This window comes from Caballeronia cordobensis (assembly GCF_001544575.2).
Classification (GTDB): domain Bacteria; phylum Pseudomonadota; class Gammaproteobacteria; order Burkholderiales; family Burkholderiaceae; genus Caballeronia; species Caballeronia cordobensis.
Window position 1 is genome coordinate 114,005 of the sequence record NZ_FCNY02000005.1, and the last position, 56,636, is coordinate 170,640.

Consider the following 56,636-nt stretch of genomic DNA (forward strand, 5'->3'; position numbering starts at 1 on the left):
GCGGGACGGCACGCATGGGTTTTTCGTCATCTGAGGAGGCCGAACATGACTCGCATGAACCGGCGCGCCTTCAACCACATCGCCATGACGTCGCTGCTCGCAATCTCCGGCGTGCGCGCGGCATCGTCGTTCGGGGCCGCGAAGCCGGCGCCCATTGCCTTGCGTATCGGCTATCGGAAGTCGTCGACGCTCATCACGCTGCTCAATTAGACGAACCTGCCGCCCAACCGCTCATGTCCGGTTGACGAGGTTACCAGGTGTGGTCCTGCGCGGTCCCGAGGACCGGTCGCGGATTTCGGCACTCGACGCCAAGCAGCAGTTCGACCTACGCTTCTTTCGATGACCGGTTCCGCAGGTACACCGGACGATGGACTTGGTAAGAAAGCAGCAACGATCGCCCGTCATCGGAACACGCTTGTTCGACGTGGCGTTGCGGGATGGCGCGAGAGCGCCGGTAAAGCACCGGGCCACTCCATAGCCATGTCCGATACGTGCCGTCGCGTCATTCCATCGCTTCACGTGTGCAGGGCCTTCACAACTGCCGGTTGTGAAGAACGCCGCGTGCCAATAAACAGAATCGCTGCAAGCACGACGACACCGCTAAGCAGGATCAGGCCAGCCACGCTGGAACCGATGCTCGCGTCGGCCCATGCCTTCACATTGGGTGAGACAAAGTTGCCGACGTTGCCGATCGTGTTCACCATCGCGACGCCGGAAACAACCGCCATGCCACCGAGGTAGTTCGTGAGCATCGACCAGAAGATGGGTTGAACAGCCCACAGGCCCGCTACCGCGAGACAGAGTGCGATCATCGATAACAGCGGGGACGCGCCCGCCGCGACGAACATCGAGATGGCGGCGACCAGCAGGCTCGCAAAGCCGAAGACCACCAACCTGTTTCCGCGGGCGGCCCATCTCGGAACAGCAAAGGTCGCGATGAGCGCACACGTCCACGGAATCGCGACGACAAACCCCACGAGTGCATTCGGCCCTGTGCCGAGCAGTTTTCCGACGAAGGTCGGAAGGTAGAACACCACCACCGACACGCCCATCTGGATGAGAAAGAAAATCAGCCGAAGTACAGCACGGTCCGGTCGGAAAGCGCAGAGACCGCGCTGTGAGGGCCATGCGAAGTCTTCGACGACTGCTCCGCCTGGAGCACGGCGAGCAGTTCGCGTTTCTCGTCTGCTTCGAGCCAGTTGGCGTCGGCCGCTTTGTCATCGAGATAAAACCAGGCCCCTACGCCGACGGCCGCCGCCAGTCCTTCGAGCATGAACATCCACTGATAGCCGTGCAATCCGAATACACCGTCGAATCGCAGGCCTGGTCGACCTCTCGACCGCGCGATCGGAAGCAGTGTTGCCATTGATGACGGCATCCATATTTGTCTCCTCCGGTGAGGTTTGCTCGCGTGCTGCGAACCTTGTTTAATCAGCAGGCGTTATGCGGCGCTCCACGCCGCGCGCAAAAATGCCGCACTCTCCCGCATCGAGGTCAGCGGTTCATCCTTGACCCCGCATTCAGCACTGAGAAGGCCCTGATAGCCGCCGGCTTTGAGATGCCCAAGAAACGTCGGATAGTCATACGAACCTGTGCCCGGATTCAGCCGGCCGGTGTCTGCGAGATGAATGTGAGCGAGCCAGGCGCAGTGCTCGCGCACTTCATCGAGCGGCTCGCTTTGTTCGTCCATGTGATAAAAGTCGGCAAGGCCGCGTACTTCCGTCCGGTTCAGCTTTTTTGCCAGCCGCACACCATCTGCGACGCTATTCACAAGATTCGATTCCTTGCGATTCAATGGCTCGATCACGAGGGTCGTGCCGCTGCCCTGCAATGCGTCGGCGCACCATGCGAGCGTGCTCAGGAATTCGTCTTCAGCCTTTGCCTGAGTCCAACCGTCCGGAATGTTGCGTGTCCAGCCGCTGCCGAGCACGACGACGCGCGCTCGCGCAAGCGTCAACAGTTCCACGACGCGATCGAAATAGGTGCGATTGCGGTGCTCGTCCTTCTCCGGACCGACGATGCGCGCATCGTGCGGAAAGAGATAACTGAACGCGAGCGCGGGCAGCGGCAGATCGCCGACGCGCGCCTTGGCATCCGCGAACGCCGTGTCATCTTCGAGTTTCATCGGCACGAGTTGCGCCTCGATGTAGTCCAGCCCTGCTTCTTTCATCGATGTCGCGTTCTGCAGTGGGCCACACCAGCCGAACCGGGGTGTCGTCGTCATTTCGTCTCCTTGCTGTTCGATGGATTCAGTAGCTCAGCTTCGCGACCGAGCGCAGCACTTCCGGCGTGGTCGTCGGAAAGCCGAAGAATTCGAGGTAAGCGGGAATCTGCTCGAACAGCATGTCCGAGCCAACCTGGAAGCGGCAGCCGCGAGCCTGCACAGCCTTGAGAAACGCGGTCATCTCGCTCCTCATCACGACTTCACCGACGAAGGTCTCCGGCGCGATGCGCTCTACGTCCACCGGTAGTGGATCGCCATCGTCCATGCCCATCGGCGTCGCGTTCACGACGAGGTCGTAACCCGCCGGATCATTGTTGCCCGTCGTGACTTCGAGCCTCGGGTAATGCGTCGTGAGACGCGCTTTCAAGCCTTGCGCCGATTCAGGCCGCGCGTCGAAGAGACCGAGCCACGCCACGCCAGCCGCGGCCAGCGACGCGGCGATCGCCGATCCCACCCCGCCGCAGCCTACGACGAGCACGCGCGCGCCTTCGAGCTTGCAGCCCTTGCGCCGCACGCCCCGCACGAAGCCTTCGCCATCGAACATGTCGCCGACGAGGCGTCCGTCCACTGCCCGCCGCACCGCGTTGCACGATCCGGCGATCTTCACGGTGGGCGTGGCCTCATCGAGCAAGCCCACGGTCGTCACCTTGTGCGGCATGGTGACGAGCGCGCCACGGATGTTCTCGAGCGTGAAGATCGAGCGGAGGAAAGCCGGGTAATGCTCGGGCGTGCAACCCATCGGCACGACTACGGCATTCACGCCGGCGTGTTCGAAGTAAGGGTTGTAGATCATCGGCGACTTGAAAGCGTGCGTTGGATAGCCGATGTGGGCGATAAGTCCGGTGTTGCCGTTGATCATGCTTGTCTCCGTTTCAAAGCATGATCGAAGGTTACTATCGCCCATCCGAAGTATTATTAGTCGATATAGCATTCCATAATCACCAGATCATGCTTAATGAACCGATGCTCGGCGATCTCCGCCTGTTTTGTGAAGTCGCGCGGCGGCTGAGTTTCGTCGCCGCGGCACACGAGTTCGGCAATTCGCAAACGCACGTCAGCAAGCGCATCGCCCTGCTGGAAAAGACGCTTGGGGTGAAACTGTTGCATCGCACGACACGCCGTGTGTCGCTCACGACCGACGGCGAGACGGTCAATCGATGGGCGCGCGCGATCCTCCAGGACGTCGATGCGATGCGCGACGATCTGTCCAACCTGCGGGTAAATCCCAGGGGATCGCTGCGTATGAGTTCAAGCCAGCGCCTCGGTCGCAGTCACATTGCGCCGATCGTGTCGCTGATGAAGAAGCGCTATCCCGAACTCGAAATCTGGCTGGAACTCGTCGACCGGCGCGTCAATCTCGTCGAAGAGGGCTTCGATCTCGACATCCGGGTGGGAGCGGTACAGGAGCCGGGGCTGATCGCCCATCACATCGCCGTCAGTCCACGTGTGTTGTGCGCGGCGCCCCACTACCTCGACCTGCGCGGGCGCCCGAAAAGCGTCGACGAGCTCGCGCAGCACGACTGCCTCGTCTTTCGGGAACGCGACGAGCCGTTCGGCGTGTGGCGTCTGCTCGGTCCGGGCGGCTGGAGCACGGTGAAAGTCACCGGTCCGCTTGCTTCGAATCACAGTGACGTCGTCTTGCGCTGGGCCCGCGATGGTCACGGCATCGTGATGGTCGGGCAGTCGTATGTCGCTCAAGCACTCGCTGACGGCACGCTCGAACGCGTGCTGCCGGCCTGGGAGCAACCGGCGGACGTATGGGCGATGTCCGCCTCACGCGCCGCGCAATCGGCCAAGGTGCGCGTTTGCATCGACTTTCTCAAGCAGGAACTCGCGCACGGCGAGTTCGCGCTCTGGAAACCTGAGTCACCGCACGCGACCCCGAGCCGACGTTAAGCCCTTCGCAGATTCACTGACATGGCGCGACAACAGCGGGCTGATGGTCTGTAGGCTCACGCAACTTGCCGCGCGCAGGCGTGCAACCAATCGGCCGGATGTTCGATCGTGCGCAAAAACGTCTCCAGGCTGGCTCTCGAAAGCCATACACTCGCATTGTTCTCGAGTGGATGGAACAAGAAGCTTTCCTCGTCGCTCAGGTCGGCATCGATGACCAGTCGCACCCGGCCGGCTTCATCATTGACCAGCGCTAGCGGACTCAAAGAACCCGTCCGGATACCCAGCAATTCGAAGAGCTTATCCGCCGACGCGAACGACAGACGTCTGCTGCCTAGTGCTGCAGCGAGCTCAGCAAGATCGAGGGACTTCGTCGCCGTGGTTACGACGAGGAAATAGTGATCGTTCTTGTCCTGCAAAAGCAGATTCTTGCAGCGAGCGCCCGACAGTGACAGCGTCAACATGCTGGACTCGGACATGTTGAGCACCGCGTCATGTTCCTCGCAGAGGAAGGGAATATGCCATTCCTCGAGAAGCTTCAGGAGTTCGTTTTTTCCCAGCACGGTGTCGTTCATTTTATTCATGAGCGGACCGGCCCACGCTCCGGAGCCGATCCTGTTTCATCAAAGGGTCAGGCATCGAAGACCGGATACGACGCCCGGCGAATAGCGGCGATGGTGTCGTCCTGCGAAAGCAATCCGGACTCGTCCAGAATCTTCACCAGCGAGCGACCTTCGGCCACGGATTGCCGCGCGAGCTTGCTTACGCGAGCATAGCCAATCTTCGGCACGAGCGCGGTTGCGACTGCCATCGAGTCCAACAGATGCTGTTCGTTGCGGGCGACGTCGGCCTCGATGCCCGCCACACACTTCTCGCCGAAGCGCGCAATCCCATTAGTGAGCAACGCGATACTGTCGAAGACACGCGAAGCCACGACTGGCTCGAAATGATTGATCTCCAGTTCGCCGTACTGAACCGCCTGTGCGACCGCGACATCGTTGCCGACGACCGCGAAGCTCAACTGGATCATCGCCATCGGCAGGACCGGGTTCACCTTGCCCGGCATGATCGACGAACCCGCCTGCGCCTCGGGCAGCTTCAACTCCCCGACCCCGCCCACCGGACCCGAGGACAGCACGGTCAGGTCGGAAGCGATCTTCGCCAGCGACACGGCGCAGGTACGAAGTTCCGCGGAGACGCGCGAGAAAACGTCCATGTTCTGCATCGCGTCGAACGGATTCGCGGGCGCCTGATAATCGACGCCCGTGATGCTGCAGAGATGCGTGTACACCGCCGCGCGATAGCCCGCCGGCGCACCGAAGCCCGTACCGATTGCCGTGCCGCCGAGCGGGAGCGTGCGAAGCTTGTGGCGAACCGCAACGAGTTCTTGCGCCAGCCGTTCCGTCAACGAAGCATAACCCCCGAATAGCTGGCCGAGACGCATCGGCTGGGCATCCTGCAGACAGGTCCGGCCGAGATGCAGAACATCGGCGAACTCCATGGCTTTGCTGTTGAAAAGGCCGGCGAGCGTCGAGACCTCCTCGATGAGCGCACCCAGCATTGCATGTGTGGCTATCTTCAATGCGGCGGGATACGCATCGTTGGTCGATTGCGACCGGTTGACGTGGTCATTCGGATGGATGACCTCGTAGTTGCCGGCACTGTGCCCCAGGATTTGCTGAGCACGATTCGCGATGACCTCGTTGAAGTTCATATTGGTCGATGTCCCGCCCGAGCCTTCCATCAGATCGACCACGAGCGAGGCATCGAATCGCCCTTCGGTGACTTCCCTGCAAGCCGCAACGATAGCTTCGCACTGCTCGCCGGTGATAACTTCGTTATCGCGATTGGCCAATGCCGCGGCCCATTTGACTTGCGCGAAAGCATCGCGAAACGCGGAATAGTGGGCGATGTTCAACGGTGAAACCGTGAGGTTGTCGACCCCGCGAACTGTGTTCACGCCGTAAAGTTTGTCGCCAGAAATGGCGACCTCGCCGACATAATCACGTTCGATGCGAGCTTCGCTCTGAGCAGGCTTATTCATGGAGATTTCTTCCGCCAACAGTAATGAGTTTTTCGATGTCCCCGCCGAGCGCGGCCAGCCTCGGCAGGAACGATGTTTCGACGACTTCGCGCGCCGTATCGCAGGCGTCGTCGAAGAAAACGTTGTATTCGTCCCGGCGCGCCACGAGGTACAGCGAGCGCTCCAGGCCCAGCTTCTCGACGATATGCGTGGCAACGTTGCCCGCATGCGTCACGCCCTGAAGATGGCACATCGGCGAAGTAATGGCCCAGCCGATGCCTTCGGCCACCATCGAAGTCAACGCATCGGCGTTGTCCAGTTCGAGCCGCGCGGGTGCGCGAATCTCGATGCGCCGAAGGTATCGTTCGATTTGCATGCCCACCTGCGACGTCCGGTTGAACCTCACGATGGGCATACTGTTGATCAGCGCGCGCAAGTCATCGATGGTCTTTACAGGCGTTCCGAGACCTTTCGGCGTTATCACGAAGTAGCGCTCGGAGAACAAGCGGTACCGCACGACATCGTTCGCATCGATCAGCGGATCGCTCGTGACGATCAAGTCCAGATCCCGGCGCAAAAGCGCTTCGCCCTGTTGAGGGCTCAGGCCGGTGCGAATCGACAACTGCGACACCTTGCCCAGCAGCTTCTTCGTGAAGACCGAGCCGCATGTCGACGCGAACGAGTCCACCAGTCCGATGCGCAAGTCGGGTTTGATACCGCGTCCCGCTTCGATAACCTGCGCCTTGAGGTTAGCGATTTCCTCGCTCAGAACCGCGCCCCGGTTTCTCAGCGCGATGCCGAAGGGCGTCAGCGCCATCGGCCGCGTCGTTCGATTCACCAGCACCACGCCGAGCTCGTCTTCCAGTTGCCGGATGATCTGCGATACACCCGATTGCGATATGCCCATCCTCGTTGCCGCGGCAGACATGCTTCCCTCTTCCGCAACGGCGACGAAGACCTGGACGGCATGCATATCAATGGGTTTATTCGACGGCATGTCATGTCCTCGAGTAAGCGTCATGAGACACGTTCGCGCATCGTGTGGCAATCGCCGTCCGCGGTCGTCAGCGGCGCGTTTTACTAGCGCCCGGCGCGGAGGCCGCGAACGTCGCATCATGATGTCCGGCTGCGTCCAATGCATCCTCGGCGACACTGTCGGACTTCACGTCGGACAGATTCTCGCTGCCGGTTTCAGGCGCCATGAAGTGGCAAAAGACGCCGCCGAAAAGCAGTACCGCAACGCACGCGCCCAGTGCCGCGTGAATGCCGACCTGCTGAACGGCGATCGGCAGCAGGAACGTGCTGATCGCCGAACCAAAGCGGCTCGAAGCGACCGCCAGACCTACGCCCGACGCGCGCAGATGGGTCGGGAAGAGTTCGGGCGGATAGACGAACTCGAGGTTCGCCGCGGCCGAGAGAATGCACGCGAAGATGCCGAAGACGAGCATCGTACCGATGGGACCGAAACTCGCATACGTCAGCACCGCGAGGCCGAGCGCCGCAAGATAGAAGGTGCCCAGGAGAAACGTGCGGCGAGAGATGCGATCGATCAGAAGCAAGCCGATCACTGCACCCGCGAGCAGCAGGACGTTGTAGACGAGGCCGCCGACGAACTTGTCCTTGACCTGCAAAGCCTCGAGGACTTTCGGCGCAAAGGTGCCCAACGCAAAATAAGGAATGACCTGGCAGGTGTAGAACACGCAGCCGACCAGCGTGTTCTTGCGCCAGCGCGGCGAGAACAACTGCGACCACGCGCCTTTTTGTTGCTGCGGCGCGGCGGTCGTCGTAGCGAGCGTGACGTCGGGGCCGAATCTGCGACGGACGATGGCGAGGGCTTCGTCGCCGCGTCCGCGTTTCATGAGCCACAACGGCGATTCGGGCACGATCAGGCGAAACGGGAGAATGAGCAATGCCGGAACGCCGCTCGCCGCCAGCATGATGCGCCACGCATCGGGTCCGATTTCGCGCATGGCGAAGCCTGCGAGATACGCGCCGACATAGCCCGCCGCCCACGCCGCTGCGAGCACGCTCAGCAGACGGCCACGGTAACGGCGCGGCGAGTATTCGGTCACGAGAGACTTGCTCACGACATAGTCCGCGCCGAGGATAAGTCCAAGGGCCAGACGCAAGACCAGCAATTGCGAGGGCGACGTAACGAAGTACTGTGCGGCCGAGACCACCGCGAAAAGCAACATGTCCCACGCGAAAATCGTCCGGCGACCATATCTGTCCGCGATGGGACCTGCCAGCATGCTGCCGAAGAAAAGCCCTGCAAGCGATGCCGCGCCGAGCAGTCCCATCCAGAGCGCATCGAGGTGCAACGGCCCTGCCGCCATGCTTACCGCGATGCCGATGATGCCCAGCACAAAACCATCGCTAAATTGACCGCCCGTCCCGCTGAAAGCCACGCCAACGTGGAATGGGCGAAGAGGCAAGTCTTCGAGTAATACCTGTTTGCTCACGTCTGTCTCCTGTCTCTGGTATGGCGCTCATGTCGATGCGCCTTGAAAACCAGTGTAGAGCCGCGACTTCAGAAAATCAGCAGGTCGGGAGACAGTATCAGGAACTCTAATAATGCGCTCTTGCAAGGCTGAAACTAGAGCGCTTCTTTGACGCGAGAATGAGAAATGGCCAAGCGACCCATTAATCAAATTCTGGCAAAACCAAGCGACTGTTTCGGGTGCGAAATCGACACCCGGCTGCCGGGCTAACGAGGTTATCGAATGACACATGATGGCCGGCTCCTGCTCCAGGCACGTCCGGCCCAGTTCGGTGCCTATAATTGCCAGTGAGCGTTTCAAGCAGCCGAAGCCCGCTGAGCCTGCGATAACACTAGCGGGCTCATGGGCGGGAATCAGCAACCCGCGAGCAGCCGGCGGCGCGGTGTTAGACCGATTTACCTCATTTAACGAGCCGCTTACTCAATCGTCATGTAACCTGTTTCCTTAAGAACGCGTGGTCAGCAACTCAGTTGATAGCGCGTCGGCCATGATGGCTCGGCGCTGTCCAAGGTGGAAATCGTGTCAAGCAAGCACAAGGGAGAACAGTATGAAGGTCCTCGTTGTCCTGACATCGCACGATCAACTCGGTACTACCGGCCGGAAGACTGGTTTCTGGCTTGAGGAACTCGCGGCTCCGTACTATGAATTCAGGGAGTCCGGAGCGGAAATTACTCTCGCGTCTCCGAAGGGTGGACAGCCCCCTCTCGATCCGAAGAGCGATGAGCCCTCATTCCAGACGGAGCTTACTAAGCGTTTTAACCTTGATGAGGACGCGAAGGGACAGCTTGCGAAAACTGTTCGGCTCGACACCGTTAAGCAAGAAGATTTCGACACGGTCTTTTATCCAGGGGGCCACGGCCCAATGTGGGATCTCGCGGAGGATCCGACTTCGATCAAGCTCATCGAGTCTTTCCTTGCCGCCGGAAAGACGATTGCCTTGGTTTGCCACGCTCCGGGTGTTCTGCATCGTGTGAAGAATCCGGATGGCACGCCCGTTGTGAATGGCCGGCATGTAACTGGATTCACCAACGGCGAGGAAGAGGGAGTAGGACTAACTACCGTCGTCCCGTTTCTCGTTGAGAATGAGCTACTCGATCAAGGTGCAATATTCGAGAAAGTCAAGGATTGGGGCGTCCATACAGTTACCGACGGTCAACTTATCACCGGGCAGAACCCCGCGTCATCAGGCCCCACTGCGAAGGTGCTGATTGCGGCACTTCGCACGTAATAGCCCGTACGCGAACGGCCTGAACGGGCCGGCTACTGTTCCAACGTGTCCGGCCCGGCTCGACGCCTGAAATCCCCGATGGCGACCCTGCCCTTTGTCTCGTGCGTCCGCACCGAGTGAGCAGCGTGGCGTGCCGGGCAACGCGCCCTCTGATGTCGGCGGCGCGCGTTTCGGACTAGTTCGCGACGGCGAGCAGCGGCCTTGGCGTCGTGGAATCTGTCCGCAACCTGCCGTTCGACCCTCGGTACACCGAGCGTCTCTTTACGAGGCGCAACGGCCGGTCACTCGCCGTACCGTATCGGCTGCCCGCATCGAACGGAGATCTGCACGGCGGCGCAGCGCTTAAACGACATCATGGGCGAGACCGCGGTAACGTCGAATCAGGCCAACATCGTGCACTACCCCTTCAATCGCTTCTCCAAATACCTCAACGCCCGCGCGCACCGGGCAGGCAATGGCCATTCCGCACGATAAATGAACCACAAGGTGTCGACCACGGGCGAACCGCTTTCCACCACTTCGATCTTGCCCTGCTGCGCGAACGCCGCCCGCGCATGATGCGGAATGACCGTGAATCCCAGCCCGCGCGACACGAATTCAAGGATGAGCGCGATCTGGTTGCTGAAACCGTTGCACGGTAGGTCTCCGACGCACGCGTCCTTCCGAAAGCGACGGCTCAGCAAGCGATTCGCCATCGCCCGCCCATCCGGATGATCGATGAAACCGAGCACTTTGAGATCGCTCCACGCACGAACTTTTGCGCCGGCCGGCACGACGAGTTCTAGGGGTCCTGAATGAACTTGTGCGCGGTGAGACGCCTATCATCCGGCTTCACCGTGACAATGCCGACGTCGTATCGATTAGTCAGCACCGCGTCGAGCACCTCCGGATCTGGTGCGAGACAATGACGGATCTTCCATTGCGGATGCTGCACCTGCCACTCCAGCATTAATGGAAACAGCGCCGACCCGATGCTTCCCGGCGTGACCAACCCGATATCTCCGGGTTCTTCTACAGCATCCGACACGCGCGCATCGAGCCGCCGGCGCGCAGCTTTTATCGCTTCGCAATAGTCGAGCAGCGCGTGCGCCGCAGGCGTCAGTTCGATGGCGCGCGGTCGGCGTATCACCAGCAGGCCGAGCGCATCTTCCAATTGGCGCACATGTTGAGAGACGGCGGCCTGGGTCAGACCGAGCCGTTCCGCCGCGCGTGTGAAGCTGCCGAGTTCGACCAGCGCCGCGAACGTGTGTAGCCATTGCGGATTGAGCATAATGAGTTGTAGCCGCAGCTGGCCAGTTCTTCCGCCAGCGCTTCGTTTGAAGGCCGATCACGTCCCGGCGACGGCCTCTGATCGATGAGCGGTCTAGCACATTGGGCCGGCGGCAACTGAAGCAAGAGCGGTCGCACTCGCGACGCGCAGCCGGTCCAGACTACTGTCCCTATCGGTTCCGTCAACTCTGGGCGAGCCCCTCGACTATCACCGCTCGAGAGGTTGCACCCCTAGACCGATGCTTCGCGATTGCCTGAGCGGCGCCGCACGAGTGTCAACGACATGCCTTGGCGGCACGGGTCAGGCAATCCATCCACCGTCGACCGTCAGGCTCTCGCCGGTCGTATAGCCTGCTTCAGGGCTGGCTAGATACGCTACGGCCGCCGCGATTTCTGCCGGTTTGCCGAAACGACCCACGCTTGCGAGCTTTGTCATCGTTGCGTGGTCTTCCGTGCCAGGCTGCGGAGCAAGTTCTGTATCGATGGGGCCAGGCTGAACCGCATTAACGGTCACGCCGTATTTGCCGAGTTCGCGAGATAGCCCGCGAGTGAAGCCCCTGAGAGCGAACTTCGATGCTATGTAGAGCGTCACGCCAGGCAAGGGCGCCGCTTCGCCAAAGGCCGAGCCCACGTTGATAATGCGTCCCCAGCCCGCTACGACCATTCGCGCTGCTGCGTCTTTTGCCAGTTCGATTGGTGCTCGAACATTCAAATTAAAGTGAGTGTCGTATGACGTTCCCGAAGAATCGAGAAATGGTCCGTACTCGACCGTGCCAGCGTTGTTCACGAGGATATCAAGCCGCCCCTCGAATCGGCCGCCAAATGCCCCGTTCATTGACTCAATGAGGCTCTTGATGCCTTCGGGCTGCGACAGGTTAGCGCCGAAGACCTCAGCCTCGCCACCGGCATCACGGATTTCCTTCACGACTGATTCGGCCCGCGCCCGGCTCGACGCATAGTGAACGATTACGGATGCGCCGTCGCGCGCAAGACGCGCGGCGATGGCTGCACCAATTCCGCGCGAAGCGCCAGTAACGAGGGCGAGTTTGCCTTTTAAAGCTTGGGTCATGGTTTTCCTCAACACGTAGGTTGCAAAGCGGTTCCCTGGCTGTATGGCCGGGACGCACCGCTGCATCGGAGCCAGTGCTTTCATGCACTGGTTGATGCGTATCCTCCGCTCGGGTAGCGTGGTCCGGTAGTCGCCCGTGAGGAATAGCTCCTATTCCTGCCGCGAGGGAGCAGACCGAAGCAATCGGCACCTGAGCGCGAAGCAACTACGCTGTGAGGTTTTCGCTGGATCCGCGCTCATTGAGAACGTGCTCGACAAACGCGACGAACGCACGCGTCTTCGCGGTTGCCATGCGGCCGGACGGAAAAACCGCCCATAGGTCAATCGGCGGCAACGTCCAGTCAGTCAGGACGGCCTGAACTGTTCCGTTCGCGAGTTCGGGGGCGAACATCCATTCTGAGGCGACAGCAAGGCCGAGGTGAGCGAGCACCGCCGCGCGCATTCCTTCAGCTGCATTCACAGCTATTCGGCCGGACAAGCTTACGTTTGCGTCAGAGCCGTCACCGTGGCTGAACAACCACGATTCGCCGCCACCGCGCACGGAATAAACGACCGCCTGATGTCGGCTCAGGTCGGCAGGGGTTTGCGGAAGTCCGGCTTCCGCGAAATATGACGGTGTGCCGACGACGAGTCGCCGCCCCGTGGACACGCGACGCGCGGTCATGGACGAATCGTCCAGGGCGCCCATACGCAACGCGACATCAACGCCCTCTTCGAGCAAATCTACTGACCGGTCATCAAGAACGATATCGATGCTCAGGTTCGGGTGTTGATCCAGGAAAGACTTCAACCTTGGCAAGACGTGGAGCCGGGCAAATGTGACGGCTGCGCCTATCCGCAGTCGTCCGGACAGGCCATCGGACGACTCACGCGCCGCCTGTTCGGCGTGGTCGGCCTCATCGATGGCCCGGCGGGCGTGGTCGTAGAACCGCTGACCGGCATCCGTCGGCGCCAGGCCGCGTGTCGACCTCAATAGCAGACGGGCGCCCAGACGTTCCTCTAACTGTGCTACTGCCTTAGAGACGGCCGGTTGGCCTAATTTCAACCGGCGAGCGGCCGCAGAAAATGAGCCCGCATCGACAACTGTTACGAAAGTCTCCATCGCAACCATGCGGTCCATGTGCATCCTCCTGGAAGGTTATCAGCGGAAGTGCGCAGTGTAGCGAAATGACGACCCGTCCAGACAAAGCACGCGATAGCTGGCGCCGGCCTCACCAAGGCGATTCGATGCTGCAGGCCGCTCGTATCGGTCAGCGAATGGTCGGTAATTGAATGCCTAAAACGTTCGAATGATCCAGCGCCGCTAAAGATCCTCGCCGGGAAACCGTAAACGCAATGGAGTTAATTCAGGATTCGGGTCGCCCCGGTATTTGGCTCCTTCGAATCAAGCCTGACATGGTGCTATACGCGACGCGCCAGGTCGTAGTTCGAAGGTGCAGCGGACCGAAAATCGCCGTCGAGCACGACGGCAAAGAAATCTAATGTCAAGCGCGCGACAAGACGGGAAGAGAACAGGCACGTCACGTGCCGCCCCGTCCTGGAAAGCGCTTTGTGTTGTTCTTTCAAGCGACGGCAAAAGGACGGACAAAATGGGCCTCGGTCCCTCACTGCCCAATCGAAGAAGCATGCTGCTCCTCCCGACATACGCGATCGTAAAGCGCGTATGTCGGTGGATCCATCTTTCGTCTCGCGCTTCCGGAGCGACGCTCGTTTTCGTCGCACTGGCGTTATTCGGCATGCCGGCTCTCGCCCAGCAAAACGTGCTGCGCGTGCTCGCGTGGCCGGGCTATGCCGACCCCGACGTCGTGAAGACCTTCGAATCCCGCTTCAACGCACGCGTCGAAGTGACCCTCGTAGACTCCGACGAAGCCTTGTGGATCAAGATGCACGCGGGCGGAAAGTCACAGTTCGACGTACTGGCGGCCAACACCGCGGAGATAAAGCGCTATACGCTCGAGAACCTGCTCACGCCTCTCGATCTGGCTGAGCTCCCCAACACGCAACGGCAATTGCCGCGGTTTCGCGCGCTCTCGTCGATCAACGGACTCACCGCGAACGGCGAAGTCTACGCGATTCCCTATACGTATTCGTCGATGGGACTGATCTACGATCGCAAGCAAATTCCCGTTGCGCCCCGCTCCATGAATGAGCTATGGAATCCGCGCTACCAGGGCAAGGTGCTCGACTTCAACAGCGCGCAGCACAACTTCTCGTTCACGGCGCTCGCACTTGGGTATCCGCAACCGTTCCAGCTCACCGACGCGCAAACACGCAAGATCGCGCGAAAACTGGTCGATTTGCGCCGTAATCTGCTCACCTACTACACCGTGCCCGAGGAAGCAACGGCGGCTTTCATTCAGCACAAAGCCGCGCTCATGTTCGGAAATTACGGCACCCAGCAACTCGCGCTGCTGCGCAAGGCCGGTGCAGATGTCGGTTATGTCATTCCCGAAGAGGGTGCGCTTGCCTGGCTCGATTGCTGGGCCGTGACTCGAGCTGCCGCGAACCGGCCACTCGCGCTCGCCTGGATCAACTACATGCTTGAACCCGACGTGAGCGCAGTGCTCACGCAACGACAGGGTCTTGCGAACACGTTGATCCCGCCACCCGATTACAGCAGCGACAGCGCCCATCTCATCTGGATCCAGCCCGTGGAAAACATCGAGGTGCGCGAGTCGCTATGGAGCCGGATCGTGTCCGGCGACCGGCCGGAGCGCTTTCCATGATGCGGCCCGGACTGACAGTGAAGTTGTCGTTGTTGCTTGCCCTGATCGGCGTGCTGGCATCGGGGTCGACCGGCTACTACGCGTATCGCGCCAACCGCAACCTGCTGGTTGGCGAGGCGGGACACAACCTTCTCACCGCTACGGAACTGCTCGGCCGGCGCTTCTCCGTTTCGATTGACGACATGGCGGCTGACGTGCTCGTGCTCGCCACCATGCCGTCCTCGGCGCTCGTTGCCGAGTCAGCGGAGGACATGAAAACGAAGGCGGATCGGACACGGCTCGCGCAGGTCTTCTCGAGCTTCATGCTGCATCATCCCGTGTATCTACAGGCGCGGCTCATTGCGCGCAATCAGTTCGGGCTCGAGAGGATTCGCTTCGATCGCGACACACGCGGCATCGTGGAGGTCCAAGGCGCAAATCTCCAGGAGAAGGGCCAGTTCGCCTATGTGTTCGACACGCTGGCATTGGCGCCCGGCCGCGTGTACATCGGGCCGATCACCATCAATCGCGAGTACGGCGCGCACTACGCCGAAGGCAGGCCCATCCTGCGCCTCGCCGCACCAGTCGCCACGCCCGCGGGCGGTGTCGTGGGCGTCGTGGTCCTCGACGTGGATCTCACGGTCCTGCTCAAACTGCTGAGCACCGATTTGCCTCCCGACTATCAGGTGTATCTGGCTAACGAATGGGGCGACTTTCTCGTTCATCCCGATTCCTCGCAGGCTTTTGGCTTCGACAAAGGACGCCGCGTGTTCATGCAGGAAAGCTTCGCCGCGACGAAGCCGCTTTTCGATCGAGCGAAAAACAGCGTGCTAATCAATGGGCTCACCAACCCGGAGCAAGCGCGCAACGACGTGCTCGCATTTGTGAGGCGGCCATTCGGCGCGACCGCAGGCAATCGCTTTGTCGTGTTCGGACTCGGCAAGCCGCTCTCTGGCGTGCTTACCGGTGCGAATCTGCTCGGTGACCGGATCGTGCGCATCGTGTTGTTTTCGAGCGTGGCGGCGCTCCTGCTCGCTATCCTTTTTGCACGCGCGCTAACCAAGCCGTTGCAGATACTCACGGACGCAGCAACGCATTTCTTCGCCGAAAGCGTGACTGAAGCATTGCCGCTCAAGCGCACCGATGAGATCGGCATGCTGGCGCGCTGTTTCGATCGCATGCGGCGCGAGATCAAGGCCCAGGTGGACGCGCTTCACGACAAGCAGCATCAGCTCGCGCATCTGGCCAATCACGACGTGCTCACGAGCCTGCCCAACCGCATGCTGTTCATGCAAAGGCTCGACGCAGCAGTCCAGGAGGCGACGGCGAAGAACGAGCGGCTCGCCGTGCTGTTCGTCGATCTCGACCACTTCAAACAGATCAACGACCAGTTCGGTCATTCGATCGGCGACACCGTTCTCGTGGCCATAGCGCACCGTCTGCGGCAGCTGCTTTCGACGGGACATACGGTGGCGAGACTGGGCGGCGACGAATTCGTCGTGCTGGTGGAAGGCGCGTATTCCTCCTGCGCCGCGGTGGATGTCGCCGCAAGGATTGTCCGCGCGCTGGATGAGGATCTTCCCATCGCCGGGAGACGCGTAACGGTGGGGGCAAGTGTCGGCATCAGCGAGTTTCCGGAGGACGGCACCTCCGCGCGCGACCTGCTTCTCACCGCGGATGCTGCGATGTATGTTGCGAAGTCGAAAGGGCGCGGCTTCTGGCAAAGCTACTCCGACGTGCTTGAAGGGCAGCAGGTTGAGGCCGCAGGCGAGAAGACAACTGCCGACGAAAGCTAGGCCGTTCACGCCGTGCAGGCCAAAGTTTTGGACGCGTCCTTGGATGACTGTTTCTAGCGAAACGACCATCCTTTGTCGGACCCTTTTCGGCCACGCGGACCGTAGCTGCCTCGACGTCGGCAAGCGAGTAGACAACTGACATTGTGATTCATGCGCGCCGCATCGGAGTGATGCTGGGAGTTCAAAACGTCTTCATCCCGTACACGATCGGAGCGTCGCCCGTCCGCCGTTCAGCGCGCGTCGACCACGGAAGATTCCGCGTCTGCGAGCATGGCCGTCAGCGTCGCGTGCGCGAATGCGGGTGCGTCGACGTGAAAGAGCGATTGCCCCAGTGCGTCGCGCGCGTTAAGCCGTCCCCGCGAGCCATGCGCGCAAGCCCGCTTCGGGCATCACGACGATATTGCTACGGCGCGCGGCGTCGGTCATCGTCACGTCCGGTCTAGCCGACGGACGCAGACTCGGCTTGGCCCTATCCTAAGACGCATCGTAAGACTCCTTCAACACGAACGGGAGCTCAGAAAGACGTGTCTGCGCCACCTTCAAACATCGATTTCCGAACAGCGAATATCAAGGCGCTTCTCGGTGAGACTCGCGCCGTAGGCGTGGCGTTGGCAGGCGTGGCGTTCGGCTCCGGAATCGGAGTCTTGGCCTCTGCTCTGCTTTGGACCGTCGGCACCGATAGCGTTGGGTGGGGTTCCTTTGGTTTCACGCGTCTGGCGGGTGCCATGTTCGCGGGTTTAGCGCTCGTCGCGACCTTCAGCCTCCGTCTTAAAGCGTCCCTCGACCGACTGAGTTCACTGGAAGAAAACATCATGGCGTGCTTCGCTAGTACCGACGCTTCGAACTACGCTCCGTTAAGTTTCGGAAAGACCGTCAAGCGCGCTCGAGTCGTCGGGCACCCGACGGCGCTTCGCGAGAACGCAGAGCAGGAAACGGCTGCACTGCTTGAACGCATTATGCTGCCCCGCAAGGACCGGTCCTAGGCCCGTCGCCACAACTTCGAAACCACATAGACGAGAGTTGCCTGCAAGGACGACGGACGTCCATCTTAGGAGTAAGCTGGGGGTGCTGAACCCACATTCCTGGACGGAGACAGCAAGATGGGAACCGCCATAGATTCGACTTTCGACGCCGAAGGGCACCCTTCCGAGTCGCTGCGCACGCTGGCCTCATATCTGGAAATCGCGTTGGAACGCGGGAAGTCTGTGGTCCTGATGCGCCGCGACGCCGAAATCTGTTCAATCTACATTGGCAACCCGGCCGACGAGGAAAGCGAATTGAGTCGCCGGGGGACAATGTCGAAGGCGGTCGCAGAAGAGCTACTTGAACTCACTCAGGTCGGTTTGAACCGGATAACTGTCGGCGATCAAACGTACCGGTTTTTCCGGAGCTTCACGCTTATCTCCGATGTCGGCGCAGTGATATTTGCTCCGACATAGGCTGGCTGTTCCCGAATGCCGTCAGGTAGATGCTGGACGAAGCTGATCAGCCAAGCGGATGCCCCCGGACTGCAAGAGGTGAACGAAACTCTCGTCGCCCGCGACGCCCAAACGGCCTATTCAATGGTCGATGTTGAAGGGAGCCGCTGGCGACGAGCGCCTGTCGGCGCTACCGTCTCGGCGTGTTCGCAATATAGCTCTCAACGCAACCTGCCATCAGTTGCAGCCGTAGCCTGTACGGCGATTCCACCAGCATATCGCCTGACCATCCGTGCAAACGAACATACTACCAACCGCGTCGCACTGAACCGTTGATTGCCGACGCCCGTTGGCGGCCGAACTGTCCCTGGTCAGTTCCGAGTCTGATGACGCGACCGCGGCTTCTATCTCTGCCCGAACCCTCGCGCTTCCCTCGGTTGGCTTCTTCGTCGCAACTACAGGCGCGACGCTACACGCTGATATGAAGGCAGTCAGACAAATCCAAGTGAGCAGACGGCTCGTTGTCGTTACATGCATGCTCTCCTCCCTTTCCTTGGCAAGCAAGCATTGCTCCTCACCAACTGAACGGCAACTGCCGTAGCGGGCATGAAACGATTCTATCCTTGCGTGTGTGTTCCGGTTCAGCCGTTCTCATAAAACCGCTCGTGGATGCTAGCGAGAAACCCTACCAATTGTCGCTTGGCTATCGTTCTGGGCACGTATGAGCCATGCGCCCCTTGGGTTCAGCGGTTGGTTAAGGCCATTAACGAAGCGGCAACGGCGCGACCGATTCGGCGCGGCACCAACGAATTCTCGTGTCTAGCGTCAACGTCACAGCTTTCCGAGCGTTAATTCAAGCAAGGCGCTCAGCCTTATATCTTGGGAGACTACTCATGAACAGGTTCTTTGCAGTCGCTACGGCAGCGTTCTTCTCGGTTGGAATCGCGTGCGCCCAAACGTCCGCCCCGGCCGCAGCAACCGCCAAACCCGCGCCCACCGCAGCAGCGTCGAACTGTGAAGCTCAAGCAATCGATAAGAATGGCAAACCCCTGTCCGGTGCGGCCAAAAACTCATTCGTCAAGAAGTGTGAAGCTGGCAACAAGACGACTGTATCCGCGACGTGCGCGAGCAAAGCGGTAGGGAAAGATGGAAAGCCGCTCGCCGGCGCTGCGAAAACGTCGTTCATGAAAAAGTGCGAAGCTGACGCCAGCAAATAATGCGGAAGCCGAAGAAGGCGGGTCTGGTCGCGGTGGACCTCGTTCGCCGTTGAACTGGCCCGCCTTCGTTTCAAAACGAACGCTTACCGTACTAATTCATTAAGGGGTGTGTCATAGTTCGCGTGTTACCTAACACGGAGGCGAGCATGGCTACTCTCGAACAAATCCAGGCCCGGATGAAGAAGTTGCAAGCGCAAGCGGAGGCCATCGTCGCCAAGAATGCGCAAGCTGCAGTGGACCAGATACGCGAATTGATGTTGAAACACGGATTTACTACCGCAGACATCGAAGCCAAGGCGAAAGCAAGAAGGGACGCAAAAGCTCGCGGTGGCGCTCTCTCCAATCAAGGCGTCAAAACGTCAACCCTTAACAAGGGCAAATTGCCAGCAAAGTATCGAAATCCGAAAACTGGCGAGACGTGGAGCGGGCATGCCCGACCGCCGGCGTGGATTAAAGACGTCAAAGACCGGACTAGATTCCTCATCGATGGCGTCAATACCGCTTCTCCGGCAAAGAAGATCTCCGGATTCAGCGCAAATGCTCCCGCTCGCAAAGTGCAACCAAAGGGCGCGCAGCCTGCAAAATATCGCGACCCCGAGTCTGGAGCCACCTGGAGCGGTCGGGGCCCTGCTCCCAAGTGGCTGGCTTCCGCAAATGACAGAACCAAGTTTCTGATTGAGCAAGCTCCTGCCGCCAATTCGGATGGGTCGGCGACCGGCGCGACAATCAAAACGAAAGCTGCACGGAAGGTCAGCGCCGTGAGCAAGAAGATTGGCGCCAAGAAGACTGCTGCATCTACAAAGAAGCCTGCGGTTGCGAAGAAGGCCGCGACGACGGCCTCGGCGAAGGCAACAGCCACTGCGAAAAAGACGTCTGCCCGCAAAACGGCTGCTCGAAAGCTCTCGCCTTCGACGACAACGACGATGCCGGCGCCGGAAGTCGTTAATTAACATCGAATCGGCATGAGATTGCCGCTGCGAGCGCCGCACTTTGGTGCCGCATGAGTGCACTTCAACGGCGTTGCAACCCTGGAAGCGGCGATCGCAGCCGCTTGAAAGCGCCTGGCTTTTGCAATCAACGCGGCCCGTCCGCTCGCGCTGGACTCTACTAAAACCAATTTGAGCACGTAGGGCAGTTTTTATTCATGACTTCACTGACCTCTGCTCACCTACCGTTCATCGACGGGTAAGCGACGCTTCTTGTAGCTCACCGCGACCGGTGCAGAGGGCGTAGCGGGAGGCGTATGCGGCGGCTCATCAGGACCGAATTCCTGCATCGCCGCAAAGAGCGCATCGTTGAGCACTTCCTCAAGCGCCAGTTCTGCACCACTATCGACAATGGAGCCTTCCGACTTCTCCTCAGGGTAATCCGCTCCAACGGCTTCTGCCGGAGCCGGTTCGAAACCGTGAGCCTTGCCGGAGAGCGCCCACAGCATCATGAGCTCTTGCGCCCGGGCATAGGAACACGTAATGACCCCTCGAACCGTTTCCAACTGTAGCGCGCGGCGCGCTAACAGTGTCTCCGCGTCGACGTGCTCGTCGTCGGCCAGCATGCTCGCCGAGATGTCAAGGGAATTTGCCTCGCCCGCCGCCAACTTCGCGGTTGTAGCGACCAACTCGCGCAACCTTTCAAACCCACATCCTCGCGCCACTGCCTCAAGCGCCTGATTCGAGCTCAACGCGTTCCTGCCGCCGGCCAGCTCCTGCAGAACCTTCGCCTTTTCCTGCGCGGTCTCGGAAGAAATTAGGTAGCGCGCTTTTGACTTGTCTGCCATGCCGATGTCGCCCTCCTTGCCGCGTCGACGACGCTCTGCGCTTGGAGCGCTTCTCGCCCCCGCCCACAGGCCATCATAGTAGCTCCGAAATCATGTAACTGCGGTCACATGGCGACCACTTTACACCCGTCGATCTGAGGCGTTTATCGGCGTTCGAACGAACTGGCGCGGCGACTCGAAGCTAGTACGCGATACGGGTTAAGACGCTAAAGGACATGTGATTCTGCTCCAAGCGCGCTTCCACCGCGTGCTTTACATCCTCATTTCCCGGAACTTCGAGGTAGCTCCGTCCCGCGAACCCAGGCTCAAACTCCAGGCTGGCTTCATCAGCGATTGCTTGCAAGATGCTGTGTTCAGAAGACTGCAGAATTTGGTCGTCTTCAGGATGGAGTACGGCGAAACACGTCGACATTGATGAGCTCCATTCGATAGTCAGTCGTTCAGCGGGCCGGTGCTCCCTTTCCTCTACTTCGCTAAGCGAGGAGCGCAGTTGGATTCAGGCTAGCAGATGAGTTTGACGCCGTTGCAACGTTGACAGCAGGTGCAGGGCTAGAGTCTAGCCACTATCATCCGCAACGCTTCTTGCGCCATCCACGTATTGTCGCGCCGGACTGGCAGCCCGTTACGCGACGAATCGTCGCTTCTGTCGATACCTTTTTGCATGTATGACGATTCCGGGCGCAATCAGGGCCTATGGCAAGCCGGTTTCACTCAATAGGCTGCGTCAAGTCGTCTATCTGTGATCGCGCTTTTCTTTTCATCCGTGAACCACGGGATCTCGTCGTGGGGTCTCGGAACCCGTCGTGCTGAACGGCGCCACCTACTTGCTTCGTGCTCTCGGTTTCGGTCTCGAGCGATCCCACAACAGCGGACTGGTATTCACTGATCCAATATTCTTCTGTCCCAAAGCGGTCACACGTCAAGCCAGTGCTGTTCGAAAAATCTGACAATCGCCCTCGTCGCGCAAGGGCCGCGCAGGTCAGTATAACTACCATCGGGAGACCCTCCCGACCATGCGTGGCCAAGGCCATGGACAATCCACTGCTCGCCGACCAGCGCGCCGGTCTGGTCACGAAAAACATGCCGAGTGGAAGCGTGGACGCCCACACCTGGATTGCTGTGCATCGACTCGACAGACGTGTCGCCGAAGTCGCCATGCACGGTCCGGTTCATCGCAACGATCTGTTCGCCGTTGCGAGGATGCACCGTGTCGTCAGCATCTCCGTGAAAGACGATCAACGGCACCGTGCGCCACTTTTTCCCGTCGGGCATCGACGTGGGCAATCTAATTTTGCCCTTGCCGTCGTTCATTGCGCAAAGCGCCGATAGGTGCTCGTTTGCAACCCCAAACGCCACACCCGAGTGAATGGCAGCGGCAGCATAGAGATCTGGATGTGTCACCGCAAGATTCACAGCCATCGCGCCACCGGCCGACATCCCAGCCACATACACGCGAGCGCGATCGACGTTATATGTCGCCATGACATGGCGTGTGAGGGCAGCAATCAACGCAGTTTCGCCGCGGTCGCGCGTTTGGTTTTCAGGTCGAAACCAGTTCCAGCAGCGCAGCAGGCTGGCGCTCTCCGATTGCTCGGGATAGACGACGATGTAGCCCTTCTCTTCTGCCACCGCATTCATTCCAGTCCCCAGCGCAAAATCGTCGGGGTCCTGCTGCGCCCCATGCAACATGACAATTAGCGGGAGCGACTGGCCACAATAAATGCTCGGGATATATACCTTGAAAGCTTGCGTTTCATCGCAGACCTCGACGTGTTGGCTCAACCAATGGGGTGGTTCGATCGAACCGAGACCGTTCCCACGAAGAGCAGTCGGCGCTTCCTTCAGAGTCGGCGACGAAACTATTGGCATAACAGGGATCGACGCGGGATTTACCTGCTGCGCATCCTCGCCACACCGTTGCGGGTTTTGCTCGCGATCAGGCGGGCTTGCAACCGCTGCATCTGTGCCTTCGAGAAATTGCGCTCCATAGGGCGCAAGCGCGAATCCGAAAAGTGACCAGAACGCGTTCGCGGGACTAAACGGGTCGAATGAGCTCATCTGTGTTCCTGATTATGAGTCGCGCATAAAATGAAAGGACGCGTTCAAACCTTCGACGACGACCGCTCGGTGAGCCAATAGCGAAGTTCTCGTAGCCCCAACGCAGCTTGGCTTGTCCTGACCTAAGCGATGCCCGGATAGCGTGGCACGATGACAAAGGCCTGGTCGGTTCGACGCCGGACGTTATCCTGAAAGCAGCGGTCGAAGTGCAAACGACGTGCCAACCCGCCGCGGCTGCGTGGTGAACATAGTTACCGGGATCGAGCCGCAACGCCGCACATTCCGAACGGAAACTCTTTGACGCGTTGGCCAATCGCTTGCTGCTCATCGGGCGCGACTACCCACAGCGAGTACCGCCCGAGCGTGCTTAAAATTTCCTCCAACGGGAAAGGAACCACCGGCTGTCACCTTCGTCTCAAACGTCGGTGCGGTACGGTCCACTGCTACCGCGTATTGCCGCATTTTTTATTGCGGAGATACGCAGCGCTCATATCGTTGTGACTTCATGAGACCCACCCGGAGATCATTCGCGCAGTGTTGCAAGGAACGCTCAACTGCCTTCGCTTTCATGCAGCGCTTCGTCCTTTACCGAGTTCCATTCGACTTTCAACAAGGAGCGGTCAATGTTTCAGTATCCCGGTTACTTCGCATACCAGATGCCGTCGCTCGCGCGCGCCAAGCTGCAAGCGTTCCTCAACATGAGCGGGACGTTCGCCGGCGGCCTGCAGGCGCTTGCTGAACTGAATGTACAAACAGTTCGCAAAATGGTCGAGGAAAGTAACGCCCTTCTGAATGCGGGGAATGAAGCCAGTACGGGTGACGTGCTCGGTTGGCAATCGATCATGCTCGCACAGTTTCCCCAAAAGGCCGCTTCTTATGGCCAGCATGTAATATCGATCGTGCAGTCCACGCAAGACGACATCGTTGGCGAAGTGCGTCGGCAATACGAATGCAACGGCATCAAGTTCAATGACATGTCGAAGGCCGCAGCCGATGACGTGCATACTGCCTCGCAGTCGTCGAGCGCACTCGTAAAGGACCTGGCCGATTCCGTGAAAGACGCGGCGCGGGAAACGAGCGGCGCCGTGCTGGACGTAAGCAGCGAAATTGCTAAGAGCTCGCGTACTGCCGGCAAACGTTCGACCTAACCCTGCGATGATGCATGGAGCCTCATGAGCGGTTCCATGCGCGACGTTGCGACAGCCGGCTCTCTTCGGCAGCGTTGTGCAGCCGCCCACAGCCGCGCTGAAGGCTACGCGCTCAACCGTTTCTGAAGATTCCCGCTTTACTTAGGATTGGAAATGAGAATGTGCTGCTTCGCTTTTGTTAAGCTATTTTGAACGCGAACAAGCGTCGCCGATATGCGGACCATCCGCCTTCTACTCGACGAAACGGCAACGGCAGCACCCCCCACCGCAACCTTCAAGACTTAAACGATGCTCTCATCGTGTCTCCAAGCTGCGCAACCGCACGGCTGAAATTCCCGATGTGAGGCGCATGCAACAACCATACATCGAGCTGAGGCGCGAAGCGCGCGACCTTCACGACTTCGAGCCGCCGCTGCCAAACGCTCTGCGTAAGCACGCTGCGCGGAACCAGGCCCAAGCCCAGGCCGGAGGCGATGAGTTGCAGCTGCATCTCGCTGCCGTGCGTATCTGCCTTGACGCGCAGGACGTAACCGGCCCTCTCGATCGCGTTTTGCAGCGCCGCCCGATATCCGCACCCTTCGGGGTTCAGGATCCATCCGCCATCCGCAATGGCCGCGAGCGTCGCACGATTCGAAACCAGCGGACGCCTTTTGCTCTGAACGATGACGAGTTCCAGCGTCGCGACGTGTTGGCGCACGTAGTCATCGGCGGGTTGTCTGCCCTTCGGCGTCAGAATGGCGGCGACATCCAATCCACCTGCATCGAGCAGACGAAGCAGACCGGGACTCCAGTCCGATCTCAACGTCACTTCGAGTGCCGGGAATGCGTCTCTGAGCGCGGTCAGGGCGTCAAAGAGGACGATATCGGCGATACCCTGCGGCAAACCGAAGCGCAGCTTTCCCGACGGGTCGCCATCCTCACGGGTGACGTTCATCAGTCGGTCGAAGGCAGCGAGCAACGGAACGGCATGCTCGTGGATTCGATGCGCAAGCGCGGTTGCACGCGGCGGTTTGGAATTGCGGTCGAGAAGGGGTGCGCCCAGCACATCTTCCAGCCGCTGGATGCGCTTCGATACCGCCGACTGCGTGACGCACAGCTTTTGCGCGGCACGGGTCAAAGAGCTTTCCTCCACCACCGTCACGAAGGATTTCAATTCATCGATCATTATTCCATTCCGTCATTTAATCCAGTCTGAATATTCGCTTTTGGAAAGCATGGATTGAGTCTAGCCTAGTGAGCGTTATCACGCACTCTCGCCTTGAGGCCACTATGCCACTCGTCCGAATCGATCTTTCGAAAGCCGCGCCACCCGCCGTCGCTCAGGCCGTCAGCGACACCGTCTACGAGGCAATGACCTCGATCGCCAGTGTCCCTGCCAACGACAAATTTCAGATCGTCACCCGCCACGATGCTGACGAACTCATCTACCCCGCCGATGGCTATCTCGGCATCGCTTACTCTCCTTCCATTGTTTTCATCCAGATCACGTGGAACACCGGGCGTTCGATCGATGTGAAGAAGGCCTTCTATGCCGCCGTCGCTGACGGCATTTCAGCGAAGACGGGGCTGCGAAAGGAAGATGTCTGGATCAGCCTGGTCGAGGTCGCACGCGAAAACTGGTCGTTCGGCAACGGGGAAATGCAATACGCACCCGCCGACTAGCCTGGATCAGCGCTCGCAGCGCATGGAGGAAAACATGAAGCCACTGGAGCAGTTGACCTTTCATTCGCTGGAATTGCAGCCCGTGCTGATCCCGCTGAAGCGGCCGATCGTGTCGCGGGTCGGCAGCTACTCGGACTGGCCGGTTATCGCCATTACGCTGAGAACGAACGAAGGCGTCAGCGGATGCAGCTACCTCGAGCCGTACCTCGCTCATTCGATGAAGTACATCGTGTCGATCATGAGCGATCTGGCAGCCAGTAAGAAGGGCAAGCGCATCGCGCCCTTGTGCGACTTTCAGGCAGACCGCAAGTCCTTAAGTCTGGTCGGCTACGAAGGTCTTGCGATGATCGCCATCGCAGGGCTGGACATGGCGGCCTGGGACGCCCTGGCGAAAGCCGCGAATCTCCCGCTGGCGCGATTGCTGGGCGGCGACGTCGGCACGGTGCCCGCTTATAACAGCAACGGTCTGTGGCTGACGGATACCGGGAAGCTTGCCGACGAAGCGCTTGCGCTGATCGCGGAAGGCGGCTTCGGGGCTGTCAAGCTGCGGCTCGGGCGAGATCGATTGCAGCAAGATGTCGACGCCATCGAAGCAGTCCGCGATGCCGTGGGCGGCGATATCAAACTCATGGTCGATTTCAATCAGGGCATGCGATTCGGCGATGCCGTGCGCCGCTGCCATGAACTGGACGACTTCGGGCTGTACTGGTTCGAGGAGCCCATCGCCTACGACAACATCGAAGGGTATGCCGATCTGGCCGCCGGCCTGAAGACGCCGCTCTGCCTCGGTGAAAACTTCTACGGACCGCGCGCACTGTCGCAGGCGGTCACGGCCAAGGCAGGAACCTTCGTGATGCCGGACATGATGCGCATCGGGGGCGTATCAGGCTGGCTTCGCTCGGTGCCGATCGCGGGCGCGCTCGGCATCGACGTGTCCAGTCATCTGTATCCCGAAGCTTCCGCGCATCTTCTGCGGATCACGGAAACGGGTCACTGGCTCGAATGGCAGGACTGGGTGGAGCCGATCCTGGAGGCGCCCTTTTCCATTAAGGACGGGTTGATTCATGTTCCCGACCACCCGGGCACAGGCGTCGAATTCGATCGGGAGGCGCTGGCGCGGTTTGCTTTTGGCTGAGCGCCAGCGCTCGCGATCGCGATCGCGATCGCGCCATTGCGAACGTTACTGCGCCGTCCATCCTCCGTCGCTTCGAGGGCGCGGCCTGGTCCGTGTCATGAGCGTCTCCTCAGCGGCAATTACGCGGGAACAGCCGCGCCGTACGGCACGTCGCGATTGCCGAAGCGCCGCACACGGATGTTGGCTTGCTCGCCGTGCGCGATCATGCCTTCGATCGCGCACAGCCGCGAACAATATGAGCCGATCAGCGCGCTCGCTTCATCCGTCAGCACCTTCTGATACGTGCAGGTCTTGATGAACTTGCCGACCCACAGACCGCCGGTGTAGCGCGCGGCCTTGCCGGTCGGCAGCGTGTGATTGGTCCCGATGACCTTGTCGCCGTAGGCGACATTGGTGCGCGCGCCGAGAAAGAGCGCGCCGTAGTTTTTCATGTTCTGCAGGAAGTAATCCGGGTCGCGCGTCATCACCTGAACATGCTCGGATGCAATGCGATCGGCCACGGCAACCATTTCTTCGAGCGTATCCGCCACGATCACTTCGCCGTAGTCGCGCCACGAAACGCCCGCCGTACCGGCCGTCGGCAGAATCTCGAGCAGGCGTTCGACTTCGGCGATGGTGTCCTTCGCCAGTTGCATCGAGTTCGTAAGGAGAACGGCCGGCGTGTTGAAGCCGTGTTCTGCCTGACCCAGAAGGTCCGTCGCGCACAGTTCCGCATCGACGCTGTCGTCGGCGATCACGAGCGTTTCCGAAGGACCTGCGATCAGGTCGATACCGATACGGCCGAACAATTGACGCTTCGCTTCCGCGACATAGGCATTGCCCGGTCCGACCACCATGGCAACCGGATCGATCGTCTGCGTGCCGAGCGCCATCGCCGCGATCGCCTGAACACCGCCGAATGTGTAGATCTCGTCAGCGCCACCGAGGTGCATGGCCGCAACCACAGCGGGATTCGGCTTGCCACCGACCGGCGGCGATGCGGTGATGATGCGCGGAACGCCCGCCACCTTGGCGGTCACGACGCCCATGTGTGCCGAGGCAACCAGCGGAAACTTGCCGCCGGGGACGTAGCACGCCACACTGTCCACCGGCATGTTCCTGTGGCCCAGCACCACGCCCGGCAATGTTTCGATTTCGACATCACGAATCGACTCACGTTGTGCCTGTGCGAAGTTGCGCACCTGAGCCTGCGCGAACTTGATGTCATCGAGTTGGCCCGAAGTCAGCGTGCGAACGCAGCTCGCAATCTCGCCCTCCGACAGCCGGAAGCGCTCGGGCGACCAGTTGTCGAATTTCGCCGAGAGCTCGGCAACTGCGGTGTCACCGCGCGATGCCACGTCGGCAAGGATGGCCGTAACCACGTCACGAACCTTGGCCGCGTCCTGCGAGGACGCTTCGGCGCTACGGCCATGCTTCAAGTATTGGATTGCCATTTGCATTTCCTTTGTACGAGATGAGAAAGAAGCAGCGTGTGACGGTGCTGGAAGGCTCGCTGCGTTGATGCAAATGTAGCGCAGGTTTTTATGCAAAATTTGCGCAAATGCTCGATACTTTCCCTAGATGGCCTAAATCATTAGTTCGCAGAGGCTTCCCGTCACGACGCATCGATGCAAATTTATGCAAACCAGACCTCGTCCCGACGCCCGCACAAGGACGTCGAAAGTCAGACTTGAAGATGTCGCCGAGCGCCTGGGCATATCGGTGTCCACCGTCTCGCGGTCATTGGCCGGTCACCCCGCGATCAGCAGCGAGACCCGTGGCGCCGTGCAGGCTGTCGCGGCGGAAATGGGTTATCGAATGCCGTCGCAAGGTCGATCCACGCGCAAGTCGGCGACGAAGCTGATCGGCGTGGTCGTTGGCGCGCTGCATAACCGCTTCATGACATTGCTGCTGACGCATCTTCACGACGCCTTGCAGGAGTTCGACTATCAGATCACCTTGATGATCGACTCGATGAACGACCCGAACAACCTGCTGGCATTTCGACCCTTGATAGACGGCTATCTCGACGGAATGATCTTTGCCACCGCAACGCTCGACTCGCCCGTGGTGGCGGAGATGCAAAGGCGCGGGATTCCGTTGGTGCTCGTCGTTCGGTCCGTGGACGATGTGAGGGTCGACACGGTGGAGATCGACAACGTTCACGCCGGCGCGCTCGCGGTCGAGCATCTCCATCAGTTGGGGCATCGCCGGATCGGGCTGATCACGGGCCCGCAGAATACGTCGACCAGCAGAGACCGTGTCAAAGGGGCGCTGCAATGGCTCGCGGGAGCGGGCATAGCGTCGACATCGGTGCCATTGATTCATTGTGATTACACCAGCGAGGCCGGCTATTCGAGTGCCATCGCAATGCTGAGCGAGAAGCACCCGGTCACGGGCATCGTCGCCGGGAACGATACGATTGCGCTCGGTGTGCTCGAAGCAGCCAAAAGGCAAGGCATCGCGGTGCCGCGACAACTCTCGATCATCGGCTTCGACGACATGCCTCTGGCGGGATCGCCGCTGGTCGGGCTGACCTCGATTCGACAGCCGGTCGAAGCCATGGCGCGCACCGCCGCACGCAGGCTCGTCGAGCGCATTCGAGCCGGCGGCACGAGCGCACCCGTCCACGATGTCCTGCCCATCCAGCTGGTTCGTCGCGATACGACCGGGCCGCTCGGCTGACCGGTTATAGCTGTCGGGCCTATTCGGCTGCCTCGGCGTTCGACACGTAGCGCGGAGCAGCTTTGGCGTTCGCAAACCGCGGCGTCAGCGCGCGACGGTCCGCTTCCCACTTGGTCCATTGGTCGCCGTCATGCAGCGTCGGGATGGTCACAGGTTCACCATGATCGAGCCCGGCGAGCGCGGCGTCCACGAGATCGTCCGCCGTCATCGTGCTTGCCGCTTCCTTTTGCTTCGCATAGCCCGCTACGTCCCAGAACTCGGTTGCCGTCGCGGCCGGCAGCACGGTCTGCACGCGCACGCCCTTGCCGGCGAGGTCGCGCTGCAACGCATGGCCGAAGCTCAGCACATACGACTTCGACGCACTGTAGACGCCATTCAGCAATTCAACCGCAATGCCGACCACCGAACTGATGTTGACGATGGTGCCAGCGCCCTTCGCGACGAACGCGGGGGCGGCCGCATAGGTCAGGCGCGTAAGTGCCGTGATGTTCAGGTCGATCATCGATTCCATCGAATCGACGTTGCCATCGAGCACCGATGCAACCGAGCCGACGCCCGCATTGTTCACGAGCATCGTGATGCGCGGGTCTTCGCGAAGCAGGGTTTCGATTTTCGTGAGCGCGGTTTTGTCGTTGAGATCGGCGGCGACGGTCTCGACAACGCGGCCCGTCTCTTTCGTGAGGCGGCTGGCAAGCGCATCGAGCCGGGAATGGTTGCGCGCCACCAGAATGAGGTCGTAGCCGCGCCTGGCGAGGCGATCCGCGTAGATGGCGCCGATGCCGGCCGATGCGCCCGTGATCAGCGCGAAACCTTTCGTAGAAGCAGTCATGATCGTTCCTTTGAGTGGGTTGAACCAACTGGGTGCCGGTTCATGGAGCGAATTCTGACGTCAGCCGGACGTGGCTTCAATGTCATAGATGCAATGATTCCAGCCATCCGACCTTTGCCATCGTGCCCGTCTCTTTTGTGCTACCTTCAATGAATCAGGCCATCTAGCACGGGACATCATGCATACCGTCGGACTTCTCGTTTATCCAAATTTCCAGTCGCTCGCGCTGGCCGTGGCGAGCGTCTTCGAGTACGCCAACCTGCTGCGCGACGAGACGTCGTACCAGTTCAGCATCGTGTCCGAACACGGCGGACCGGTCGCATCGTCGCAAGGGTTTTCGGTCCACAGCGAACCGCTGGCGAGGGAGGGTTACGACACGTTGATCGTCGCGGGCGACAACGAATGCCGTCTGCCTTCGGCGGCGCTGGTGGACTATCTTCGGCAGGCACCGCGTCATTCGCGACGCATTGCTTCGATCTGCACGGGCGCGTTCGTTCTGGCCGCTGCGGGTCTGCTGGAAGGCAAGCGGGCCACGACGCACTGGTTCCACGCGCGCGCCCTCCAGACGCAGTATCCGAATATTCAACTCGAAGAAGACCGCATCTATGTGATCGATGGCCAGATGTGGACCTCAGCGGGTATGAGCGCGGGCGTGGACCTCGCACTCGCCATCGTCGAAAGCGACTTCGGGCTGGAGACGTCGCGCATGGTCGCGCGCAAGCTCGTGCTGTATCAACGGCGCGGGGGTGGCCAGTCGCAGTTCTCGGCGCTGCTGGAGATGGGCGCACGCTCGGATCGCGTGCAGATGGCGCTGACCTACGTGAGCGAAAATCTGGCGAGCGATTTGTCGGTCGAGCGGCTGGCCGAAGCGGCAAGGCTCAGTCCGCGCCAGTTCAGCCGGGTATTTCGTGAAGAAACGGGGCAATCGCCCGCAAAGGCAGTCGAACGGCTTCGCGTGGAAGCCGCTCGTCTGATGATGGAGACGACGCGCCATCCGATCGAGGTCGTCGCGAGAGAGACGGGCTTCGGCGACCGCGAACGCATGCGTCAGGCCTTCCTGCGCGCATTCGGTCAGCCGCCGCAAACCATCCAGCGGGCGTCGGGCGTCACGCCGCTTGCGGTCTGATGCACACCAGGTCGGGCTGAACTACTGCTCGCCCGGCGTCCATTCCGGGCTGTAGCCGCCCAGCGCCGGGTGATACATCTCGTCCCCGGAATGCTGCGTGAATTCGACGTTGAGCCGGTCTTCGCGCAGGCCGAGAATATCGACGCAATGCGCGCATAGCGCTTTGGCCACGTCCATGCGCAGCTCGGGTGGCCGTCCCTTTCTGATGTCCAGCATCATGACCGCGACCGGCACGGGCTCCTCACCGGCTTCTGGAATCCGCCAGACGCCTCCGTCGCCAAGTTCCCGAATCGCGACGCTGATTCGCCGGATGTCGACCGACATCAACTGTGCGTAGGTCTCGCTCATCTTCAGCGCCAGGCGCTGCTTGTCTTCCACCGGATAGTGGCCGCATACATCCAGTTGCAGGTACGGCATGGTGGTCGCACTCCTCGAAAGCCTCATTCTTGATCGAACGCGGAGCCATTCCAATGTCGCATGCGCAAGGTTTCCGGCCATGCAACCGAGGTGGCGTCCTGGTTCAGTCGTCAGATTCGGCCCGTCGCGTTCAAACAAGTCCGGAGGCAGTTAAGTTTTACTTATACCCTCGCATTTTTGATTGAATCGACTTGCCGCCATTGGCCACCGACCATGGACTCATGCCCGACGCACCTGTGTGCGCCGGAAACGCAGCGAATCCACGGAGGTCATCCATGCAAGCCGACGTTCTCGTCACCCGCAGCGCCGAAGTATCCGACCAGCGGCGCGCCCTCGCGCGCGCCGTCGCAGCAAGCAGTCAGGAAGTCGTCGATCTGGCGCGTGCGCTGGTCGCGGAGCCGAGCCCGTATCCGCCCGGCGACACGCACGCCGTCGCGCGGCGCATCGAGGCCATGCTGGCGGGCAGCGGCGTCGAGATCACGCGATACGGCACCCTGCCGCATGTGATGAACCTCGTCGTGCGGGTGCGCGGCACGCGGCCCGGCCGGCGCCTCGTCTTCAACGGCCATCTCGACACCTTCCCGCTCGTCGATGCGGATCGCTGGAGCGCCGACCCGAACGGCGAGGCCCGCGACGGCAAACTCTATGGCCTGGGCGTCTCCGACATGAAAGGCGGCATCGCGGCGATCGTGTTCGCGCTGCGCCACCTCGCCTCACTGCGCGACACGCTGCCGGGCGAAGTCGTCGCGACCTTCGTCGGCGACGAGGAAAGCATGGGCACCGAGGGCGCGGGCTATCTGCTCAAGCACGTGCCCGAAGCCTCCGGCGACGCGATGATCAGCGCCGACACCGGCTCGCCCGCCGTCCTGCGCTTCGGCGAGAAAGGCATGATCTGGCTGCGGCTGGACGCGTCCGGCAAGTCGGCGCATGCGGCCCACGTTCACCGCGGCATCAGCGCGATCGAGCGGCTGCTCGACGCCATTCAAGACCTCAGAACACTGCGCGATCATCCCGTCGATGCGCCCGCCGACGTGCTCGCTGCGATCGACAACGCAGGCCCCGCATCCGAAGAACTGTCCGGCCGCGGCGAAAGCGACGTGCTGCGGCGCGTAACAGTCACCTTCGGCACCGTTCAGGGCGGCCGCTTATCGAATCTCGTCGCGGATCACGCGTGCGCCACCGCCGATATCCGCCTGCCGGTTGGCGTGAGCGTCGCGCAGATCGAGGCGCGCATCAACGCGATCCTCGCGCGGCACGAAGGCGTCAGTGTCGAGATCACGCGGCGCTACGAGCCGAACTGGACCTCGCCCGATCACGAGATCGTCCAGCGCGTGCGCCGCAATTGCGCGGCGCGGCTCGGCATCGAGCCGGTCGTCAACATGCGCGTTGGCGCATCGGACGCGCGGCACTACCGCATGCACGGCGTGCCCACCGTGGTCTGCGGACTCACCGCGCACAACATGGGCTCGTTCGACGAGCACGTCCACATCGACGAACTGCGCGCGCTCGGAGAAATCTACGCCCTCACCGCCTTCGATTACCTGCACGGCATCTGACCGGCCCCTCCGGCTTTCGTATCGCCTATCGCGTATCGCGTCAGCTTCCACACGTCGTATCGACCAAGGAAAACGCCATGTCACACGACCTGAGTATCAGCCGCGAGCAGCGCGGCAAGTTCCGGCGCATTCTGGCTTCCGCGCTCGTCGGCAACATGCTCGAGTTCTACGATCTCTTCATCTACGGCTTTCTCGCCGCCATCCTCGCGAAAGCGTTCTTCCCCACGGGCGACGCCTACACGTCGATGCTCGCCACCGCCGCGACCTTCGGCATCAGCTACTTCATCCGGCCGCTCGGCGCCGTCGTGATCGGCGGATACGCCGACCGGCACGGCCGCAAGGCCGCGATGATGCTGACCATCTGGCTCATGGCGCTCGGCACGCTCGTCATCGCCTGCGCGCCTTCGTATGCGATGCTCGGCGCCGGCGGCACGCTGATCCTCGTGCTCGGCAAGATCCTGCAAGGCTTCTCGGCGGGCGGCGAGTTCGGCTCGACGGTCTCGTTCGTCACCGAGCACGCACCGCGCGGCATGAAGGGCTATTTCGCGAGCTATCAGGTGGTCGGCATCGGGCTCGCGACGGGACTCGCGAGCATCGTCGGACTCGGCACGACGCGCCTGATGACGCCCGAAACGCTGCTCTCGTGGGGATGGCGCGTGCCGTTCATCATCGGCCTCGCGATCGTGCCGTTCGGCTACTGGATTCGCCGCCGCGTCGACGAAACGCCCGAGTTCGAGGCGAGCCGGCACGAGCACAGTCCGCTGCGCGAGACGCTCGCGACCGCCAAGGCGCGCATCGCGGCGGCGATCGGGCTGTACTCGCTCGCCGCGTCGACGAACTATCTGCTGGGCGTCTTCATTCCGCTCTATGCGCAAAAGGTGCTCGGCCTCTCCCCTGCCGATTCGATGCTCGGCGCGATCGGCTACTCGGTCGCGCAGATCTTCCTGCCGCCCGTGTTCGGCGCGCTGTCGGACCGCGTGGGACGGCTCGCGCTCATCACGGCGGGCACGCTGCTGACGGTCGCGCTCACGATGCCGGCGTTCCATCTGATGGTCGCGCAACCCACGGTCGGCGTGTACGTGCTCTGCATCACCGGCCTCACCGCCTGCGTGATGGTGTTCCAGGGCGCGATGCCCGCGTTCGTCGCGGAGCTGTTTCCGCACGGCACGCGCACGACCTGCATCGCGATCGTGCACAACCTGACCTTCGCGGTCTTCGGCGGGCTCTCGCTGATGATCTGCACGTGGATCGCCAACGAGACCGGCAGCAAGTTCGTGCCCGCGTGGTACGTGATGGTCACCGCCGTGGTCGCGCTTACCTGTATCCTCTGGTTCAGGTTGCGCTATCAGCCCGCGCGCATCGAGGAGAACGCGCTGAACAACGCGTGAGCGTCGCGCCGGTCTTGCCGCGCGGGCCGGCTCGCCCGGCCTGGCCCAACCCGACCGGAAACGACATTCGATGAGACTCAGGCACATAGAGGTAGTCAACGCGATCCGCGTCACGGGCACGCTGAAGGCCGCCGCCGCGCTGCTGTCGCTCACGCAGCCGGCGGTCACGCAGATCCTGCAGAGCGCGGAGCGCCAGCTCGGCTACGCGCTCTTCGAGCGCACGCGCGGCAAGCTGGTTCCGACGCGCGAGGCGCAGCGCCTCTTTCCCGAGATCATGAAGCTCGACGAGCAGTTGCACGCGGTGCAGCGGCTCGCCGACAACCTGCGCGGCGGCACCGACGAATCGTCGATCCGCGTGCTGGCCGCACCGGCGCTCGCGCAGACCGTCGTCGCCGATGCGGCGCTGGCGTTCGCCGCGATGCATCCGAACGTGAAGCTCTCCGTGCGCTCCGATTACTCGGCGACCGCGGTCGCGAACATCGCTCTGATGGACGCCGATGTCGGCGTGCTCTATCACAGCATCGCGCATCCGGCGATCCGCGAGATCGAGCTGGCGTCGAGCCGGCTCGTGTGCGTGGGTCATCCCGACGTGCTCGCCGACGCCGCGCCAGTCGAGCTCGCCGCCTTCGACGGGCGCGAGATCCTCGGCCCCGACCCCGACGATCCGGTCGGCCGCCTGCTCAACAAGCGCTTCGAGGAGCACGCGCTCGACGTGCGCACGACCCTCACGGCGCAGTCGTATCACTCGCTCATCGCGCTTGCCGCGCGCTCGCGGCTCGTCACGATCGTCGATGAATTCTCGGCGCTTTCCGCGCGCGCGTTCGGCCTGAACGTCGCCCCGCTCGCGCCGGAGATCGCGATTCCGGTCGTCGCGAGTCTCGCGATCAGCGGCGAACGTTCCGCGCTCGTCGATCAGTTCGTGCAGATGTGCAAGAAAATCATGCGCGCGCAGATGAAACCGCGCGCCGTTCAACCCTGAACCTTCCCGACTCCCGAGCCATGACCATTCAGACCTTCAACCCGTCGCGCGCCACGCGCGGCATGGCGGTCGCGCCGCACTCGCTCGCCTCGCAGAGCGCGCTCGCCGTGCTGCGCGAAGGCGGCAACGCCGTCGAAGCGATGATCGCCGCTGCCGCAACCATCGCGATCGTCTATCCGCACATGAATGGCATCGGCGGCGACGGCTTCTGGCTGATCTCGCGGCCGGGCGCCGAACCCGTCGGCATCGAGGCGTGCGGCGCGGCGGCGTCGGCGGCAACGATCGAGCGGTATCGCGCGCTCGGGCTGGAGCGCATTCCGCATCGCGGGCCGCTTGCCGCGAATACCGTCGCGGGCACGGTATCGGGCTGGCATGCGGCGTTCGAGTGGTCGCGCACGACGCTCGGCGGACGGCTGCCGCTGTCGCGCCTGCTCGACGATGCGATCGACTATGCGACGCACGGCGTGCCCGTCACGGACAGTCAGGCGCGCTGTATCGCCGCCAAGCGCGATGAACTCGAAAGCGTGCCCGGCTTCGCGGATACCTTCACGCCCTCGCCCTTGCAGGCCGGCGATCTTTTCACGCAGCCGCGCATGGCCGCGACGCTTGCGCAACTCGTGCGCAACGGGCTCGACGATTTCTATCGCGGGGATCTCGCGCGCAGCATGGCGGCGGAATTGAGCGCGCTGGGAAGCCCGCTCGCCGCCGGCGATCTGGAACGTCACCACGCGCGGATCGTGACGCCGCTCGCCCTCGCCCATTCGCTCGGCACCGTCTACAACATGCCGCCGCCGACGCAGGGCGTCGTGTCGCTCATCATCGTCGGATTGCTGGACCGTGTGCTGCGCGACGACATGGACCCGCTTGGCCCGGAGTATGTTCACGCGTGCGTCGAGGCGACGAAGCTCGCGTTCGCGATCCGCGATGCGCACGTCTGCGATCCCGATCACATGGACGTCGATCCGCAGGCGCTGCTTGCGCCCGAACGTCTCGATGAACTCGCATCGCGCATCTCGATGGATCGCGCCGCGCCGTGGGGCAACGGCCTCGGTCCCGCCGACACGGTATGGCTCGGCGTCATCGACGGCAATGGCGTTGCCGTCAGCTTCATCCAGAGCATCTATCACGAGTTCGGCAGCGGGATCGTGCTGCCGTCGTCGGGCGTGAACTGGCAGAACCGCGGCTGCAGCTTTTCGCTCGACGCAACCTCGCGCAATCCGCTGATGCCGGGACGGCGGCCCTTCCACACGCTGAATCCCGCGCTCGCGCGTTTCGCCGACGGACGCGTGATGGTCTACGGCAACATGGGCGGCGACGGCCAGCCGCAATCGCAGAGCGCGGTATTCACGCGCATCGCGCGGTACGGATGGAATCCGCAGACGGCCATCGATGCGCCGCGCTGGCTGCTCGGCCGCACGTGGGGACAGGCGAGCGATTCGCTCAAGCTCGAAGCGCGCTTCGGCGAAGAGACCGCCGCCGCGCTTCGGCATCTCGGCCACGAAGTCGATGTGCTGCTGCCCTACGACGAAACGATGGGCCACGCGGGCGCGATCATCCGTTATCCGAACGGATGTTTCGAAGGCGGACACGATCCGCGCAGCGACGGCGCGGCGATCGGCTGGTAACGCATGTTCCCCGCGTGATGTTTCATGCGGGGAACGCGACGCTCAGAGCAGCGCTTCGCTGCGCGCCATGCTTGCCGACGGCGCAGCGGCGACCTGAACCGGTTTCCCCGGCCACTCACGCAGCACGGCTTCCGCGACGAGTTCCGCCGTCGCCGCCGAAAGCGTCCATCCGAGATGCCCGTGCCCGGTGTTGTAGAACACGCCGGGACGCCTGCCCTGCCCGACCTTCGGCAGCATGCTCGGCAACATCGGGCGCAGGCCGCTCCACGGAATCACGCGCGCGGTCGATACTTCAGGAAAGTAGCGCCGCGTCCATTCGACCAACGGCGCGATGCGGTCCGCGCGGATATCGCGGTTGAAGCCGTTCAGCTCCGCCGTGCCCGCCACGCGGAAGCGATCCGCGCCGAGACGGCTCGTGACGATCTTCGCGCGGTCGTCGAGCAGGCTGACCCACGGCGCGTTCTCGCGGCTGCGCGCATCGTCGAGACACACGGTGATCGAATAGCCTTTGACCGGATAGACGTTGACGTGATCGCCGGCCATCGAGGCGAACGCCCGGCTGCCCACGCCCGCGCAGATCACGATGCCGTCGAACTGAAGCACGCTTTCTTCGCCCGCCTGCTCGACCGTCAGCGCAATGCTGCCCGCCTGATCGTCGATCGATTTGACCGACGTGTCGTAGCGGAACTCGACGCCGTGACGCACGCATGCATCGGCGAGACCGCGCGTGAACTTGTGGATGTCGCCGGTGGAATCCGAGGGCGTGAAGAAACCCGCGTGAAAACTGCCCTTCAGCGTCGGCTCGATCGACGCGATTTCCTGCGCGGTGACCGCATGGCGCGCCAGCCCCGCGCCGTTGAGAATCTCGTTGACCTTCGACGCGGCCTCGAACTCCTTGCGCGTCGCGTAGAAATGCAGGATGCCGCGCCGCTCCAGATCGAAGTCGATGCGCTCCGTCTCCGCGATGCGGAACAGATGCTCGCGCGCCGCGAGCGCGAGGCGCACGGTCTCGGCCGTGTTGGCCCGATAGTTCGGAATCTGCCGCAGGAACTCGCCCATCCAGCTGTACTTGTGCCAGCCGGGGCGCGGGTTCATCAGCAAGGGCGCGTCGCGCGTGAACATCCACTTGAGGCCCTTCAGCACGGTTGCGCGGCTGTTCCAGACTTCCGCGTTGCTGGCCGAGAGCTGCCCGCCGTTGGCGAAGGAGGTTTCCATCGCCGCGTAGCGATGACGTTCGAGCACGGTGACGCGCAGGCCGCGCTGCGCGAGGGCGTACGCGGTCGTGACGCCGGTGATCCCGGCGCCGATGATGGCGATTCGTGACATGACATGGTCCAGTTTTCGTTGAGCATCGCCGGCCGTTCATAGCCGGCACCGATGCCCCATCTGTCCATGTACCTGAGAGTTTCGCCCGCGCGCCGCGCATGACTGCCGGCCGGGGCTCCCCTTCGGTGGGCGCGCATGGCGCCGCTCTCCAGATGTTCCGGCGCGCACGGTCCTTTTGCCTGAGAGTTTCCGGGGCGGTTGCTCCGTCGGCGTCGTCGCGAAGGACGAGCTCTTCCGTGGCGCGTTGTCGAACACCTCGACGATACCCATCCGAAATGCGCGTGGCAAGCCCTTATTTTGCGAGGGCTTCGGCACGCGCCATGCTGCTCGTCGATTCGGGCTGCGCGGACGCAGATGCATCGCGCGCTGCCGGCTCGACGTCCACGCGCTGTGTGCGCCGTCGCTATTGCAGAACCGACGCACAGAGCTTCGCCAGCCGCTCATCGAGCGAACGGCCCTGAACGTCGATCTTCGCGCTGTGGAACTGACTGAGCTGGGTCGAAGGTTTGTCGTATTCGATGCTCGTGCCGCCCTGCGCGTTTTCATAGACCATGATTCGCAGCGGAGCATAGAGTCCGGCGGCCATATCGACACTCGTCATTTCGGTGGCGGTGAGAATGTTGCCGGTGAAATACTCGGTGCCGTTCTTGCGCTGGCCCTTGAGCGCGAGCCAGTCGCCATGCACGCCGATATAGTGGATGACGAGTCCGTCGCTGCCCGCGGCTTTTTGAAGCGCCGCGTGCAATTCGTCTACCTTGTTTTCCTTGAGCAGCATACGGATGTGGTCGTCGAGCCTGCCAAGGCGGCTTTCCAGTTCCTGCTTGACGGCGGCGTACGGTTTGCCCGACGAGACGACGACATGATCGACGATCATCTTCGTCTCCGACACCTCGACCGTGGCCGCCCTCGCGGACGCGCAAAACATGTTGAAGCACAGCGCGGCGGCAAGCGTGGGGGCGGTCAGCCGTGCGGCCATGAAGCGTAAGTGATTCACAGAGATCTCCTTCGAGAGACAGGTTCGAATGGTTTAAGAGCCGGTGCCGCCCACATCAGTGTTCCGATGCGGCTTCGGCGCCAAGGCCGCTCAGCATCCGGAGTTGCTGCGCGTCGAAGGCATCGCGATCGGCGCTGCGGCGTGTCGTCACCGACCCGAGCCAGCCTGCGACGAAGCCCACGGGAATGCTGAAAATCCCGGGGTTCGACAGCCAGAACGGCGGCGTGACGTCCTTGAAGAAGATGCCCTTCGCGCCGATCACCGCCGGCCCGACGAGAACCAGCCCGATCGCGGACAGCGTCCCGGCGATCACGGCCGCGATCGCGCCGCGATCCGTAAAGCGCCGCCAGTACATCGAGTAAAGAATCACGGGCAGATTGGCGCTTGCCGCGATGGCGAAGGCCAGTCCGACCAGAAACGCGACATTGAACGTCTTGACCAGCAGCGCAAGCCCGATGGCCACCGCGCCGAAGACGACCGTGGCCAGCTTCGCGATCCTGACTTGCCGGCGCTCGTTGTTGCCGGACGCGGGAAACAGATGGCCGAAGATGTCGTGCGAAATGGTCGACGCCGACGAAATCATGATGCCCGACACGACGGCGAGAATCGTGGCGAAGGCGATCGCGGATACGCAAGCAAGGAGCAACTCGCCGCCGACGGAACCCGCGCCGCCGCCGAGCGTCGCCGCCAGCAGCGTGATGGCGCTGTTGCCGGAACTCTTCGTCGCCAGAATCGCAGCCGGTCCCACGATGGCGCTCGCGGAGAAACCCAGCACAATCATCATGGCCGCGAACGAGGTCATCACGATCAGGCCGATCTTCGCCGACTTTCTCGCCGCGACGGCGGAGGGCACCGTGTAGAACCGGGTCATCACGTGCGGCAGACCCGCTGTGCCCAACACCAGCGCGAACGCGAGCGACAGCGTGTCGAGCGGATCCTTGAAATAACCGCCGGGCACGAAATACTTCTCAGGATGCAGCGATGACAGGCGTGCCTTCTGAAACAACGCGCCCAGATCGAAGGAGAAATACGCCATCGCAAGCAGGACGAGCACCGCACCGGCGACCCAGACGAGCACCGCTTTCACGATCTGCACATAGGTGGCGGCCACCATGCCGCCGAAGAGTACATACGCGATCATGAGCACGCCGATCAGCACGATTGCAGCGTCGCTGCCGACCGGGAGCAACAGACTGGCCAGTGCGCCGCCGCCCACCAGTTGCGCGAGCAGATAGGCCAGCGAAATCAGCAACGAGGACGTCGAGGTGGCCGCGCGAACGCCGCGGCTGCGCAACCGGAGCGCGACGACATCGGAGAGGGTGAACTTGCCGCAGTTTCTCACCGGCTCGGCAACGATGAGCATGATGATGATCCATCCCGCGATGAACCCGACCTGATACACGATGCCGTCGAAGCCGAACAATGCGACGAGTCCGGTCACCCCGAGAAACGATCCCGCCGACATGAAGTCGCCCGCCAGTGCGAGACCGTTCTGGAACGGCGAAAGATTGCGCCCGGCCACGAAAAACCCGGCCGTGCCGCGCGAACGGCGAGCGCTCCAGCCGGTCAGAACGAGGCTGAGCCCGATAAAACTCACGAAGGCGATGATACGCAGGCCGCCATGCCCGAGGAGACTATCCATGCTGGTCACCATTTTGTTGACCGAGCGCGCTCTGAAGAAGCTCGGATGCTTTCGGGTCGTAGACGCGTCCAGCCCATGCGCAATAGGCCCAGAACGTCGCGATGACGAGCGCGAACTGAAAGACGATGGCCAGCAGACCGAGGTTGAACTCGCCGTACACGGGTATGTACATCACATCCGAGCAGCCGAGCACAATGATAAGAATACCGAAATAAGCCGCCAGCGATGCGTAAAGCATCGACCAGACGAAGCGGTTTCGCAAGCGCGAGAGCGCCAGGGTTTTTTCGCTGACGGACAGGGCAGACGGGCCGGTCTGGCTCGTGTTTTGCCGCTCGAATTCCGCGTTGATCGATTCCATCGACTGCATGTCGCGTCTCCTACGATTGTTGTGATGGTGAATCTCTGAACCTGTCATCGCGCGGCGCTTGCCGGCAGCACTTCGCCACGGCACTCGCCGAAACCGATCCGCGCGAAGCCCGTTTTGCGGCAGTAGCCGCGCAAGATCACGGCGTCGCCGTCTTCCACGTAGCTGCGTTGTTCGCCGGTATCCAGCGTGACCGGTTCGCTTGCGTTGCCGGCGAGTTCCATCAGCGCGCCCGCTTCCGCTTTCTCCGGGCCCGAGACGGTGCCGCTGCCCAGCAGATCCCCCGCCCGCAGATTGCAGCCGCCCACGGTGTGATGCGCGACCATCTGCGCAACGCTCCAGTACTGATGCCGGAAGCTGGTGCGTGAAAGCTGCGAAGCCGGAAGATTGCCCGCTCGATGACGCGCCGTTTCCAGCCAGACTTCGAGCTGGATATCGAGCGCGCCTTCTCTGCTGTTCCGCTCCGAATGCAGATACGCAAGCGGCTCACAATCTTCGGGCGGCCGCGGCAGCGCGAGCCGGAACGGCGCGAGTGCTTCCATCGTCACAATCCACGGCGAAAGCGTGGTCGCGAAGTTCTTGGCGAGAAACGGCCCGAGCGGCTGCATTTCCCAGGACTGGATATCGCGTGCAGACCAGTCGTTGAGCAGGCACAGGCCGAACACATGACTGTCGGCGTGCTCCAGTTCGATCGGTTCGCCGGGCGCATTGCCCTGTCCGATATAGATGCCGAGTTCGAGTTCGTAATCCAGCTTGAGCGATGGCGAGAACACGGGAGCCTGCGCGCCTGGCGGAACGATCTGCCCTTTCGGCCGGACGAAGCGCTGACCGCTGAGTCCGAGACTCGATACCCGGCCGTGATAGGCAATCGGAATCGATCTGAAATTCGCGCTCACGCCACTCAGACCGAGCAATCTGCTGATGTTGGTCGCGTGATGAATCGACGTATAAAAGTCGGTGTAATCGCCGATTTGCGCAGGCAGCCCATGTTCGACTTCGGACATCGGCACCAGGCAGTCGCGGAGCACGTTGCTATCGCTCGGGAACGCGCGCTCGTGAAGCGCGGCGAACAGCGCGTGCCGCAACGCGCCCCATGCGGCCGGTCCCAGCGAAAAGAAAGCGTTGAGCACGGGCTGCGCGCAGGCCCGCGCCGCTTCATCGGCGACACCGCTCAGGCGTCCCTGAGACGCCCACGCGCCGAGATCCACGACCTGATCGCCGATCGCGACACCGCCGCGAAACGCTTCGTCCGTGTTCTTTCTGCGGAAGATGGAAAACGGCAGGTTCTGGATCGGGAAATCGCCGTCCGGCATGTTGGCCGATTCGACCCAGCTGCGCGCAGCGGGATCGTGAGTCTGGTTCAAAGTGCGGAGCATGTTCGTCCCGTTCAGGCAGGTTGGATCTCGCGCCGGACACCGGCGAAAAGGCTCGTCTTCGCCGAGCCGCGCGCGGGTTTCAGTCGATTGATTGCGCGGGGTTGTGACGGCTGAGGAGAATGCCCCGCTCCTGCAATTCGCGAATGAATCCGGCGTCGACCTTGCGCTCGGACAGCACCTCGGCGTTGTGCTCGCCCTGAAAGGCCGGCCGGCCCGGCAAAGGCAATTCGGATTCGCTGAAGTGCCACGGCGCGCCCGGCATGCGTGTCGTGCCGCCGGAGCGGTCATCGATATCGACCAGCGCGCCCCACTCGCGCACCCACTCGGATTGCGCGAACTCGTTGGTACTGCGCACCACGCCGATGGCCAGTCCGCCCTCGCTGACCTGCGTCTGAAGTTGTTCGAGATCGTCGAAGCCCAGGATCCATGCGCGCACTTCTGCCAGCAGCTCCGCAAGGTGTTGCCGCCGCAACAGCGCCGTGCCGAAGCGGGGATCGCTCAGCAGATCGTTGCGGCGCATCATCGTGCAGTAGCGTTTGAACATCGGTGTGTAGATCGGGCTTCCCGCGATGGTGAGCCGCCGTCCATCGGGCAGGTCGAAGATGTGCGAGTCCGGCGCCGACAAGATGATCGGCTCGCCTTCCGTGTCGATCTCCGAGAGCTGCGCGCCCGCGCGTTCGTTGACCGACAGCATCGTGGCCGCCATCGACACATCGACATGCTGCCCCTCACCCGTCCGCGCACGATGCGCGAGCGCCGCCAGCACGCCGATCACGCCGTGAAGCCCCGTGTACATGTCGGCATGACTGCACGCGTCGTTGCGCACTTCGGTGAGCGCGTCGCCGAAATGGTTCTGAACGATGTCCGTCAGTCCCGACTCGGCCTGCACGGTCGGGGCGAACGCCGGCCGGTTGCGCCATGACGTCGCCTGCCCATAGCCGCTCAGCGACGCATAGATCACGGACGGGTTGATTGCGCGGACCTGCTCGTAGCCCAGTCCGAACCGGTTCAGCGTGCCCGGCCGGAAGTTCTCGACGATGACATCCGCGTCGCGGCACATGTCGATCATGATCGCGCGGGCTTCGGGAAAGTTGAGGTCGAGGCTCACGTTGCGTTTGCCGGCGTTCTGCTGCACGTAGTAGAGCGACATGTCGCCGATATGCGGCATGCTCACGCGGCCGATATCGCCGGACGGCGGTTCGATCTTGGTCACGGTCGCGCCGAGGTCGAGCAGCGTCTTGGTGCAGTGAGGTCCGGCGAGCACACGCGTGAAATCGATCACGCGAATCCCTTCGAGTGGTGCCGACATGTCAGTCTCCCTTGAACTCGGCCGTGGCGGGCCCGGTCGCGAAGAACGCGGCGAAGCCCCGTTCGCGATCGCCGGTCTTCCAGATCATTTCGTTGAGCCTGACTTGTTCGAGGTCGGCGCTGCGCACGCCGCCATTGGCGGCGAGATTGGCCTGCTGCTTGATGCCGTTGAGAACGCGGGTCGGCCCCGCCGCCAGTTGACGAGCGAACGACAGCGCCACGGTCTGCAGTTCCGCTTCGGGCACGACGTGATTGATGATGCCCCAGCGTTCGAACGCCTCGGCCGAGTGCCGCCGGCCGATCAGCGCGATCTCCTTGGCCCGCGCGACACCGGCGCGCTGCACGAGCCGTTGCGTGCCGCCGAGCAGCGGAATCAGACCCACGATGTTCTCGACCTGACCGAAATAAGCCGTATCCGCGGCGACGATCATGTCGCAGGTCAGCGCTATTTCGAGTCCGCCGCCGAGCGCGGCGCCGTGAACAGCGGCGAGCGTCGGAACCGGCGCGTTTTCCAGTACGTCGAGAAACTCGAAGAGCTTTTGCTCGTCGTGCTGAATGACGGTCTTGCCATCGACGAACGAACTCATTTCCGCACCGGCGGAAAAGTGGCGCATCTCGCTTCTCAGCAAGATGGCGCGGGCACCGCGCGTCACCACGTCGCGATACGCCGTAAGCAGATCCGCGATCATCGCGTCGTCGATCAGATTGTGCGGTGGCTTGGCCAGCGTCACGATTCCGACGGCGCCGTCGGTTTCAGTCTTGACTGTAGTCATGGTTCTCTCTGTTGGGTTCGACATTGCGCGCCGCAGCCGTCCGGTTCGAACGATTTTTTCGGCACCGCGCTCAAGGGGGAAAGACGGCTGGAGCGTCCGTCGTAAAAGGCTCAGGCAAATGCCTGCGCGGTCCGGGCCGCGTGCGCCTGCTGCGTCGCCGCATGACCGGGGTCATTCGCGCCACATTCGTGGTTCGAATGTGCTTTGCCCGGCACGCTTGCGGGAGGCTTGCGGAAGGCTGAAGGCGTCATGAGGTGTCTCCGTCTCGTTTTTTCGGCGTATGCCGTTGGTGTCTACTATCTCCGCGAGCGGTGTGCGCAGCAACGGCAAACTCTGCCAATTGCCGCGTCAAACTGTGCCAAACGCGTTCACCCTTCGACGCAGGAACGTGCGAATATGACCACTCACCGGAGTGAGAAGACATGCGCCCTTCGAAAATAGTCACGCCGCTGCATCCGGATCTCGACGCGCCTTCGCAGAGTCTTCTCGGTCTCGCCGCGCTCGCTGCGGAACTGGCGGCGGAAGGCGTTTCGGTCGACAAGCTTTTCGCGAACACGGGCGTGCGCGCGAATCAACTCGAAGACGCGCATGCAAGAATTTCGCATCGTCAGCGCCTGGCGATTTATCGCAATGCCCAAAGGCTGGCCACGCGCGCCGACGTGGGATTGCTTGCGGGTGCGCGGCAACGCATCAGCGACTTCGGCATCTACGGTTACGCGATGGTGAGCAGCACCACGTTCGGCGACGCGCTGAAATTCAGCGTCGAAAACGTCAGGATGGCGGGCGCTGTCCTGCAGGTTCGCTATACGGCGACGGGAGACACTGGCATTCTCAGCAGTCATGGGCTTGCGTCGCTTGGCGACATGCTGCCGTTCGTCGCCGAGTTCTGGCGAAGTTCGATGACCGTGCTGTTCAGCCGGGTTCTGGAAGCGCCCTTTCCCTCCAAGCGCATGGTCATGGCCTATCCCGCGCCGCCGCACTGGCGCAACTACGAGCGAATGTTCGATTGCCCGGTGGAGTTCGGCGCGGACTCCATGGAGTGGCATTTCGACGTGAGCGTGCTGGACCGTCCATGCCCGAATGCGAATCCGATCACCGCGCAGATCTGCCAGCAGTTGTGCGACCGCATTCTCGAAGAGCGCGATGGCATCCCCGAACTTCAAAGGCAGATTCGCATGGCCTGTTTGAACTCGCCGGGTGTGTTTCCTTCCGCCGAGAAAATGGCGGCGCACCTTGGCATTTCGCTCAGGACGCTGCATCGCCGGTTGGCTGAAGACAACTATTCTTACCAGACCCTGCTCAACGATATGCGACGCTCGCTTGCAATCGAGTTTCTCGAGAACACGCGACTGCCTATCGAGCAAGTTGCGGAGCGGATTGGATTTTCCGATGCCGCCAGCTTCCGCCGCTCCTTGAAGAAATGGACCGGCAATTCGCCAAGTGCGTATCGGAAGGGAATCGACAAGGACAATTCCAGCTAGGCGCCAACAGGGAGTCCGCGGCGCCCCTGCCCTCTGCGCACGCTTGCGTTTCAGCCTCTGCCGACAAACGGCATCTTCGTGGCCATGACCGTATGGAACAGCACGTTGGCTTCGAGCGGCAGACTCGCCAGGTACGCGACCGAGCGCCCGACTATCGCCACGTCGATCAGCGGCTCGGCGGCGATTGTGCCGTTCGCTTGCGGCACACCGTGCGCCATCGCCGATGCCAGCGCGCTATGCGCATTACCGACGTCGATCTGACCGACGGCGATGTCATGCGCGCGGCCGTCGAGCGACGCGCAGCGCGTGAGGCCGGTCACGGCGTGCTTGGTCGCCGTGTATGCGATCGAATTGGGCCGCGGTGCCCACGCCGACAGCGAACCGTTGTTGATGATGCGCCCGCCGCGCGGCGTCTGCGCCGACATGATCCTGAACGCCCGCTGCAGGCAGAAGAACATGCCGTCGAGATTCACGCCGACGACACCGCGCCATTGCTGCGGCGTCCACGTCTCGAAAGGCCCCGGCGGATTGCCGACGCCCGCGTTGTTGAACAGCAGGTCGAGCCGGCCGAAATGCGCGACGACGGCATCGAACGACGTCGCCACCGCGTCGGCATCCGACACGTCACACGACAGCGCGAGCGCGCGGCCCGCAAACTCGCGGGTCTGCGCAATCTCCAGGAGAGGCTCGCGGCGCCTGCCGAGCAGGGCAATCGACCAGCCGTCCCGAAGCAGCTCGATTGCCGCCGCACGGCCGATGCCCGATCCCGCTCCCGTCACGATGCCCACACGCGGCGTGTTCGCGTCTTCTTGTCGGATCATGCACCCTCCATCAATGGTTGTCGCGCGCTTCGCCGCGAGTCTCGACGATGTTCAGAAACAGCGTCGCCGGTTCGAGGCAGGCACCGCTGCCCTGCTGCCCCACCATGCTGCGATAGATGGCCTGCCACGGCGTCTGATTCGCAAGTTCGGGCGGGGCCCACGCGGCGCGGCGCGCAGCGAGTTCATCGGCGGATACGAGCAGATCGACACGCCGCGCGTTGAGATCGATACGCAGGCGATCTCCGGTCTTCAGCAACGCGAGCCCGCCTCCCACCGCCGCTTCCGGCGACACGTTCAGGATCGACGGACTGCCCGACGTGCCGCTCTGCCGGCCATCGCCCATGGTCGGAAGCGTGTCGATGCCACGCCGGATCAACGCAGCGGGCGGCTGCATGTTCACCACTTCGGCGCCGCCCGGATAGCCCACCGGGCCGCAATTGCGCATGACGAGGATCGAGTGTTCGTCGATGTCGAGCGCGGGATCTTCGATACGCGCGTGATAGTCCTCCGGGCCTTCGAACACGATCGCCTTCACTTCGAACGCATCCGCATGGGCGGGATTCGACAGGAAGCGCTCGCGAAAGCGCGCGTCGATCACGCTGACCTTCATCACGGCGTTGTCGAACAGATTGCCGCTCAACACGACGTGGCCGCCCGATGCCTTCAGCGGCGCATCGAACGAGCGGATTACTTCGCGGTCAGGCTCGGCTACACCGGCCAGATTCTGCGCGAGCGTGCTTCCCGTCACGGTCAGCGCATCGCGATGAAGCCGGCCCGCGCGAAGCAACTCGCGCATCACGCCCGGCACGCCGCCGGCACGGTGAAACGCTTCGCCGAGAAAGCGCCCCGCCGGCTGGCAATCGACCAGGAGCGGAATCTGCGCGCCCACGCGCTGCCAGTCGTCGAGCGTATGGTGCACGCCGATGTGACGCGCGATCGCGATCATGTGTATCGGACAATTCGACGATGCGCCGATTGCCGCAGCAACCACGACCGCATTCTCGAAAGCCTCATGCGTCATGATGTCCGACGGCCGCAGGTTCTCCGCGATCATCGACACGATCCGTTTGCCCGTCTCGTAGGCGAACCAGCCGCGTTCGCGGTACGGCGCGGGCACCGACGCGCAACCGGGCAGCGACATGCCCAGCGCTTCGGCGAGCGCGTTCATCGACAGCGCGGTGCCCATCGAATTGCAATGTCCGGCCGATGGTGCGGACGCGGCCACTTTCTCCATGAACCCGTCATAGTCGATCTGTCCCGTCGCAAGCTCTTTGCGGGCCTCCCACACGACCGTGCCCGAACCCGCCAGCTTGCCGCGATGCCAGCCGTCGAGCATCGGGCCGCCCGACAGCACGATCGACGGAATATTGACCGTCGCAGCCGCCATGAGGCACGCGGGTGTGGTCTTGTCGCAACCGGTCGTGAGCACGACGCCATCGAGCGGATAGCCGTGCAGCACTTCGACCAGGCCGAGATAGGCGAGATTGCGGTCGAGCGCGGCCGTCGGACGCTTGCCAGTCTCCTGGATCGGATGCACGGGGAACTCGAGCGGAATCCCGCCTGCGTCGCGAATGCCGTCGCGTACGCGCTTCGCGAGTTCGATATGGTGGCGGTTGCACGGCGCGAGATCCGAGCCCGTCTGCGCGATGCCGACGATCGGCTTGCCGGACTGCAACTCCTCGCGCGTGATGCCGTAGTTCATGTAGCGTTCGAGATACAGCGCGGTCATGCCGGGATTCGCCGGATCGTCGAACCAGCGGCGGCTGCGCAGGCGCTTTGTTTCCGCCGGTGACTGATGGGATATCAACGAGGTCTCCGTGAACGATTCAGCGCGTGCGCAAGAGCGCTTCATGACGATCGACGAACGACGCCACCGCTTCCGCGAAACGTTCGAGATCGCTCTCGTCGTGCGCCAGCGTCAGCACGATAAAGCCGCGCCGCGCGACATAGCAGCCGCGCTCGAGCATGTGAAAGAAGAACAGGTCCTTGAGCGGCGACTCGCCTTCGACGAAGTCCTGCACCGAATGAATCGGCTGTACGCCCGCATGCAGATTCATCAGTGAACCGATGCCGGTGAACTGCATCCCTACGCCGCGTTCGCGGCACAGCCCGTTCAGGCGCGCGCGCAGCCGCTCGCCCTTCTCGCTGAGCGCGGCGGCGGCACCCGGCGTGTAAAGCTGCGACAAACCCGCATGGCCCGCGGACATCGATAGCACGTTGTTGTTGAAGGTACCCGCGTGCGGCGTGGCGCCGGGTCTGCGCGGATCGAACTGCGCCATCACGTCGGACCGTCCGCCGAATGCGCCGAACGACATGCCGCCGCCGATGTATTTGCCGAAGGTCGTGAGGTCCGGCCGAATCCCGAGCAGCGCCTGCCGTCCGCCGCCCGAGAGCCGCGAGGTCACGACTTCATCGAAGATCAAGAGCGCGCCATGCTGCCGCGTGAGATCGCGCAAGCCCGCAAGAAAAGCCGGCTCGCCGACGATGCATCCGCCCGCCACCTGCATCGGTTCGACGATGACCGCGGCGATCTCGTCGCCGTGCGTGGCGAAGATCTGCTGCACGCCGGCCAGATCGTTGTAGGTCGCGACGATGAACTCGTGCGGCACGTTCACGGGGCTGTTGCCGCTGCCGAAGGTGAGCACGCCGCCGTGATATCCGCCCGTGAACGCGACGACCTTCCTGCGCCCCGTGAAGATGAGCGACGCCGCGATGGCCATCAGGTTCGACTCGGTTCCGGAGTTGGTGAAACGCAGGGACTCGACCGACTCGAAGCGCTCGCGTAACAGGCGCGCGAGCGGCACTTCCAGCGTGTTGTGGCCCGTCAGGTTCAGGCCGTTGTCGAGCGCCTCGACGATGGCCGCGCGGATCACCGGATGACTGTGCCCGTACATCGCCGTCGTGTATTCGGCGAGAAAATCCGTGTACGCGTGGCCGTCGAGATCCCACAGGCGCTTGCCCTCGCCACGCGCGATCGTCAGCGGGAACGGCGCATAGAACAGCACGGAGCGCGTGTTGCCGCCGGGCATGACCGCGAGCGCATCGACATGCGCGGCGGCGCTCTTCGGATTCGATTCAGCGAAGCGTTCGGCGGCCTGTTCCGCGGCGCGGGCGAGTCCTTCCACATCGAGTTGCGGGGTGGATGCGTTCTTAATGAGCATACATTTCCTGGATGGTTCGAGATTCGTTCATGACTGGTGTCGTGCCTCGGCTCAGTCGACCGGCACGATCGATCCGCCCGCCGACCAGTACACGGTCATCGGTGCCTTGATCCATTCGCCGCGCTGATCGAACCGCACCTGACCGAACAGCGTGTTAAACGTGGTCTGATGCAGCGTCTTGTCGAGTGCTTCCGGAGACAGCGACTGTGCCACGGCGATCGCGTCGCCGATCATCATGGTCGCGGCGTAGAACGACGGGCCCTTCTGGTCCGGATTCACGCCGTACGTCGCCTTGAAGCGCGTCTCGAAGCGCTTTCCTTCCGGCAAGGCGCCGAGCGGCGTGCCGCCTTGCGGACAGTACATCTTCTTGTCGAGCGCGCCGTCCGCGAGGCGCGGAAATTCGCCGACGCACAAGCCGTCGCCGCCCATCAGGACGCCGTTGACAGCGAGGTCGCGCATCTGCCGCGCGAGATAAGCTGCCTGACCGTAGTAGCCGCCGTAGAAGATGCCGTCCGGCCTCGTCGGCTTGATCTTCGAGAGCACAGCCTTGAAGTCCACCGTGTGATCGGTCGAGTACTCGCGCGTCACGATATCGATGCCGAGCTTCTTCGCGGTGGCGACGAACACATCCGCGACGCCCGATCCATACGCGGTGCGATCGTCGATGACAGCGACGCGCTTCAGATGCAGCGTGTTGGCCGCGTAGTCCGCCATCTTCGCGCCGAGCACGTTGTCGTCGGTGGTGAGGCGAAACACGTAGGGATAGCCCGGCACGGTCAACGCCGGGTTCGAGGCCGCGGGCGTGATCATGATCACTTTGGCGTCGTTGTAGATCTTCGACGCGGGAATCGTCACGCCCGAGTTCCAATGGCCGATGACCGCGATCACGCCGCTGTCCACGAGTTGTTGCGCGGCCGTGACGCCGGCTTTCGGATCCGACTGGTCGTCCACCGAAATCAGCTCGAATCTCAGCGGCTGGCCGCCGAGCATCATGTGTTTGGCATTGAGGTCGTCGACAGCCAGTTTCGCGCCGCGTTCGTTGTCCTTGCCGCTCGCGGCCTGCGAGCCTGTCAGCGGCCCCGCGACGCCGATCTTCACGAGCGTGTCCGCTTGAACAACCGGCGCCGCGAACGCCACGCTCATGCATAGCACGAGCGTCCTGATTGATGAGATGCGCATGATCGTGCTCCTGTTACCTGTCGATGAGACGTTCCAGCACGCTGCGCACGGGCGCCAGCGTGGCAAATTCATAGTCCGGACGCGCCTGCCAGTCGCCCAGACGTTCATCGCCGCGATTGATCCAGGCGACGCGGATACCGAGCGGCTTCGCGCCGTCGATGTCCGCCCAGGTCCCGATCGAGCAATGGAAGATCTCGTCGGCATTCAGGCCGAGCGTCGCGAGCCCTTTCCTGAAGATGGTTTCCGAGGGCTTGTACGCCTGCGCCATTTCGGCCGTCGTCACGTGCGTGAAATAACTCACGAGGCGGCTGCGGCGCCACAGGTCCGTGTCCATGTTGGTGATGGGCATCAGCGTGAAGTGTTCGCGGGCCCAGTCGAGAAAGGCGACGGCGTCGTCGAAAGGCGGCGATGACTCGACCAGATGCGTGAGCAGCAGCTCGGTCAGCGCGGCCATGTCGCGGCCGTCGGTGCAGCCTTCCGCCAGCGCTTCCAGAGCGCCCGTGAGCGCATGCTGCGCCACCACGCGATAACGCGTATAGGCGTGGCTTCGGTAGGCCTGCACCGCGCGCATGTCCCAGTCGTGATAGACGTCGGCGGCGGACTTCGCCGGATCGAGAGACAGATGCTGCAGCACCGCTTCGATGCCGCGTATGCCTCCCGCGGTCACGTCGACAAGCGTGCCGAAGTAGTCGAAGGTAAGCGCCTTGGGTTTCATGAGTCGGTCCTTTGCATAGTATGACTAATCAAATAGGAGATCCCGCCACTTGCACCGGCGGCATTCTTTTTCAGCGAGATACGGCGAGTAAGCAGCGTCCGTCCTGTCGACTTGCATTTAATGTACGCCGTACAATTAAATCATGCAAGCGGCCGTATTCCCGGGTTTTCCCGGACGTGTCGCGTGACGGCACCGATTGCAGTAGAGTGACGCTCGGTCGAACTCGAACTCGGGAAGTCACGTTGAGAAAAAAGGAAGAGGCTGCGCCGGAAAAAAAGCGCAGGGGGCGCTCGGCACGCGATCAGGGGCTCTCGCGGGAACGCGTCGTGGAAGCCGCGCTCGCGCTGATCGATGCCAAGGGTTATGCGTCCTTTAGCCTGCGCGATGTGGCGCGGGAACTCGGCGTCTATCCGACCGCGATCTACTGGTACGTGACGAGCCGCGACGAGTTGCTCGTCGAGGTGATCACGCGCGCGCTAGGCGACCTCATTCCCCGGCCGCTTGCCGCCGACCGCTGGCGCGACTGGCTGAAAGAACTGTTTCATCGCTACCGTTCCGCGATCGCAAGGCATCCGAACGTCGCGCCGCTGCTCGGGTCGCAGATCATATCGAACGCCAGTATGAATCCGGCGATGGTCGAGGCGATACTTCAGACGCTGTTGTCGGCGGGCTTTGAATCGAACGAACTGATCCATGTCTACAACACCGTGATCACTGCGATGGTCGGATTCGTCACGCTCGAGTTCGCAGGCCACGGCGCCGACGAACGCGACGAATGGGAGAACCGCCTACGCACACGCTTCGAGGAGCTTGACCGCGACGCTTTTCCGCTGTTGACCGCGAACATGGCACGTATGTCGAATCAGGCGTTCATCGTGCGATGGAAGGGAGGAACGAATCGCGCACTCGGGCAGAGCTTCGATCGATATATCGATGTCGTGCTGGATGGATTGCAGGGACAACTGGCGGGCGATGCCGATGCCAAGAAGCATAAGCAAGGGGAATCTTCGGGTCCCGGTCGCTGACTGGCCCTGCTATGTCCGCGTTCAACTGCCCGGCGCGCGCGAGGCCAGATAACGTTGTGGCGGTTCTCCCGTTACCTGACGGAACATGACGATGAAGGCACTGGCGCTGCGATACCCCAGCTTCTTCGCCACCGGGGGCAGAGCCAAACTGGCGTTTATGCTGGCATACAACATTCGTTCTGAATTTGGATGGGTATGAGTTTCACGCGTTTAGGTGCGGCATCGTCGATGCCGCACTTTTCGCGTTATGGAACTCACCATAACTATCCAACACGCCTCCACTTCCCAAACTTCGCAACCTCCCGTTCATCAAACGCAAAGCCCAACCCCGGCTCCTGATGCAGCACGACGCGCCCCTCGCGATGTTCCAGTTGCCGATCCACCAGACGCCGGAAGTTCAGCACCTGATCGTCCCAGAAGTACTCGACATAGCGCGCATTCGGCGTTGCCGCAACAAGCGGTGCGTGCAAGTCATGGAACCAGTGCGGACACATCACCACGCCGTACGATGCAGCCGTCGACGCGATCTTGCGCCATTCGGTGATGCCGCCGCACACAGCCGCATCGGATTGCAGGATCGACGCCGCGCGCTGGTCGAGCACCTGCTTGTGATACCAGCGGCCATAGCCGATCTCGCCCGTCGCGACCGGAATGCGTGTGGCCTGGGCGAGGCGCGCATGATTGTCGACATCATCGGGGGAGAACGGTTCTTCGATGAAATACGGATCGTATTGTTCGAAACGGCGCACATGCTGCAAGGCCTGCGTCAGATCGCGCCAGCCGTTGTTCATGTCGATCATCAGTTCGATATCCGCGCCCACGGCTTCGCGCGCGGCCCTCACGCGCTGTTCCTCTTCCTGCGGCGACAGGCGCCCGCCTTTCATCTTGACCGCGCGAAAGCCCTTCTCGACATAGCTCGCCATTTCCTCGCCGAGTTTCGCGGGGGTCTTGCCTTCGAGGTAATAGCCGCCGCTCGCGTAAGCGGGCACGCTGTCGAGTTCGTTCGCGCCGAGATATTTGTGCAACGGCACACCGTGCGTGCGGGCGTTGAGATCCCACAGCGCGATATCGAGTATGGACAGCGCCCGCATGACGGTGCCCGCGCGACCCTGCAGGAGCGCTTCGTCGTACATCGCCTGCCACAAGCCTTCGACGGCATACGAGTCGCGTCCGATCAACACCGGCGCAAGCAACTGCTCGACCGCCGCCGTCAGCAACTCGCCTGCCGCGCTGCCGACATAGCAGAAGCCCAGCCCTTCGACGCCATCCGTCGAGCGCACCTTGACGAGCCCGTAATGACGCGTGGACACCGTGCGCGTGGAAAACGACGTCACGCGGTCCAGCGGCACGGCGGGCGCGCACACGTCGATGGATTGAATGATGGGCATGCTTGTCTCCCTGTGTCTGGATTGAACGTCGCGTCCAGTGTGATGACACGCGTGCCGGACTGGAAGTATCCTTTGGCTTCTTCAAACCAAAAAATTTCTTTCGATGGACTCGCGCTATCTGCAGAGTTTCGTGTTCGTCGTGGAGCTCGGCTCTATCGCTGAAGCCGCGCGCAGGCTGGATTTGACGGCCGCCGCCGTCGCGCAGCGCGTGAAGATGCTGGAGCAGGAACTCGGCACCACGCTCGTGCGCCGCTCGGGCCGCACCGTCGGCGCCACCGAGGCCGGCGAGCGCATCCTGGCGCGGGCGCGCACGGTGCTGCACGATATCCGCGATCTACGCACGGACGTCGAGGACACCGACCAGCTCGCCGGTCAATTGCGTCTGGGCGGCATGGCGACCATGATGGGCAGCCTCATCCCCGATGCGCTCGCGGTGCTGCTGCGGCGTCATCCGCAGGTCGATTTCTATCTGGAGCCGGGCACGTCGCTGGATCTGTATCGCAAGGTGACGACCGGCGATCTCGATGCCGCCGTGATCGCGCAGCCGCTTTTCAATCTTCCGAAAAGTTGCGACTGGCACACGTTCCGCTCGGAACCGCTGATCCTGCTGACGCCTGCTTCGATGGAAGTCGAGGACGTGCACGGCACCCTGCTTTCGGAGCCTTTCATTCGTTACGACCGTAACGTCGTGGGCGGACAGCTTGCGGATACCTATCTGCGGCAACACGGCATCAAGCCGCATCAGCGCTGCGAGCTGGACGGGCTGGCCGCCATCGCGACGCTCGTCGATCGCGGCCTGGGCGTATCGCTGGTGCCGGACTGGGCGCCGCACGAATACCCCGGCCTGTCCGTGCGGAAATGGGCCTTGCCCCATGTCACGCCCAAGCGCCTCGTCGGGCTGATGTGGGGCCGCTCGTCCGCGCGCATCCGGCTCGTGCAGGCCTTCCTTGGCGCGGCCGAGGCCATCCAGCGTGCGCGGCAGGACAAAGGCAAGGCGAGGCGCTAAGGTCGTGCGGGCCATCTTCGGAAGCAAAAATAATTATCGTTTGATGCAAGCGCGAGCGGGTCGCCGCCACATGCATCGGCCGGGATAATGCAGACAAACCCACAGGAGACGCTGGCATCATGAGCGATACATTCAAGAAAACGCCCTCCAAAGACGGCGCGCAGCCGGAGCGCGAACCGGGCGGCCTGCGCAAGTCGCTGACGAACTACGGCGACAACGGCTTCTCGCTCTTTCTGCGCAAGGCGTTCATCAAGGGCGCGGGCTATACGGACAGCGCGCTGGATCGCCCGGTCATCGGCATCGTCAACACGGGCAGCGCGTATAACCCGTGTCACGGCAATGCGCCGCAACTGATCGAAGCCGTCAAGCGCGG

Annotated in this window: 54 protein-coding genes, 1 pseudogene and 2 riboswitches (2 of these 57 running past the window's edge); of the genes and pseudogenes, 23 read left to right on the top strand and 32 right to left on the bottom strand. The window is 62.2% G+C overall.

Features of this window, described 5'->3' with window-relative positions:
- Positions 1-34: pseudogene (locus tag AWB70_RS11315) on the top strand (rhodanese-like domain-containing protein); it begins 1,575 nt to the left of the window's first position.
- Positions 35-45: 11 nt separating this feature from the next.
- A complete protein-coding gene (locus tag AWB70_RS38720) occupies positions 46-210 on the top strand; it encodes a hypothetical protein (RefSeq protein ID WP_159680226.1) in 165 nt (54 codons plus the stop codon).
- A gap of 305 nt (positions 211-515) precedes the next feature.
- Here the strand turns inward: AWB70_RS38720 and AWB70_RS11320 are convergent, their stop codons facing one another.
- From AWB70_RS11320 to AWB70_RS11335, 4 genes are all read right to left on the bottom strand, one after another.
- Positions 516-1,046 (bottom strand): MFS transporter, encoded by a 531-nt coding sequence (locus tag AWB70_RS11320; protein WP_143281628.1) that lies wholly within the window; start codon positions 1,044-1,046, stop codon positions 516-518.
- A gap of 23 nt (positions 1,047-1,069) precedes the next feature.
- Complete coding sequence (locus tag AWB70_RS11325) at positions 1,070-1,366, bottom strand: hypothetical protein (RefSeq protein WP_143281629.1); 297 nt, start codon at positions 1,364-1,366, stop codon at positions 1,070-1,072.
- Positions 1,367-1,441: 75 nt separating this feature from the next.
- Complete coding sequence (locus AWB70_RS11330; RefSeq protein ID WP_082378132.1) at positions 1,442-2,224, bottom strand: sugar phosphate isomerase/epimerase family protein; 783 nt, start codon at positions 2,222-2,224, stop codon at positions 1,442-1,444.
- 25 nt (positions 2,225-2,249) lie between these two features.
- Positions 2,250-3,083, bottom strand: a complete 834-nt coding sequence (locus AWB70_RS11335; RefSeq protein WP_053570207.1) for a shikimate dehydrogenase family protein — start codon at positions 3,081-3,083, stop codon at positions 2,250-2,252.
- Between the two features lie 104 nt (positions 3,084-3,187).
- Here AWB70_RS11335 and AWB70_RS11340 point away from each other — a divergent pair, with 104 nt between their 5' ends.
- Positions 3,188-4,120, top strand: a complete 933-nt coding sequence (locus AWB70_RS11340; RefSeq protein ID WP_327349144.1) for a LysR family transcriptional regulator — start codon at positions 3,188-3,190, stop codon at positions 4,118-4,120.
- A 56-nt stretch (positions 4,121-4,176) separates the two neighbouring features.
- Here the strand turns inward: AWB70_RS11340 and AWB70_RS11345 are convergent, their stop codons facing one another.
- The 4 genes from AWB70_RS11345 to AWB70_RS11360 are packed head-to-tail and all read right to left on the bottom strand — an operon-like array spanning position 4,177 to position 8,602.
- Positions 4,177-4,701: a YbaK/EbsC family protein gene (locus AWB70_RS11345; RefSeq protein WP_053570205.1), complete on the bottom strand. Its 525-nt coding sequence runs from the start codon at positions 4,699-4,701 to the stop codon at positions 4,177-4,179.
- A gap of 47 nt (positions 4,702-4,748) precedes the next feature.
- Entirely contained in the window at positions 4,749-6,161 is a 1,413-nt protein-coding gene (locus AWB70_RS39240; RefSeq protein ID WP_082378130.1) for an aspartate ammonia-lyase, read from the bottom strand.
- Positions 6,154-7,281 (bottom strand): LysR family transcriptional regulator, encoded by a 1,128-nt coding sequence (locus tag AWB70_RS11355; protein WP_327349142.1) that lies wholly within the window; start codon positions 7,279-7,281, stop codon positions 6,154-6,156. Before AWB70_RS11355 ends, AWB70_RS39240 begins: the two co-directional genes overlap by 8 nt.
- Positions 7,205-8,602 carry an MFS transporter gene (locus AWB70_RS11360; protein WP_082378129.1) on the bottom strand — a complete coding sequence of 466 codons (1,398 nt, stop codon included), beginning with the start codon at positions 8,600-8,602 and terminating at the stop codon, positions 7,205-7,207. The genes AWB70_RS11355 and AWB70_RS11360 overlap by 77 nt, the downstream gene beginning before the upstream one ends.
- 586 nt (positions 8,603-9,188) lie before the next feature.
- On the opposite strand from AWB70_RS11360, the gene AWB70_RS11365 reads away from it, so the two are divergent.
- Positions 9,189-9,869, top strand: a complete 681-nt coding sequence (locus tag AWB70_RS11365; RefSeq protein WP_053570203.1) for a type 1 glutamine amidotransferase domain-containing protein — start codon at positions 9,189-9,191, stop codon at positions 9,867-9,869.
- Between the two features lie 398 nt (positions 9,870-10,267).
- On the opposite strand, the gene AWB70_RS39245 is transcribed toward AWB70_RS11365, so the two are convergent.
- The 4 genes from AWB70_RS39245 to AWB70_RS11380 form a co-directional block, all read right to left on the bottom strand.
- A complete protein-coding gene (locus AWB70_RS39245; RefSeq protein WP_235024214.1) occupies positions 10,268-10,642 on the bottom strand; it encodes a LysR substrate-binding domain-containing protein in 375 nt (124 codons plus the stop codon).
- 8 nt (positions 10,643-10,650) lie between these two features.
- On the bottom strand, positions 10,651-11,139 hold the full coding sequence (locus tag AWB70_RS39250) for a LysR family transcriptional regulator (RefSeq protein ID WP_235024215.1): 489 nt from the start codon (positions 11,137-11,139) through the stop codon (positions 10,651-10,653).
- A gap of 300 nt (positions 11,140-11,439) precedes the next feature.
- On the bottom strand, positions 11,440-12,207 hold the full coding sequence (locus tag AWB70_RS11375) for an SDR family NAD(P)-dependent oxidoreductase (RefSeq protein ID WP_053570327.1): 768 nt from the start codon (positions 12,205-12,207) through the stop codon (positions 11,440-11,442).
- A gap of 205 nt (positions 12,208-12,412) precedes the next feature.
- On the bottom strand, positions 12,413-13,327 hold the full coding sequence (locus AWB70_RS11380; protein WP_053570202.1) for a LysR family transcriptional regulator: 915 nt from the start codon (positions 13,325-13,327) through the stop codon (positions 12,413-12,415).
- A gap of 505 nt (positions 13,328-13,832) precedes the next feature.
- Between AWB70_RS11380 and AWB70_RS11385 the strand changes: the two genes are divergently transcribed.
- The 6 genes from AWB70_RS11385 to AWB70_RS11410 all read left to right on the top strand — a co-directional run bounded on the left by AWB70_RS11385 (position 13,833) and on the right by AWB70_RS11410 (position 20,293).
- Complete coding sequence (locus AWB70_RS11385) at positions 13,833-14,933, top strand: extracellular solute-binding protein (RefSeq protein WP_053570201.1); 1,101 nt, start codon at positions 13,833-13,835, stop codon at positions 14,931-14,933.
- Positions 14,930-16,708, top strand: coding sequence for a GGDEF domain-containing protein (locus tag AWB70_RS11390; RefSeq protein WP_053570200.1), 1,779 nt, complete (start codon positions 14,930-14,932; stop codon positions 16,706-16,708). The genes AWB70_RS11385 and AWB70_RS11390 overlap by 4 nt, the downstream gene beginning before the upstream one ends.
- 524 nt (positions 16,709-17,232) lie before the next feature.
- Entirely contained in the window at positions 17,233-17,691 is a 459-nt protein-coding gene (locus tag AWB70_RS11395; RefSeq protein WP_053570199.1) for a hypothetical protein, read from the top strand.
- 117 nt (positions 17,692-17,808) lie between these two features.
- A complete protein-coding gene (locus tag AWB70_RS11400) occupies positions 17,809-18,147 on the top strand; it encodes a hypothetical protein (protein ID WP_053570198.1) in 339 nt (112 codons plus the stop codon).
- A gap of 872 nt (positions 18,148-19,019) precedes the next feature.
- Positions 19,020-19,343 carry a hypothetical protein gene (locus tag AWB70_RS11405; RefSeq protein WP_053570197.1) on the top strand — a complete coding sequence of 108 codons (324 nt, stop codon included), beginning with the start codon at positions 19,020-19,022 and terminating at the stop codon, positions 19,341-19,343.
- Between the two features lie 146 nt (positions 19,344-19,489).
- Positions 19,490-20,293: an H-NS family nucleoid-associated regulatory protein gene (locus tag AWB70_RS11410; RefSeq protein ID WP_053570196.1), complete on the top strand. Its 804-nt coding sequence runs from the start codon at positions 19,490-19,492 to the stop codon at positions 20,291-20,293.
- A 218-nt stretch (positions 20,294-20,511) separates the two neighbouring features.
- On the opposite strand, the gene AWB70_RS11415 is transcribed toward AWB70_RS11410, so the two are convergent.
- Both AWB70_RS11415 and AWB70_RS11425 read right to left on the bottom strand, forming a co-directional pair.
- Positions 20,512-21,117, bottom strand: coding sequence for a hypothetical protein (locus AWB70_RS11415; RefSeq protein ID WP_060854088.1), 606 nt, complete (start codon positions 21,115-21,117; stop codon positions 20,512-20,514).
- A gap of 912 nt (positions 21,118-22,029) precedes the next feature.
- On the bottom strand, positions 22,030-23,175 hold the full coding sequence (locus tag AWB70_RS11425) for an extracellular catalytic domain type 1 short-chain-length polyhydroxyalkanoate depolymerase (RefSeq protein WP_053570194.1): 1,146 nt from the start codon (positions 23,173-23,175) through the stop codon (positions 22,030-22,032).
- A gap of 623 nt (positions 23,176-23,798) precedes the next feature.
- Here AWB70_RS11425 and AWB70_RS11430 point away from each other — a divergent pair.
- Positions 23,799-24,323, top strand: coding sequence for a phasin family protein (locus tag AWB70_RS11430; RefSeq protein WP_053570193.1), 525 nt, complete (start codon positions 23,799-23,801; stop codon positions 24,321-24,323).
- 274 nt (positions 24,324-24,597) lie between these two features.
- Here the strand turns inward: AWB70_RS11430 and AWB70_RS11435 are convergent, their stop codons facing one another.
- Entirely contained in the window at positions 24,598-25,488 is an 891-nt protein-coding gene (locus tag AWB70_RS11435) for a LysR family transcriptional regulator (RefSeq protein WP_053570192.1), read from the bottom strand.
- A gap of 104 nt (positions 25,489-25,592) precedes the next feature.
- On the opposite strand from AWB70_RS11435, the gene AWB70_RS11440 reads away from it, so the two are divergent.
- Both AWB70_RS11440 and AWB70_RS11445 read left to right on the top strand, forming a co-directional pair.
- The gene (locus tag AWB70_RS11440; RefSeq protein WP_053570191.1) at positions 25,593-25,985 is read left to right on the top strand and encodes a tautomerase family protein; all 393 of its coding nucleotides are present in this window, start codon (positions 25,593-25,595) and stop codon (positions 25,983-25,985) included.
- Between the two features lie 34 nt (positions 25,986-26,019).
- Positions 26,020-27,120, top strand: a complete 1,101-nt coding sequence (locus AWB70_RS11445; RefSeq protein WP_053570190.1) for an enolase C-terminal domain-like protein — start codon at positions 26,020-26,022, stop codon at positions 27,118-27,120.
- Between the two features lie 119 nt (positions 27,121-27,239).
- On the opposite strand, the gene hisD is transcribed toward AWB70_RS11445, so the two are convergent.
- A complete protein-coding gene (hisD, locus tag AWB70_RS11450; protein ID WP_053570189.1) occupies positions 27,240-28,553 on the bottom strand; it encodes a histidinol dehydrogenase in 1,314 nt (437 codons plus the stop codon).
- A gap of 184 nt (positions 28,554-28,737) precedes the next feature.
- Between hisD and AWB70_RS11455 the strand changes: the two genes are divergently transcribed.
- On the top strand, positions 28,738-29,784 hold the full coding sequence (locus AWB70_RS11455) for a LacI family DNA-binding transcriptional regulator (protein WP_053570188.1): 1,047 nt from the start codon (positions 28,738-28,740) through the stop codon (positions 29,782-29,784).
- 19 nt (positions 29,785-29,803) lie between these two features.
- Here AWB70_RS11455 and AWB70_RS11460 read toward each other — a convergent pair whose 3' ends face one another.
- Entirely contained in the window at positions 29,804-30,613 is an 810-nt protein-coding gene (locus tag AWB70_RS11460; RefSeq protein ID WP_053570187.1) for an SDR family NAD(P)-dependent oxidoreductase, read from the bottom strand.
- Positions 30,614-30,791: 178 nt separating this feature from the next.
- Between AWB70_RS11460 and AWB70_RS11465 the strand changes: the two genes are divergently transcribed.
- The gene (locus AWB70_RS11465) at positions 30,792-31,739 is read left to right on the top strand and encodes a GlxA family transcriptional regulator (RefSeq protein WP_053570186.1); all 948 of its coding nucleotides are present in this window, start codon (positions 30,792-30,794) and stop codon (positions 31,737-31,739) included.
- A gap of 21 nt (positions 31,740-31,760) precedes the next feature.
- Here AWB70_RS11465 and AWB70_RS11470 read toward each other — a convergent pair whose 3' ends face one another.
- The gene (locus AWB70_RS11470; RefSeq protein ID WP_053570185.1) at positions 31,761-32,156 is read right to left on the bottom strand and encodes a hypothetical protein; all 396 of its coding nucleotides are present in this window, start codon (positions 32,154-32,156) and stop codon (positions 31,761-31,763) included.
- Between the two features lie 275 nt (positions 32,157-32,431).
- Between AWB70_RS11470 and AWB70_RS11475 the strand changes: the two genes are divergently transcribed.
- The 4 genes from AWB70_RS11475 to AWB70_RS11490 all read left to right on the top strand — a co-directional run bounded on the left by AWB70_RS11475 (position 32,432) and on the right by AWB70_RS11490 (position 37,704).
- Positions 32,432-33,712, top strand: coding sequence for a M20/M25/M40 family metallo-hydrolase (locus AWB70_RS11475; RefSeq protein ID WP_053570184.1), 1,281 nt, complete (start codon positions 32,432-32,434; stop codon positions 33,710-33,712).
- A 77-nt stretch (positions 33,713-33,789) separates the two neighbouring features.
- Positions 33,790-35,100, top strand: coding sequence for an MFS transporter (locus AWB70_RS11480; RefSeq protein ID WP_053570183.1), 1,311 nt, complete (start codon positions 33,790-33,792; stop codon positions 35,098-35,100).
- Positions 35,101-35,170: 70 nt separating this feature from the next.
- Entirely contained in the window at positions 35,171-36,079 is a 909-nt protein-coding gene (locus AWB70_RS11485; protein WP_045457433.1) for a LysR family transcriptional regulator, read from the top strand.
- Positions 36,080-36,099: 20 nt separating this feature from the next.
- The gene (locus AWB70_RS11490; RefSeq protein WP_053570182.1) at positions 36,100-37,704 is read left to right on the top strand and encodes a gamma-glutamyltransferase family protein; all 1,605 of its coding nucleotides are present in this window, start codon (positions 36,100-36,102) and stop codon (positions 37,702-37,704) included.
- Between the two features lie 42 nt (positions 37,705-37,746).
- Here AWB70_RS11490 and AWB70_RS11495 read toward each other — a convergent pair whose 3' ends face one another.
- From AWB70_RS11495 to AWB70_RS39255, 8 genes are all read right to left on the bottom strand, one after another.
- Positions 37,747-39,030: a D-amino acid dehydrogenase gene (locus tag AWB70_RS11495; RefSeq protein ID WP_053570181.1), complete on the bottom strand. Its 1,284-nt coding sequence runs from the start codon at positions 39,028-39,030 to the stop codon at positions 37,747-37,749.
- 57 nt (positions 39,031-39,087) lie between these two features.
- Positions 39,088-39,185: riboswitch (glycine riboswitch) on the bottom strand.
- Positions 39,186-39,188: 3 nt separating this feature from the next.
- Positions 39,189-39,277, bottom strand: a riboswitch (glycine riboswitch).
- A 156-nt stretch (positions 39,278-39,433) separates the two neighbouring features.
- Positions 39,434-40,024: a DUF302 domain-containing protein gene (locus AWB70_RS11500; RefSeq protein ID WP_053570180.1), complete on the bottom strand. Its 591-nt coding sequence runs from the start codon at positions 40,022-40,024 to the stop codon at positions 39,434-39,436.
- A gap of 55 nt (positions 40,025-40,079) precedes the next feature.
- A complete protein-coding gene (locus AWB70_RS11505; protein ID WP_053570326.1) occupies positions 40,080-41,666 on the bottom strand; it encodes a solute symporter family protein in 1,587 nt (528 codons plus the stop codon).
- Positions 41,659-42,033: a DUF485 domain-containing protein gene (locus AWB70_RS11510; RefSeq protein WP_053570179.1), complete on the bottom strand. Its 375-nt coding sequence runs from the start codon at positions 42,031-42,033 to the stop codon at positions 41,659-41,661. Before AWB70_RS11510 ends, AWB70_RS11505 begins: the two co-directional genes overlap by 8 nt.
- A gap of 44 nt (positions 42,034-42,077) precedes the next feature.
- Entirely contained in the window at positions 42,078-43,406 is a 1,329-nt protein-coding gene (gene fahA, locus AWB70_RS11515; protein WP_053570178.1) for a fumarylacetoacetase, read from the bottom strand.
- A gap of 79 nt (positions 43,407-43,485) precedes the next feature.
- The gene (locus tag AWB70_RS11520) at positions 43,486-44,715 is read right to left on the bottom strand and encodes a CaiB/BaiF CoA transferase family protein (protein ID WP_053570177.1); all 1,230 of its coding nucleotides are present in this window, start codon (positions 44,713-44,715) and stop codon (positions 43,486-43,488) included.
- A 1-nt stretch (position 44,716) separates the two neighbouring features.
- A complete protein-coding gene (locus AWB70_RS11525) occupies positions 44,717-45,487 on the bottom strand; it encodes an enoyl-CoA hydratase/isomerase family protein (protein ID WP_053570176.1) in 771 nt (256 codons plus the stop codon).
- Between the two features lie 404 nt (positions 45,488-45,891).
- The gene (locus tag AWB70_RS39255) at positions 45,892-46,077 is read right to left on the bottom strand and encodes a hypothetical protein (protein WP_235024229.1); all 186 of its coding nucleotides are present in this window, start codon (positions 46,075-46,077) and stop codon (positions 45,892-45,894) included.
- Between AWB70_RS39255 and AWB70_RS11530 the strand changes: the two genes are divergently transcribed.
- Positions 46,048-46,968, top strand: coding sequence for an AraC family transcriptional regulator (locus AWB70_RS11530; RefSeq protein ID WP_233408832.1), 921 nt, complete (start codon positions 46,048-46,050; stop codon positions 46,966-46,968). The two genes, AWB70_RS39255 and AWB70_RS11530, sit on opposite strands and share 30 nt — an antisense overlap.
- Before the next feature lie 50 nt (positions 46,969-47,018).
- On the opposite strand, the gene AWB70_RS11535 is transcribed toward AWB70_RS11530, so the two are convergent.
- Genes AWB70_RS11535 through AWB70_RS11555 form a run of 5 tightly spaced genes read right to left on the bottom strand, consistent with a single transcriptional unit; the run spans position 47,019 to position 52,844 of the window.
- Positions 47,019-47,789, bottom strand: a complete 771-nt coding sequence (locus AWB70_RS11535; protein ID WP_053570175.1) for an SDR family oxidoreductase — start codon at positions 47,787-47,789, stop codon at positions 47,019-47,021.
- 10 nt (positions 47,790-47,799) lie between these two features.
- On the bottom strand, positions 47,800-49,641 hold the full coding sequence (locus AWB70_RS11540) for an IlvD/Edd family dehydratase (protein ID WP_374730233.1): 1,842 nt from the start codon (positions 49,639-49,641) through the stop codon (positions 47,800-47,802).
- Positions 49,616-50,950 (bottom strand): aspartate aminotransferase family protein, encoded by a 1,335-nt coding sequence (locus AWB70_RS11545; protein ID WP_053570174.1) that lies wholly within the window; start codon positions 50,948-50,950, stop codon positions 49,616-49,618. Before AWB70_RS11545 ends, AWB70_RS11540 begins: the two co-directional genes overlap by 26 nt.
- A gap of 51 nt (positions 50,951-51,001) precedes the next feature.
- Positions 51,002-52,129: a branched-chain amino acid ABC transporter substrate-binding protein gene (locus AWB70_RS11550; RefSeq protein ID WP_053570173.1), complete on the bottom strand. Its 1,128-nt coding sequence runs from the start codon at positions 52,127-52,129 to the stop codon at positions 51,002-51,004.
- A gap of 13 nt (positions 52,130-52,142) precedes the next feature.
- Positions 52,143-52,844: an HAD family hydrolase gene (locus AWB70_RS11555; RefSeq protein ID WP_053570172.1), complete on the bottom strand. Its 702-nt coding sequence runs from the start codon at positions 52,842-52,844 to the stop codon at positions 52,143-52,145.
- A gap of 20 nt (positions 52,845-52,864) precedes the next feature.
- Here AWB70_RS11555 and AWB70_RS11560 point away from each other — a divergent pair, with 20 nt between their 5' ends.
- Entirely contained in the window at positions 52,865-53,869 is a 1,005-nt protein-coding gene (locus tag AWB70_RS11560) for a TetR/AcrR family transcriptional regulator (protein WP_235024216.1), read from the top strand.
- 263 nt (positions 53,870-54,132) lie between these two features.
- On the opposite strand, the gene AWB70_RS11565 is transcribed toward AWB70_RS11560, so the two are convergent.
- Positions 54,133-55,257: a mandelate racemase/muconate lactonizing enzyme family protein gene (locus AWB70_RS11565; protein WP_053570170.1), complete on the bottom strand. Its 1,125-nt coding sequence runs from the start codon at positions 55,255-55,257 to the stop codon at positions 54,133-54,135.
- 103 nt (positions 55,258-55,360) lie between these two features.
- Between AWB70_RS11565 and AWB70_RS11570 the strand changes: the two genes are divergently transcribed.
- Together AWB70_RS11570 and AWB70_RS11575 are read left to right on the top strand one after the other, a co-directional pair.
- A complete protein-coding gene (locus AWB70_RS11570) occupies positions 55,361-56,263 on the top strand; it encodes a LysR family transcriptional regulator (RefSeq protein WP_014193178.1) in 903 nt (300 codons plus the stop codon).
- A 119-nt stretch (positions 56,264-56,382) separates the two neighbouring features.
- On the top strand, positions 56,383-56,636 hold the 5' portion of the coding sequence (locus tag AWB70_RS11575) for an IlvD/Edd family dehydratase (RefSeq protein ID WP_053570169.1). The gene runs 1,516 nt beyond the window's last position; only the first 254 of its 1,770 coding nucleotides appear in the window; the start codon lies at positions 56,383-56,385; its stop codon lies off the right edge, out of view.

Coding starts and splice junctions, on each gene's coding strand:
- AWB70_RS38720 (WP_159680226.1), top strand. CDS start 46: ATGACTCGCATGAACCGGCGCGCCTTCAACCACATCGCCATGACGTCG.
- AWB70_RS11325 (WP_143281629.1), bottom strand. CDS start 1,366: ATGGCAACACTGCTTCCGATCGCGCGGTCGAGAGGTCGACCAGGCCTG.
- AWB70_RS11330 (WP_082378132.1), bottom strand. CDS start 2,224: ATGACGACGACACCCCGGTTCGGCTGGTGTGGCCCACTGCAGAACGCG.
- AWB70_RS11335 (WP_053570207.1), bottom strand. CDS start 3,083: ATGATCAACGGCAACACCGGACTTATCGCCCACATCGGCTATCCAACG.
- AWB70_RS11340 (WP_327349144.1), top strand. CDS start 3,188: ATGCTCGGCGATCTCCGCCTGTTTTGTGAAGTCGCGCGGCGGCTGAGT.
- AWB70_RS11345 (WP_053570205.1), bottom strand. CDS start 4,701: ATGAATAAAATGAACGACACCGTGCTGGGAAAAAACGAACTCCTGAAG.
- AWB70_RS39240 (WP_082378130.1), bottom strand. CDS start 6,161: ATGAATAAGCCTGCTCAGAGCGAAGCTCGCATCGAACGTGATTATGTC.
- AWB70_RS11355 (WP_327349142.1), bottom strand. CDS start 7,281: ATGCATTGGACGCAGCCGGACATCATGATGCGACGTTCGCGGCCTCCG.
- AWB70_RS11365 (WP_053570203.1), top strand. CDS start 9,189: ATGAAGGTCCTCGTTGTCCTGACATCGCACGATCAACTCGGTACTACC.
- AWB70_RS39250 (WP_235024215.1), bottom strand. CDS start 11,139: ATGCTCAATCCGCAATGGCTACACACGTTCGCGGCGCTGGTCGAACTC.
- AWB70_RS11375 (WP_053570327.1), bottom strand. CDS start 12,207: ATGACCCAAGCTTTAAAAGGCAAACTCGCCCTCGTTACTGGCGCTTCG.
- AWB70_RS11380 (WP_053570202.1), bottom strand. CDS start 13,327: ATGGACCGCATGGTTGCGATGGAGACTTTCGTAACAGTTGTCGATGCG.
- AWB70_RS11385 (WP_053570201.1), top strand. CDS start 13,833: ATGCTGCTCCTCCCGACATACGCGATCGTAAAGCGCGTATGTCGGTGG.
- AWB70_RS11390 (WP_053570200.1), top strand. CDS start 14,930: ATGATGCGGCCCGGACTGACAGTGAAGTTGTCGTTGTTGCTTGCCCTG.
- AWB70_RS11400 (WP_053570198.1), top strand. CDS start 17,809: ATGGGAACCGCCATAGATTCGACTTTCGACGCCGAAGGGCACCCTTCC.
- AWB70_RS11405 (WP_053570197.1), top strand. CDS start 19,020: ATGAACAGGTTCTTTGCAGTCGCTACGGCAGCGTTCTTCTCGGTTGGA.
- AWB70_RS11410 (WP_053570196.1), top strand. CDS start 19,490: ATGGCTACTCTCGAACAAATCCAGGCCCGGATGAAGAAGTTGCAAGCG.
- AWB70_RS11415 (WP_060854088.1), bottom strand. CDS start 21,117: ATGGCAGACAAGTCAAAAGCGCGCTACCTAATTTCTTCCGAGACCGCG.
- AWB70_RS11425 (WP_053570194.1), bottom strand. CDS start 23,175: ATGAGCTCATTCGACCCGTTTAGTCCCGCGAACGCGTTCTGGTCACTT.
- AWB70_RS11430 (WP_053570193.1), top strand. CDS start 23,799: ATGTTTCAGTATCCCGGTTACTTCGCATACCAGATGCCGTCGCTCGCG.
- AWB70_RS11435 (WP_053570192.1), bottom strand. CDS start 25,488: ATGATCGATGAATTGAAATCCTTCGTGACGGTGGTGGAGGAAAGCTCT.
- AWB70_RS11440 (WP_053570191.1), top strand. CDS start 25,593: ATGCCACTCGTCCGAATCGATCTTTCGAAAGCCGCGCCACCCGCCGTC.
- AWB70_RS11445 (WP_053570190.1), top strand. CDS start 26,020: ATGAAGCCACTGGAGCAGTTGACCTTTCATTCGCTGGAATTGCAGCCC.
- hisD (WP_053570189.1), bottom strand. CDS start 28,553: ATGGCAATCCAATACTTGAAGCATGGCCGTAGCGCCGAAGCGTCCTCG.
- AWB70_RS11455 (WP_053570188.1), top strand. CDS start 28,738: ATGCAAACCAGACCTCGTCCCGACGCCCGCACAAGGACGTCGAAAGTC.
- AWB70_RS11460 (WP_053570187.1), bottom strand. CDS start 30,613: ATGACTGCTTCTACGAAAGGTTTCGCGCTGATCACGGGCGCATCGGCC.
- AWB70_RS11465 (WP_053570186.1), top strand. CDS start 30,792: ATGCATACCGTCGGACTTCTCGTTTATCCAAATTTCCAGTCGCTCGCG.
- AWB70_RS11470 (WP_053570185.1), bottom strand. CDS start 32,156: ATGCCGTACCTGCAACTGGATGTATGCGGCCACTATCCGGTGGAAGAC.
- AWB70_RS11475 (WP_053570184.1), top strand. CDS start 32,432: ATGCAAGCCGACGTTCTCGTCACCCGCAGCGCCGAAGTATCCGACCAG.
- AWB70_RS11480 (WP_053570183.1), top strand. CDS start 33,790: ATGTCACACGACCTGAGTATCAGCCGCGAGCAGCGCGGCAAGTTCCGG.
- AWB70_RS11485 (WP_045457433.1), top strand. CDS start 35,171: ATGAGACTCAGGCACATAGAGGTAGTCAACGCGATCCGCGTCACGGGC.
- AWB70_RS11490 (WP_053570182.1), top strand. CDS start 36,100: ATGACCATTCAGACCTTCAACCCGTCGCGCGCCACGCGCGGCATGGCG.
- AWB70_RS11495 (WP_053570181.1), bottom strand. CDS start 39,030: ATGTCACGAATCGCCATCATCGGCGCCGGGATCACCGGCGTCACGACC.
- AWB70_RS11505 (WP_053570326.1), bottom strand. CDS start 41,666: ATGGATAGTCTCCTCGGGCATGGCGGCCTGCGTATCATCGCCTTCGTG.
- AWB70_RS11510 (WP_053570179.1), bottom strand. CDS start 42,033: ATGCAGTCGATGGAATCGATCAACGCGGAATTCGAGCGGCAAAACACG.
- fahA (WP_053570178.1), bottom strand. CDS start 43,406: ATGCTCCGCACTTTGAACCAGACTCACGATCCCGCTGCGCGCAGCTGG.
- AWB70_RS11520 (WP_053570177.1), bottom strand. CDS start 44,715: ATGTCGGCACCACTCGAAGGGATTCGCGTGATCGATTTCACGCGTGTG.
- AWB70_RS11525 (WP_053570176.1), bottom strand. CDS start 45,487: ATGACTACAGTCAAGACTGAAACCGACGGCGCCGTCGGAATCGTGACG.
- AWB70_RS39255 (WP_235024229.1), bottom strand. CDS start 46,077: ATGCGCGTCTTCGAGTTGATTCGCGCGCACGCCCGTGTTCGCGAAAAG.
- AWB70_RS11535 (WP_053570175.1), bottom strand. CDS start 47,789: ATGATCCGACAAGAAGACGCGAACACGCCGCGTGTGGGCATCGTGACG.
- AWB70_RS11540 (WP_374730233.1), bottom strand. CDS start 49,641: ATGAAGCGCTCTTGCGCACGCGCTGAATCGTTCACGGAGACCTCGTTG.
- AWB70_RS11545 (WP_053570174.1), bottom strand. CDS start 50,950: ATGCTCATTAAGAACGCATCCACCCCGCAACTCGATGTGGAAGGACTC.
- AWB70_RS11550 (WP_053570173.1), bottom strand. CDS start 52,129: ATGCGCATCTCATCAATCAGGACGCTCGTGCTATGCATGAGCGTGGCG.
- AWB70_RS11555 (WP_053570172.1), bottom strand. CDS start 52,844: ATGAAACCCAAGGCGCTTACCTTCGACTACTTCGGCACGCTTGTCGAC.
- AWB70_RS11560 (WP_235024216.1), top strand. CDS start 52,865: ATGACTAATCAAATAGGAGATCCCGCCACTTGCACCGGCGGCATTCTT.
- AWB70_RS11565 (WP_053570170.1), bottom strand. CDS start 55,257: ATGCCCATCATTCAATCCATCGACGTGTGCGCGCCCGCCGTGCCGCTG.
- AWB70_RS11570 (WP_014193178.1), top strand. CDS start 55,361: ATGGACTCGCGCTATCTGCAGAGTTTCGTGTTCGTCGTGGAGCTCGGC.